Origin of the sequence: Thermostichus vulcanus str. 'Rupite' (assembly GCF_022848905.1) — a bacterium.
GTDB lineage: Bacteria > Cyanobacteriota > Cyanobacteriia > Thermostichales > Thermostichaceae > Thermostichus > Thermostichus vulcanus_A.
The window spans coordinates 1-57,671 of the sequence record NZ_JAFIRA010000019.1 but is presented as its reverse complement, the minus strand read 5'-3'; the positions used below and the strand labels follow the sequence as shown (position 1 = coordinate 57,671).

Sequence of the window (57,671 nt, the reverse complement as noted above, 5' to 3'; positions counted from 1 at the left end):
GGAATTAATGGAAACTCTACTAAACTTTCTCAAATAGCTTTAATAGATCACAAACTCGCTTCTCTTCGGGGAAGTGGAATTAATGGAAACCGGGGTTATCCCCAGGCAACTGTCTCCGCACATACTCGCTTCTCTTCGGGGAAGTGGAATTAATGGAAACTTGGGGGCCAACCCAAGGTTGCGTAAACTTCACGTACCTCTCGCTTCTCTTCGGGGAAGTGGAATTAATGGAAACAACAATTCCCTAACTTCCAGGGAGGATAGGGAATAGTCACTCGCTTCTCTTCGGGGAAGTGGAATTAATGGAAACCCGGTTTGGATGTCCGGGAGCAGCTCTGAATAATACTCGCTTCTCTTCGGGGAAGTGGAATTAATGGAAACTTCCCGCTGGAAAGATTCCCACGCTCCGACAAAACCGCGATCGGCCGGCTCGCTTCTCTTCGGGGAAGTGGAATTAATGGAAACACTCAGGAATCGAATCTTCGAGGGCTTTTTTGTCTCTCTCGCTTCTCTTCGGGGAAGTGGAATTAATGGAAACCTTCGAGGGCTTTTTTGTCTCTCCGAAGGCTCAGAAGTGCTCGCTTCTCTTCGGGGAAGTGGAATTAATGGAAACGACCTTGACCTGCGCCACGATGTCTAGCGCGTCCAGCTCGCTTCTCTTCGGGGAAGTGGAATTAATGGAAACCAAGCGTGCCTGTGTTATATGCTCAATTTCTTGAGCTCGCTTCTCTTCGGGGAAGTGGAATTAATGGAAACACTGTAACTTGTGCGAGAACTTCCATTTCACAAAGACTCGCTTCTCTTCGGGGAAGTGGAATTAATGGAAACGAAATCCACAGCCGTGACTAAACACGTTAAAAGCGCGCTCGCTTCTCTTCGGGGAAGTGGAATTAATGGAAACTCCAAGATGGCAATCAAGTCTGATAGTATGGGTAAACTATATTACTCGCTTCTCTTCGGGGAAGTGGAATTAATGGAAACTCTGGAGCGCAAGGCACATGACATGTCCACTCTCTCCTCGCTTCTCTTCGGGGAAGTGGAATTAATGGAAACAGCGATAAGCAGAATAAATCAGTGAAACCTTGTGCACTCGCTTCTCTTCGGGGAAGTGGAATTAATGGAAACAGATGAAGAGAAAGCTTCCGGTATTTTTGGCTTTTACTTCTCGCTTCTCTTCGGGGAAGTGGAATTAATGGAAACTGATCAACGATCTGAACACGGAGACCGAGAATGGATTCTCCTCGCTTCTCTTCGGGGAAGTGGAATTAATGGAAACACTCGCCACTCTTCGTATTGACTCTGATACTCGGTACTCGCTTCTCTTCGGGGAAGTGGAATTAATGGAAACCCACAACTGGGAAGAGATCCTTAGCGTATTTGTAGATTCTCGCTTCTCTTCGGGGAAGTGGAATTAATGGAAACTTAGCTCTGCAAGGACTTCGTTACTGAAATGAGGAAAACTCGCTTCTCTTCGGGGAAGTGGAATTAATGGAAACCGGTAACCTTCCCGATCCGATGATTCCCCCCAATAGCTCGCTTCTCTTCGGGGAAGTGGAATTAATGGAAACCTCCCTGACCCAACTTCTCGGGGCCGCTGTAACCTCTCGCTTCTCTTCGGGGAAGTGGAATTAATGGAAACCCGCTTATTACGCCACGGCAGAGCGGCCGACACTTCTTTAACCACTCGCTTCTCTTCGGGGAAGTGGAATTAATGGAAACCCTTGATGCTCTACGCTCTAGCTCGTCTTCCGGTCTCGCTTCTCTTCGGGGAAGTGGAATTAATGGAAACAGACTGAGCTCCACACACATGCCATGCTACATTCGATCCGCTCGCTTCTCTTCGGGGAAGTGGAATTAATGGAAACAACCCCCATAGGGATTAAATCCTATGGGGTTTTTATTTTTCTCGCTTCTCTTCGGGGAAGTGGAATTAATGGAAACAGCGTCCAACTGATCGTTTTGATGTCCAGATAGATTTCTCGCTTCTCTTCGGGGAAGTGGAATTAATGGAAACAACTTCAGCGATCACACTCAGCTCCTCTACATGGTAGCCTCGCTTCTCTTCGGGGAAGTGGAATTAATGGAAACTTTTGCTTCTTGATCTTGATATCTTGCTTTTTGATCTTCTCGCTTCTCTTCGGGGAAGTGGAATTAATGGAAACTTCGAGTGCCGCTAAGGCGGTTTGCCTGCACAGCCTCGCTTCTCTTCGGGGAAGTGGAATTAATGGAAACCAAAATGAAACTCAATTACCTGCCCTGGTGGGAGTGCTCGCTTCTCTTCGGGGAAGTGGAATTAATGGAAACGCGATAACCGTTCTCTTCGTCTTCGTCCCCCCAGTACTCGCTTCTCTTCGGGGAAGTGGAATTAATGGAAACTACCATAGCTGGAATGGGGTTCTTGAACTGTTTATTAATCTCGCTTCTCTTCGGGGAAGTGGAATTAATGGAAACCCCATGTTGGGGATAAGTCCTCTCCAAAGATATAAGGACACTCGCTTCTCTTCGGGGAAGTGGAATTAATGGAAACGTACCAAGTCGGTAGCGGTTCGAACGTGCCAGGTACGGCTCGCTTCTCTTCGGGGAAGTGGAATTAATGGAAACTGAAGTAATCGTCCTCTGCTTGCTCTAAGGCTGCTACTCGCTTCTCTTCGGGGAAGTGGAATTAATGGAAACTCAGAGATGAAACCTTCGGCCCAGGTCTTGGCCTCCTCGCTTCTCTTCGGGGAAGTGGAATTAATGGAAACGGATCTCCCAATTAAGACCTGCAAAGTGAGTTACGTGCTCGCTTCTCTTCGGGGAAGTGGAATTAATGGAAACCCTTCACCACACTTCCTCCAGACCTAGCTCGAACTGCTCTTGCCTCGCTTCTCTTCGGGGAAGTGGAATTAATGGAAACACAGCAAGGCGGACTTCGCCTGTTCGACAAAATCTGCTCGCTTCTCTTCGGGGAAGTGGAATTAATGGAAACCTCGCTAAGTGCTCGCTTCTCTTGGCGCACTCTCTGCTCGCTTCTCTTCGGGGAAGTGGAATTAATGGAAACCTTAGCTTTTCTTTGGTATCCCAAGAATGAGTGCCACTCGCTTCTCTTCGGGGAAGTGGAATTAATGGAAACTTGACAACCGCCAAAGTCCAACCCGCCACTTTTCCTCGCTTCTCTTCGGGGAAGTGGAATTAATGGAAACAATTCCGCTTGTTTCGCTGATCCAAATTACCAACCCGTCTCGCTTCTCTTCGGGGAAGTGGAATTAATGGAAACAGGCAAGAAAAGCGCGACTTACAGGCATCTCTACCCCAACTCGCTTCTCTTCGGGGAAGTGGAATTAATGGAAACCTTTTTCTCCTCTACTAAGGGAGAGCGTGATCAATCCTCTCGCTTCTCTTCGGGGAAGTGGAATTAATGGAAACGGGAGCTAGCCCTGGTAATGCTACAACGACTGTGTCACTTCTCGCTTCTCTTCGGGGAAGTGGAATTAATGGAAACAATTTAGCTTCACTACTGCCATCTTCATTCTCCTTCAGGCTCGCTTCTCTTCGGGGAAGTGGAATTAATGGAAACCACGGGGTAGGGACATGATTAGGTTAGATCACGATGACATCTCGCTTCTCTTCGGGGAAGTGGAATTAATGGAAACTCTATACCAAGTGCTGATAGAATACTTTGATTGTCGTAGGCTCGCTTCTCTTCGGGGAAGTGGAATTAATGGAAACTTGTTGTTTGAGCCACTGGTAGAACTCTTCTTCGTCCCTCGCTTCTCTTCGGGGAAGTGGAATTAATGGAAACAGTTGGTGTTAGTCAAGGTGCACTTCAATCGTCTTACTCGCTTCTCTTCGGGGAAGTGGAATTAATGGAAACATTACTTCCTGCGTTGTGGTTATAGCCATTTCTCTCTCCTCGCTTCTCTTCGGGGAAGTGGAATTAATGGAAACTATTACCAGTACTAATACGGCTAGTGGCGCAAGTCCGGGCTCGCTTCTCTTCGGGGAAGTGGAATTAATGGAAACATAAAAAAACCCTGCTGTGAAGCAGGGTTAGGTGGCTCGCTTCTCTTCGGGGAAGTGGAATTAATGGAAAATTGCCTGCACGGATGCAGTCTTGCAGCTCAGAATACTCGCTTCTCTTCGGGGAAGTGGAATTAATGGAAAACGGGCAAAGACGAAATAAGGGCTTTTTTCTCTTGCCCTCGCTTCTCTTCGGGGAAGTGGAATTAATGGAAAAGTGACAACAGCCCCTTGTCTAAGAAGTCTTTGGCTTTAGACAGACTCGCTTCTCTTCGGGGAAGTGGAATTAATGGAAAAGACAGGTCCGGTAGCTCCAATGGTGACAGTAGCTCAAACCTCGCTTCTCTTCGGGGAAGTGGAATTAATGGAAAACGCACAGGGTACCTAGAGGCGTCTCGTTGCGTCCACTCGCTTCTCTTCGGGGAAGTGGAATTAATGGAAAATCGATATGGAGCGAATGTAGAGCTTTAGATGCTCTCTCGCTTCTCTTCGGGGAAGTGGAATTAATGGAAAACGCTATTTATTGGTATCACCGGAAGGTAATCCGATTAACCTTCTCGCTTCTCTTCGGGGAAGTGGAATTAATGGAAAAGATACTCGATCGTCTTAGGTGCGGGCAAGGCTGCCTGCTCGCTTCTCTTCGGGGAAGTGGAATTAATGGAAAAACGTAGGGTCAAAATGGCTCTACTGGATTTAATTTGTGCTCGCTTCTCTTCGGGGAAGTGGAATTAATGGAAAATGTGAGCTGGGAAGCTCCGAGATAGAACGATATTTCCTTCTCGCTTCTCTTCGGGGAAGTGGAATTAATGGAAAATTGAATAAAATTGTTTGTCCACTGGAGTGCCTCTTCTCGCTTCTCTTCGGGGAAGTGGAATTAATGGAAAATCTTAAGTGATTAAGGGAGCGTGTGACTAGAGAAGAGAATCTCGCTTCTCTTCGGGGAAGTGGAATTAATGGAAAATACAGGATGCCCAGTGGCTCCTCTCTCTTTCCTGTTCTCGCTTCTCTTCGGGGAAGTGGAATTAATGGAAAATGGAGTTCATTATAATAACCGTGGGCTGGCAGTGCCCTCGCTTCTCTTCGGGGAAGTGGAATTAATGGAAACGCCCTAGAGGCGGGACGATCTTTCGTCCCGTCCGAACTCGCTTCTCTTCGGGGAAGTGGAATTAATGGAAACATTGTTCGGGCTGGAGGCAAACTCGCCTCTAACCCCTCGCTTCTCTTCGGGGAAGTGGAATTAATGGAAACAAACTCAATTACTTGGCTTGGTGGAAGCGAGTTTTCTACTCGCTTCTCTTCGGGGAAGTGGAATTAATGGAAACAGCTGCCTTCTGCGGGAAGGCAAGTCTCAATGTTGGCCTCGCTTCTCTTCGGGGAAGTGGAATTAATGGAAACCTTTTTTGTTGAACTTGGCTCGTTTCCGTTCGGCTTCTCGCTTCTCTTCGGGGAAGTGGAATTAATGGAAACGTGGTACTCGATTACGCGGGCTGGGGGCAAACTCGCCCTCGCTTCTCTTCGGGGAAGTGGAATTAATGGAAACTTTGCACTCCTGAATAAAGTCGGCTGTCCATTGTTGCTCGCTTCTCTTCGGGGAAGTGGAATTAATGGAAACGGTAAACATATCCATCCGGTATCATCCGGTAAGTATAAACTCGCTTCTCTTCGGGGAAGTGGAATTAATGGAAACTCGTCTGCTGAATTAAAGCGCTTTTGAAAGCGCTTTGCTCGCTTCTCTTCGGGGAAGTGGAATTAATGGAAACGATTAGTTCCATGCTACCCCAGTACTTAATGGCTGCCCTCGCTTCTCTTCGGGGAAGTGGAATTAATGGAAACCTGAGCCGTCTCTGCGCTTTTTCTCCGCTTGCGCGAACTCGCTTCTCTTCGGGGAAGTGGAATTAATGGAAACACAGTTGGCCCAAAGGGTCGACAACTTTCCGTCCCGTCTCGCTTCTCTTCGGGGAAGTGGAATTAATGGAAACTTTTCTTCTGGCGAATTTGGAGCAGAGCTTGTTTAGCCTCTCGCTTCTCTTCGGGGAAGTGGAATTAATGGAAACCTATTCGGCCATGATCCACTGGCGCCACAGCACACAAGCTCGCTTCTCTTCGGGGAAGTGGAATTAATGGAAACTACAATCTTCGCTGCCCGAAAATAAAACAATTGAGTTTCTCGCTTCTCTTCGGGGAAGTGGAATTAATGGAAACGCCTAGAATAGGCACTAATCTTGCCTGAGTGATCCGCTCGCTTCTCTTCGGGGAAGTGGAATTAATGGAAACAGTTTTTCCTGTAGCTGTCCATAACTGCTAAAGGGGAACTCGCTTCTCTTCGGGGAAGTGGAATTAATGGAAACTGTGAGTGAGAATTTGTCGACTACACTTTTGCTCAATGACTCGCTTCTCTTCGGGGAAGTGGAATTAATGGAAACACGAACGAGAGCGGTGAGGGGCTTAAGCTGGGCGACTCGCTTCTCTTCGGGGAAGTGGAATTAATGGAAACAGCAACCTATCAAGCCGTGAACACAAAAGCTCAAAATCCTCGCTTCTCTTCGGGGAAGTGGAATTAATGGAAACCCCCACGGCAGGGTTTTTTTATGCACCACGTACACGCTCGCTTCTCTTCGGGGAAGTGGAATTAATGGAAACTGCGTTCGGAAAACGCTCTTGAAACCGCTTCACGCGCCTCGCTTCTCTTCGGGGAAGTGGAATTAATGGAAACCCCAACAAGTTGCTGCTACAGGTGGCAAGTGCTTCCTGACTGCTCGCTTCTCTTCGGGGAAGTGGAATTAATGGAAACCACTGAGGAGGGGTTGACCGCTACGGCTAACCGTACCATCTCGCTTCTCTTCGGGGAAGTGGAATTAATGGAAACCAATCCATTGGGTATGGTCAGGGCCAGTGATTTTCCTCGCTTCTCTTCGGGGAAGTGGAATTAATGGAAACATATATACCCCCTACCGTAGGGGACACATTCTGTTTCGTACTCGCTTCTCTTCGGGGAAGTGGAATTAATGGAAACACAACTTCTGGCTAGCCTCGTCACACGGCAAGTTACTCGCTTCTCTTCGGGGAAGTGGAATTAATGGAAACAACCTGCGACGGAACCGTCTTTCCCTACAGCCTTTCTCTCGCTTCTCTTCGGGGAAGTGGAATTAATGGAAACTAATTGCCCTAGTGGTGGGACGATCTTCCGCCCTACTCGCTTCTCTTCGGGGAAGTGGAATTAATGGAAACATTCTGCCAGCATCCGTCAAGCGCAAAATCGCAAGCTCTCGCTTCTCTTCGGGGAAGTGGAATTAATGGAAACTAATTGCCCTAGTGGTGGGACGATCTTCCGCCCTACTCGCTTCTCTTCGGGGAAGTGGAATTAATGGAAACCTGGGCTTCGGGGATGGTGGGGAAACGCTTCTGGACTCGCTTCTCTTCGGGGAAGTGGAATTAATGGAAACTAATAGGCCGCCACAATCTCCTCCTCTGGGATCGGCTCGCTTCTCTTCGGGGAAGTGGAATTAATGGAAACAATTAGGTTAGTAACCTTTGCGAAGGTTACCACCCACTGGACCTCGCTTCTCTTCGGGGAAGTGGAATTAATGGAAACGTTCCACCGCTGGTCGGGGAGCAAAATACCACTCGGCTCGCTTCTCTTCGGGGAAGTGGAATTAATGGAAACCCCATACCTCGGAGAATTGTGTATGCGTTGGCCTGATGCAGCGATTAAAAAACGGGCAAAAGAAGTCTTGGCGGAATACAAGCTGACCCCAGAGCAAATTTTGCAGGGAGGTACCAGGGGACAGATAAACCAACTGCGACGGGATCCCTCACACTATATGCGGTTTGGCCCCTGGTGGCCGCGGGTGCGGGCTTTGCTGCTCAAGTACCAGGGGGAGGATGCCTCCTTTTGTGCCGATTGGGGTGGGGATCCCGATTTTTTGGCCCACTACACCTATGGAGATGATTTCCTGGATTGGGTAGCCGCGTTTGAATACCTTGACCGAGATGGGGATCTGTGGGATCGGGCGGACAAACCCCACTCGATTACCCTGCCAGATGGATCCCGTGCGTTGTACTCGCCTGGGGTTGGGTTAATCGACGATTAGCAGTTTTTCTCTTCTCTCCTCTCTTTTCTCGTTCCGAGGGTGTGCCATGGGCAAAGTCTTTACGTTGGTAGGGATCCCTTATGTGAGCATGGGAATGTACCGGTTAAAGCCGTTGGCATTCTAGAGAAGCGGATTGGAGGCATTGTGCCTGTAGAGGATCCCAAACCAGGGCGGCAACGCAAAAATCCAGCTTGAAATCCTTATTGAGGGTCAGGGATCCTGAGCAGGGCCCGGCTCTTGGACCATACCAGCAACGAATGGATCCCGATCCAGAGACTTGTCCAAAGCCAATTATCCAGCCAAATCTTACCCAACACCGGCAGAGTCAAACCATGGGTACCTCCCAAACCTAGTCCTGCCAGAAAGATTAAAATCTGAAAACCAATAAACCCCACAATCAACATCAACGGGATCCAAAGGTAGTTGCGCCACAGTTTGTCGGGGGTAAAAAGCGGGCGATAACTGGCGGCTAGAGTAACACTCAAGGTGGAGATGCCCAAAACAATGCCCCAGCCAAACGAGTCGAGAGTGCGGGGATAGTTGTGGAGAAGATAGCCAAAGATTTGATTGGATAGCCAAATCATTAGGGTGCTGATAATAGCCTTTTGCCGACTGAGGGTGGTTCCTGTGAGGATGCCAATGGTAACAAAGGGTAGGGTGCAAGTGTAGGTGATGCTACCCAAGCATCCCACTGTAGTCAGCAGACTTGGCCAGAATCTGCCATAAGCCATTTGTTGGCAGGATTGCAGCCAAATGGGGGTGGGGATGTGGGTTCTTCTTTGGGATTGAGATATAAAAGTTGTGGAAGATTGTAGGCTGGTCATGGTTTAGTTTCCGGGGAAAAGGTGGGCTTTGAGAGGGCATTGATCAATCACATGTTCCTGGACAATGCGCTTGGCAATTTCGGGAGTTACGCGCGTATACCAGGTGCGATCACCGGAGTAGAAGACCACAGGGCCGCGCTGACAAACTTCTAGGCAACCGGAGGTGATCACCTTGACGTTGAGCTGAGCAGCTTGAACAGCAGATTCTAGAGCTGTGACGATGGGCTGGTAGCAGCGGGAAGGATTGCAGCGGCTAGATCGACAGACTGAAAGATAAGGGCGCTTGAGCGGGTTATCATCATACGGGATCCGCTTTTTTCCCTCTACATAGATTTGTCGTATCTCCTCATACAAAGAGAGTTTTTGGTAATCAGCTTTCCCTTCCGGGAGATAATCCTCATCTGAGCCTAGAAAGGGACTGGGCAGAAAGATTTGCATCAACGATTCACCTGCCCCATTCCAAAACTGGATCCCCCACATGCGGGGTTTGCCATCCGGGTTAAGGCGCTGATAGAGAGCTGCGCGACTGACAAGACGTTTTTTTCTCAGTTCCGGTGGTGTTTTGTTGTGAGGGCCGCCTTGATGTTCTTCCAAACACAAGTGCAGATGCCAAGTCTCGGTGGCCACAGTTAAATAGCCATCGTAGAGCACACAAAGAGCAGGGGGAGCCTTAAAGGACAACTCCAGCACTCCTCCCTCCACCACGTGACCCAATTGCACATCAGCCCAGTGCTCCTGAACCAGGTTGTAAAGCAATGGCCCAAGGCTATCAATATGGGTCGGGATCCCTTCGTAGGCAAGTGTCCAACCGTTGGCAGAAGCCTCCTGCCACGATTGATGCAGTGGCTGAATCCAGGGAGAAAATGGGCTCATGAATTTGACTCCTCTCCCTTAATTTCCTGGGGTACCTGTTGAACAAGTTGAACAAACTTAGAATGCTCAGGAGACTGGATCCCTTGTTGTAGCACTTCTAAGACGCGTGTCATCTGTTGGTTAAGAAGCGCCTGTCTATCCAGCCATAAGCCTGGGAAGGTGGCACATTTTAGGATCCCGTTTTCGTCAGGTTCCAGAGAACTATAACTTCCCGCTTGCAGGGTAAACCAATCTAATCCTCCCTCCAAGGTGCGCCAAACAATGTACTCTCGCACTTGATTGCGGCGATAAACCTCTTTCTTTTCATGTAAATCCAGCGAAGCAGAACTGGCGGCAATCTCAACAATCAATTCAGGGCTGCCCTCAATATAATCATCCTCGGAAATCATGGCTTGTTGACCGGGCACAAACAAAACAATATCCGGCTGAAGCTCATTCTTGGCATCCATCCGCACAGTCGGATTGTCAGCAAGAACAAGACCAGGAAGGCTAATTTTGTAGACTCCTAACCAGATCAGTAAATTAGCGTGTGGCTCACCATGGCTTCTAACTCGCAACGGGGATCCCATATAAACCACTCCTTCCACCAGTTCTGCTTTTTTGAGATCCGGCATGGCTTCATAGCGCCGCTCAAATTCAGCACGACTGAGATGGTCGCCACTTTCTAGCGGTGGGATCCGGGTTGGTGTGGATAACATCGCTCTGACCTCAGATGGAGGGTTGGCATGGGCTCCGGTGATTTCATCCTAAACTTGAGCCAGCGGCGGGATGCGGGCAATCACCCCTCGTTTGAGGGGGCGCTCTGCCCAAGGCAGGATGCCATCGGGTTTGGCAAGGTAGAGCTGAGCGGTTGCCAAGATCGCCTCCGTATCCTTCGGATCCAAATCTCCAAAGACATAAGTGGTTTTATCGGGTGCGGCCAGGCCGATAACACAGGCATGGCTACAGCCGCTCATGCATTCGACCGGTTGCAGATAGAGGCGGGGATCCCGTGGCTTGGATTGAAGGGTGTTAAGCAGGGTTTCCCCTTGGCTGGTGCCCTGCCGTGTGCCGTTGACCCATTGGGATCCACAGGTAGTGCACACCAGCAGGTAATGGGGTTTGGCAGTACCGGGTTCTAGAGGTTGGGATTGGGCTTGTGTCATCATGGCTTGTCTTGGGCTAAAGGGTTGAATGAAAGGAACTGAGGCTGGGATCCGTCCCATGCGGTAGCGGTAAAAATCAAGCCTCTAAAACTGTCCCCGCAGATTGACTCGGATGGTTTGTCCGATGCCGGGATAGCCGGGGAAGACTTCAATACTGCTGGTTCAGCAGGTTATCGACCCCGACATCCAACGCCAGAGTCTCGGAAAGGGGGATCCCACCCCTCAAAGCTAAAGTGGTATAGCCGGGCAGGTAGCGCAAGGCTTCTTGAGCCGTTCTGGCCCCCTGTTCACGAATTTGCTGAAGGGTAACCACATAAACCGGGCGGGAAGAGTCTCGCAGAAGCCCTGGACGGCGAAACGGGCTGGTCACCGGCTGGTTGAGAATATCGGCGCTAATGCCTGTGTCCAGAATGTCAGTCTCTAAAGATTGAACCGGCTGAGTAAGTCCCCTGAGAGCTAGCAGGGATCCCCAGAGACAAAGACCCCAGCCCAAAGCCGAGGGCACAAAAGTTTTCATCAATCAAGTGTCCTTTTCCGTGCGACGCGGAACTAAAGGTCAGGCACAAGTTGATAGGCGGGCATTCTGACTGAGGGAACCCCCCTTGTTCAACAAGAGCGGAGTCCCATCACAGCTGCGGCACAGCGCCGGATTCCCACCGGACTTTCCCCTTTACTCACCGTGGCTGATCCCCACAGTGACCTATCTGTGAATCTGCATCATAGCGCTAAACATTTAGGATCCCAATCCATGCCAGGGGGATATTCACCAGAACCTTACCAGAACTTTAGGGACTCACTTTAACAACGAAAATCTCTTCATCCGGCATTTGCAGAACCCGTTGCCCGGCTGCTGCTAACTCCTCTCTCGGCAAATCTCGATAGGTCGCTAAAAACTCTGGCAAAACCCGAAATTCCACCTGCCTACCACTTTCTTTATGAATGACAAGGCTGCGCATTTCCTCAACGGAGCCGACTTCCACTAAGCTCAAGTTCATCTTGCCCAAACTGGCCCCCGTACCGGCATGCAAGCCGTCCACAATTGAAGTGAATTGGATCTCTCTGGGGGATTCATGAATCACCTCTACGGCAAAGCGATTCATAGAGGTGTGGGGAGTAGGACTCATCAGCCCTAACTCCTCGAGGGCGCGTAGCCCCATTCGATGTCACCCGTGATGCGAGTCTTCAATCTATTCTTGAACCGTGGCAGCACGGACATTTTGAGCAAAAGCGTTGCATCCTGACATAATACTTTACACTTTAGGGTCTCCAGTCATACGAGTCATCCAAACCACAAAATTACTTTCCTGACGGATAATCAGTTGAATATATCTCAACTTGTCTAACAATTTCTCGCTATATATTTTTGGTATCTCTATCATCAATAGAATTAGATAAGCTATCATACAACACTTGTGCATTAGTACCATTGCCTCAGCAGCGATTCCTCTGACCCCTCAAATCAAAATCCCCAAGCCGAAGTGGTAGTTTCTTTTCGGTGCTACTGGGATCTCGAAGTTTAAGTCTAGAGCCTAATTATGGGATCCCCTTATTAAGGGCAGGTCAACATAAGGTTGATCTGCCTTTAGGGGTTTTTTGGGTTAGGTTTGACTTCCGTGACCCGCCAGCTCAGTTTAAAATTCAGATAAAAGTTCCAAAACACGACAATGCCAATGGCAATCAGGTTGGCCAGTAGATAATGGATGCCGAGATATTCACTCAGCAGGATCAACAGAAAAGAGTTGAGCAACAAGCCAATCAGACAAATGACATTAAACTTGACCAGTCGTTTCAGTCGGTTCAATGCACCGGGTTGCAGCTTGGTGACACTGCGAAACGTCCATAGATCATTCCAAAGAAAGTTGTTCAAAATAGCAACTTCCGAGGAAATCAGCTTGCTGGCCATCAGTCCCCAGCCTAAATTGCTGGGATCATGCAAAAAGTAGAGCAGAATCATATCTACAAAGGTGCCCGAGAGCCCAACAGTGCTAAAGCGCAGGAAGGATCCCAGAGGGCCAAGGGAAAGGCGCAGGTGGATCAGGTGTTGTAGATATTGAATGCAGGTTCGCAGTTGGATTTTGCTCTCGCCATTTTGACGCTCCTGAAACACATAACCGACTTCTTCAATGGTTCCAACTCGGCCCCGAGCCAGCACCTCGATCAGCAGTTTGTAGCCTTTGGGGTTGAGCGGGATCCCGGCAATAGATTTACGCCGAACCAGAAATAACCCACTCAAGGGATCCGAAACACGCCCTAAAACCCCAGGCAGTATGGCCAGCCCGATCAGTTGTGCCCCTCGGGAAATAATGCGCCGACCCAAGCTCCAGTAGCTGACTCCACCCGATTCTGCATAGCGGCTGCCCACTGCCAAGTCTGCTCCCCTTTGCATGGGCTGCCACAACTTGAGAATCATCTCCGGTGGATGCTGCAAGTCCCCATCGATCACCCCCAAAACCTCTCCTTGGGAAACCTGCCAACCTCGCAAAACGGCAGTGGCCAATCCCCGTTCCTGTTGGCGGCAAATGACTTTGAGTTGCGGCAACTGGCCTTGTAACTCCTGGGCCACCTTGGCTGTGTGATCCGGGCTGTTGTCATCCACCACAATCAGCTCATAGGCCCCCGGCAAGACCGTATCCAGGGATCCACACAACTGACTGATCAGGCTTTGGATACTGGAAGCCTCATTGTAGGTGGGGATCACCAGCGAGAGTTGGATAGGACTGGGGTGGGATAGGGGCGGGATCTGGATGGGGGTTACCAAGGCAGTTGGAGCCGTCAATGAAGCAGAAGCAGCATTAGGCATTCAGTAGGCCATCCGAGAAAAGGCAAATTGAATTGAGGATCCTGAAGTGATCCCCTAGAAGACAGGCGTACTCAATCTCAGTAAAGAGCACCGACCTGATTCGCAATAGATCCCCTATCGTACCGATGGATGGCCTCCAGAGCTAGACATTTCTCCACCTACTCAGGCCATTCTCAGAGGGAGCTTGCCGTCAAAGGGATCCCGTTGAAGGGGTGATCAGGACCGGGAACTCGGCACGGGTAGAAGAGTTAGTAGAAGAGTTATCAGAAAGGGGAGGGGTAGGGGTTGAGGTGGGATAAGGGATCCGCTCGTGGTTAGATTCCCGCCAAACCTCCACAAAAGCCTCCGCCACCACCTCCAGATCTTCTAGAGTCAGCCCACTATCGGCTAGCTGGCCATCTTGCCAACGGGCCTTTGCGATCTTTTGCACCGTTGCCCTAGCTCGTTCCATCACTTCAGAACCAAATCCATCGCTCAAGGTCATGCTGCGCAGGGCCGCTTCACAGGCATCTGCCATCATCACCACCCCGGTCTCTTTGCTTTGCGGAATGGGGCCATCGTAGCGGAAGGGTTCTTGCGGCACCGGTTGATCCCCAGCTTTGAGTTGGGCTTGGTGATAAAAATAGGCGATCAGGATTGTGCCCTGGTGCTCAGGAATAAAAGCTCGGACAGCCGTGGGCAGGTTGTATTGCTTGGCTAGGCGGAGGCCATCGCTGACATGGGCCTTGATGATCTGAGCGCTGCGATAGGGATCGTCCAGTTGGGTGTGCGGGTTGAGGCTACCCATCTGGTTCTCGATAAAGTAGCGGGCCTGCAGCATTTTGCCGATGTCGTGGTAGAGGGTGCCGGTACGCACCAGCTCCACATTCAGGTTCAACTTTTGGGCGGCCCGTTCGGCCAAAGTGGCCACAAAAAGGGTGTGTTGAAAGGTGCCAGGGGCTTCTGCCGCCAGTCGGCGCAAGAGAGTCCGGTTCGGGTTGCCCAATTCCAGCAGACGAATCGGGGTCACCAAGTCGAATAGGCGCTCCAGGTAGGGGCTGGCTCCCAGGGCGACAATGCTCCACCCCAAGCTGGTTCCTCCCGCCAAAGCCATCGCCAGGAGATCGATCCCCCCGGTTGTCGCCAAGCTAACCGCTCCATAAGCCAGCATTTGAACCAGAGCTGCCCCACCCCCTAAGAGGGCCAACTCCTCTCGAGAACGAGAACGCCCTGCCAAAGCACAGGCCACGACACTGCCGGAGAGCAAGGGGGCAAAAGCAAGCAAGCTAGCGGGCGCCACCAGGGGCAACAACAACGCTTGCCCGACCACCACCACCAAACCCAGTCCCGCCCCATAGAAACTGCCCAGCAACAGCCCCACCGCCGGGAGGGAACTGAATTCCAGCTTGAACAAAGCCGCCAAAAGCGGAGCCGTGAGAGAAACCATCAGGATCAACACCCGATCCCGTCGGCGCAGATCCGGTTTCAAGCGTTTTTGCAAGGGCACAAAGATGGCTAAGCCCATGCCCATCAGCCCGGCTACTCCCACCAAACCCCAGATATTGACTCCGCGCTGGGTTAGCCCGAAGTGATCCAGAACCAAGAAGATCTCAGGGGTGATGGTTTGATTCGCCCGCACGATCACCTGATTTTCCGTCACAGAGATCAAGACAGGTTCCACTTTTTCAATTTCGGCACGAATGCGTTGGTCGGTGCGTTGCGGATCCACCTCTACATTCGGGGTCAGCACTTGGTTCAGCCACTGGTAGACCAGCGCTTGCAGTTCTTGCCGTTGGGCGGCATTGCCGGGAAAGGTTAAATCGTCCAGTTGGGCTTGGATCCCTTCGGCACGGACTTCGCGGGGTAACCCATCGACAATGCCGATCTTTTGGATGCGTTCCAAGACACGGCGGCTCTGCTGTTGGAGCTGTTGCCAATCGGGATCCACGAGGTTGAGAACGGTGGCTGGGGTCGGGGGAGTGAGCTGTTCTAACTGCAGTAAAGCAGCTTGGTACTGTCGTTGCGCAGCTTCCACCTGAGCGACCAATTGAGTGTAGGGATCCTCTGCCGGAGTCAGGGTCGCTGAACCATCCAACCAGGCCCGTTGCCAAACTTCGATTAATTCTTGTTTGGCCCGTTGCTCAGGAGGGAGTTGATCCGGACGCTCCGCTGGGTTGGCATCCTCTTGTAACCGCAGGGTGGAAGTACGAGTACGAATGGCCTCTTGTCGGGCCCGATCCTGAAGCGGTTCCCAGTCTTCAGGGGCGAGCTGGCGGAGATAGATTTGGGTGGGCAAAGACAGCAACTGTACAGAAACATAGGGCAGGGATCCCGCCTGTTGTCGCACCGCCTCCACAGAAGCCCAGAGAGCTTCCAAATCCTGCTGCATTTTGTCGTTGGCACTGCTGCTGAGCTGGAGCGCTTGTACCACCCGTCGTCGCGCCTCCACTTGTCGGGCTTGAGTGGCTTCCACATCTTCAATTTCTGCAGCAGCAGGCGCCAAAAAGGTTTGTGGGGAACGGCTGCCGATAGTCAGTTGCGGTTCGTTGTAGTAACGGATCCCGTGGACGGCAGTCAGGGAAAGAAGCGTTAGGGTATACCCTGCCAATCGACCCGAGAGCGTAGGCTTTTTGCGGCCATTACTGGAGAGGGATCCCGTCTGTTGCCAGGGGCGCCAGGGGCGACTTGTTCTGTGGGGCAAGTGTTCCACCACAGCTGTAAGTAAGTGTTTCATGGCGTTGTCCCAGGCTAAATCTTTCTCTTTTCTATCCCCTTTTGGCAGAAACAACCCAAACCCCCTGGATTGGCGAACCGAAGTGGAGCCTTGAGGGAACGGATTCAAGTTGATTTGGGTAAGTATAAATGCTTAAGCAGGAATGTTCAATCGCTAATGGTGATATGCCCCAGCATGCCCGCTTCTGCATGTCCAGGGATGGTACAAACCAGAGAATAGACTCCAGATTTGAGCGGAATAAATTGCCATTCCACCGATGCCCCTGGCTTCAGCTCAATTTCCCGAATTTGCCCTTTGATTTCTACACCGGCCACTTCCAATTTGCGAGTCCAGACGGCATCTGCAAAATCTTTGGCGGTGAAATAGTGCTTCAATTGACTGGGGTTGCTCAGATGCAGACGGTACAGGGATCCATTGCGAAAAGTGAGATCCTTGGGCACAAACACCAACTGGCTATCGGCAGTCCCCAGTTGAATGGATTGGTCTTGGGGGGGTTGTTTAGACAGATCCCGAGCGGCAGCCGTGTCCGGCATCCCTGCCCAGAGCATAAGTAGGCATACCCCCAGCAGTAGGCTGCGATAAACCCAACTCAACATGGCAAGGCAAACAACATGGAATACAGACAGATAAACAGTGTTTAGCAAGATTGAGAACCTGTCCCCAGTTTAGTCAGAAGGGATCCCGTTGCGGCCAGAGTTGGGTGGAAACTTTCTTGCCGACGAGCTGGGCGAGAGGCTTTGGGGTTCAGATCCCTTGATCCCGATGGAACAGCACCACCGGTTGTTCAGCCCCGATTGTTTCCACCGCAACAGCAGCGGCATACCCGGCTCCAACCTCTAGGGAGAGAGTGGCCCAAGCGTGCTCCTCTTGGAGAGTAAAAACGGGATCCGGATCCCTGGCCAGGGTTTTGTATCCTGCTAGGCCGGTGCCGATGGCTTTTAGCAGAGCCTCCTTCTGCGTCCAGATTTGAAAAAATAGGGGATCCCGCTCACAATCTGGGCAGTGAGCCAAATCAGCTTGTTCAGCAGCGGAAAAATAGCGTTGGGCAATCGCTTGCCAACGGGGCACAGGCCGAATCCATTCCAAATCCACACCAATCCGATGCCTGAGTATCAGGGCAATCAAGATCCGCTCATGGGAATGGCTGAGGTTGAATTGAATAGATTGAATCGGCTGAGGCGGATCCCTCCAATAGGGTTTACCTCTGGGACTGTGCTCGATCCGAATCGATGCCGGTGGCAGGCCGCTATACTGGCTGAGCAGCATTCTTAGGAACAACCGACTGGCCAGAAACCGTCGCCGATCCGCTTCCGATTGCAGGCGCTCTGCTTTGTTCTGCTCCTCTGGCGATAGGATTCCAACTTGCGGCAGCAACTCCTCCAGAGGGGGAACCCCCCGCAACCACACCTGAGCCACCCGGTCTGATAGGGGGGGGTTGGGTAGCACTTCCCTAACCCCGGATGCCGCTATCCAAGTCGGTGGGAATGACATAGTGCTGTAGAACCCAGAACAGAACCAAAACCGGCCCAACCGAGATCAGGGATCCCGCCGCGATCAACCGCCAATCGGCAGAAAAAGCACTGGCCAAATTCGCTACCCCCAAGGGCAAGGTGTAGAGATTCGGGTCATCCAGCAGCAGCAACGGCCAGAGGAAATCCCCCCACATGGCGACAAAGGTAAAAACCGCTAAGGTGATCAAGGCGGGCCGTACTGCTGGGATCATCACATGCCACCAGATCCCCCAGAGGGAGCAGCCATCGATGCGAGCTGCATCCTCCAATTCCCGCGGGATCCCTGCAAATGCCTGCCGCAGCAAGAAAATCCCAAACGCCGAAGCTGCATAGGGCAGGATCAACCCCACATAGGAATTGCGCAACCCCCACTGCACACTCAGTACGTAGAGGGGGATCATCGTGATCTGGAAAGGGATCATACTGGTGCCGATCAACAGCCAAAACAACAGTTGCCGCCCGCGAAAGGTCATCCGTGCCAAAGGGTAGGCCGCCCAAGAACACACCCAGAGATTCATCAATACCGTTATCCCAGCCACCAGTAGGCTGTTGAAGGTATAGCGCCAAAAGGGATTTTCTCGCCAAACCCGCTCAAACGCTTGCAGCGTCGGTTGAGCCGGGATCCAGCGGGGTGGGTAGGCAAAGATGTTTTCCTGGGGTGACTTGAGGGCTGTGCTCAGCAACCAGAGCAAAGGGGCCAAGATGAGAATGGCCAGGGATCCCAGCAACCCATATAGCAACCCATCCATCAGCCTGACCTTACCCCATCTGAGGGCCGAACTTTCAGGCTGCCGCTTAAATTCAGGAGAACGAAACAGAGGCATTGGATTTAAGGAATAACTGGGGAGCCAGAACCCAAAGGGAGGAGACGAGCCCCCCTTTCACCCATTGGTAGCTAAGCTAACATCCTCCCTACGACTAGAAGCCAGGGGGTTCCTCCTTCATCCAGCCGACTTGTCCAGTCGTAAAGGATCCCAAAAACCCGGCAGCTCCCCAAAAAACTGGCGGGATAATACAGCTAACGGAATGTTCAGCAGCGGAGGCACCGCAGATGACTTCAGTCGAGCGTGCCCAGTGGCTCAAAACTCAAACCCTATTCCAAGCCTTGTCACTGGAGAGTTTGCTGCCTCTGGCAGAGCAGATGCAGGAGCGCCCCTTTCGGCAAGGTCAGGCTTTGGCAGAAGCTGGAACGGTGCCAGACGGGATCCAAATTGTGCTGCAGGGGCGTCTGGACTCTGTCCCGCTGACGGGACGGGAAGAAGGAGATCCCTTGTTGAGTTTGTTGCCGGGATCCGTGATTGGTTTGGCGGAGGTGCTGGCGGAGCAGCCCTTGTCCCGGAGTGTGATTGCTCTTTCGGATGGGAACATAGGTTGGATCCCGGCGGCGGTGGTGCGGGCTTGGGCGGCGGAGTATCCGCAGGTGGCAAGCTGGCTGTCTAACCGAGGGGAAGCCCAGGAATTGGCAGAAGCCCTGGCCCAGATGACCGCTCGCCTTACCTACGAACAAGAACGGCAGGTGGCTTTGCGCCCCTATTTGGTGCCGAAGGTGGAGCGGGGCATCGTCGGCCCCAGTCGGTATGCGGTGCGGTTGCGCCAACAGGTGAAAGAAGCAGCCCACAGCCGCAAACCGATTTTAATTTTTGGGGAACCGGGTCTAGAAAAAGACAACATTGCCGCTTTGATCCACTTTGGATCCCCCTACCGTCGTCAACCGATGATCAAGCTGGATTGCAGCGCCCTGCAGGCCAGTGGAGCGGATTTGTTCGGGCGGGCAGGCGGAAAACCGGGATTGCTGGAATGGCTAGGAGAAGGCACCCTACTTCTGAACAATATCCAAGAGTTGCCCACCGAGTTGATGCCCAAGATCCTACAGCTTTTGGAGACGGGATCCTACACGCCGGTACAACGGGGAGAGGGTGAACTGGCAGTGGCTCCTCGCCCTTATCGCTGTCGAATTCTCATGGTATCGGAACGGGTGATTCCCGCCCTAGAACCCTGGGTAACCGCCATCAAGGTGCCGCCACTGCGGGTGCGTAAAGCCGATATCAAAGCCAAGGCCGACTATTTTCTCAGCCTCTACAGCCGTCGCCGTGGGATCCCGAAACCCCGCCTCACCCCGGAAGCGCTGCGTCGCTTGCAAAGCTACGACTACCCCGGCAACTCCCGGGAACTGCGCAATTTGATTGAGCGGGCGGTGGTTCAGGCGGCAGGGGCACCGGTGCTGAACGAAGAGGTGTTTTGGGCGCCTCAACCCCGCGGTAAGCAGTTTCGTCTTAACCTACTCAATGCCTATCCTGCCCTGCGGAAGTTTCTGCGCAGCCCTTGGTGGACGGATCGCCTCAACTACGGCTTGGTGCTGCCCCTGTATACGCTGGTAGTGTTTCTGCTGTTTTGGGGGCCGCAGGATCGCGCCCACAACATCGGCCTGAACCTGTTTTGGGCCTGGTGGTGGCCGTTGGTGCTGCTGGTGTTTCCGGTTTTGGGGCGAGTGTGGTGTGCGGTCTGTCCCTTCATGATCTACGGGGAACTGGTGCAGAGGGTGTCCTTGTGGGTCTGGCCACGGCAACTGGGGAAATGGCCCCGACCATGGGCGGAGCGCTGGGGGGGATGGGTTTTATTTACCGGCTTTGGCCTAATTTTTCTCTGGGAAGAACTTTGGGATTTGCCGAATACGGCCTATTTATCGGCGTGGTTGCTGTTGTTAATTACCGGCGGGGCGGTGGTGTGCTCGCTGTTGTTTGAACGGCGCTTTTGGTGTCGGTATCTCTGCCCGATTGGGGGCATGAACGGCCTCTACGCCAAACTGGCCATCACCGAGCTGCGGGCGCAGCAGGGTACCTGTTCGGCAGAATGTACCACCTACCAGTGCTACAAAGGTGGCCCCCAAAAGGGGGAGGGTATGGAAACGGGGGGCTGTCCTCTGTACTCCCATCCGGCCCAACTGCAGGAGAACAAAGACTGCGTCCTCTGCATGACCTGTCTCAAGGCTTGCCCGCACCGCTCGGTGGAGTTTAACTTGCGCCCGCCAGGGATCGAGTTGTGGACAACCCATACCCCCCGCCTTCCTGAAGTGGCCTTGCTGTTACTGCTGCTGGGGGGGATTTACCTCCATTGTTTGCCGCAGTTGCTAGTCTGGCTTGAGCAGGTGTGGGGAGTAAGCTGGGATTTGCAAGCCTTTTGGCCGCATCTGGGGGCTTCGCTGCTGGCGCTTGGGATCCCCAGTCTTGTCCCGGTTTTGGCTTATGGATTGACTGGGCTGTGGCAAAGAAAGCGGAAGGGGCAGCGGCGCTTTGCCGAGATAATCTACGGCTATTTGCCTCTCGTGCTAGGAGGAACCCTGGCTTTTTACTGGCCCCTCTTTCTGACAGAGGCCGGGCAGATCCTGCCAGTAACTTGGGCAACCTTTGGCCAGACGGGATCCGCCCTACCGACTTGGATCGCTCATCCAGCCGTGATTGACTTTTTGCAGGGATCCACCTTGATCCTGGCCTTGGTGCTCTCCTGGGTGTTGATCCAAAAAATAGCCCGGCAAGGTTGGCAGTGGCCCTCCCATTTGGGAGCCTTGGTCTTAACCGTCAGTTTATGGCAGGTGCTGGGGGTATAAGCCCCCCTCTCTCCCCCTGAGCTGAGCAGTTCAGGAGACTAAGGCAAGGGATCCCAGGTATCCTGGCGGCGTAGGGTGGCCTGTTTGAGCTGAGTCAGGTTGGCGGATCCCGTACAGAAGGCGGCAATGCGCAACTCCTCGATCACTGCTTGAAACGCCTCGATCACCGTTTGCTCTTGTTGCTCTTGGGCCCCACAAACCGCTTGCAGGGCAGGGGCGGCCATCCCCACCAGATCGGCCCCCAACCGAATGGCTTTGGCAACATCAATGCCATTGCGAATGCCGCCGCTAGCCACCAAGGGCAAATGGGGCAACTGACGGCGAATCTCCAGCAGCGCTAGAGCGGTCGGGATCCCCCAACCGACAAAGGCATGGGCGATGCGCTTGCGCAGCGGATCTGGCTGCCGATGAGCCTCCACTTCGCTCCAACTGGTGCCACCCGCCCCCGCCACATCCAACACGGCTACCCCGCACTCCGCCAACTGCCGCGCCACCGTGGCACTCAGGCCATTCCCCACTTCCTTCACCACCACCGGCACCGGCGACTGGGCCACCAACCGCTCAATGCGACCGTACAACCCGCGCCAATCGGGATCCCCGTGGGGTTGCACCGCCTCTTGCAGGGGGTTGAGGTGCAGGATCAGCCCATCCGCCTCGATCATCTCCACCGCCCGCCGCGCCTGATCCAACCCATAGCCATAGTTCAGCTGGACTGCTCCCAGGTTGGCCAGCAGAAGAATATCAGGGGCGACCTTGCGGACCTGGTAGGTCCAGGCCAGTTCCGGGTGTTCTAGGGCAGCCCGCTGGGATCCCACTCCCATCGCAATCCCCAGGTGTTGGGCGGCGGCGGCTAAATGTAAATTAATCTCATGGGCGGAGCCGGTTCCTCCGGTCATGCTGCTGATCAGGAGGGGAGCCTGCAGCCGTTTACCTAAAAAAGTGCTGCTCAAGTCAATCTGCTCCAGGTGTAACTCCGGCAGAGCGATGTGCTCAAAGAAAAATCGTTCAAACCCGGTGCGGATCCCTTTGGCGGAGACATCCTGCTGTAAAACAATGTCCAGATGATCCTGCTTACGCTCGGAAATGGGAACAGGGGAATTAGGAGGCAAATGGGTCATGGGGTATGGCGGACAGGCACTCCACTTTACCAGCATTGCTCCCGGTTAGGGGGCTGTCTATGATGTGGGCAGGATGAAAGGGATAGCCAGGGCATGTCTTTGCTGGGGCACATCAGGCTATTTTCGTCCAAAATGGGCGTTTTCGCCGTGTTCTGGGTCAGCCAACTTTCTTCTTCTCTCCCCCCTGAGGACGGCCATGCAACACCTACAAATCTTGGTGGCAGAGGGCAATCCTCACCTGCGCAGCCTGTTGTGTTGGCATCTGCAGCAGGCGGGGCACCAGGTTTGTGAAGTCGATACGATCCGCCAGGCAAAAGCTCTGCTGCAACAGCAACTCATTCACCTGATGATTTTGGATGCAGAGCTATCCAACCGGGCTGGGTTGCAACTGTGCCATTGGGCCCATCGTCATTGTGATCTGTTGATTCTGTTGCTCTCTCAACGGGGATCCGAAGCAGACATCATCGCCGGACTGGAAGCAGGAGCTGATCACTACTTAACCAAGCCCCTCAGTATGCAACTGCTGGATGCCCATATTCAGGCCCTGGCCCGTCGGTTTCGTCGCACTGTTCCGCCCACCTTTTTGCAGTATGGGGAGCTGAAAATCGACTTGGTTCAACGGCGCGTTACCTTGGCCGGTGAAGGGATCGACCTCACCCCACAGGAATTTAGTTTGTTGATGGTACTGGCCCAAGCCAACGGGGATCCGGTCTCCCGCATGGAGCTGTTGGAGCGAGCTTGGCCGGATTCCACTGATAACCCGCGCACCGTTGATACCCACATTCTCTCGTTGCGCAAAAAACTGGAACGGGATCCCCGTCAACCCAGTCTGATCCAGACGGTACGCAGTGTCGGTTACTGCTTTGGATGGGAGCGCACTTCCTCAGAGCCTCCACCCACACCTGCCAGAGCGACGGTTTCTTCCGCTTCTTCAAGTATCTCTGCCCCAGCTAAACCCAACCCGTGAGCCCAGTCAGCGCCAGGGATCCCAGTGCTCGTGAAAGTGTCCCTCCAAAATGGCCGCTCGCATTTTGCGGGTATAGGTCATCAGCTCCGATACATTGTGAATGGAAAGTAGGGTGTAACCCAGGATCTCCTGGGCTCGAATCAGGTGGCAGAGGTAAGCCCGACTGAAGTTCCGGCAGGTATAACAGGTGCATTCCGGGTCAATCGGCTCTAGGCTGCGGCGATGTTCGGCATTTTTGATATTCCAGCGGCGACCGCGGCTGATGACGGTGCCATGCCGGGCGTAGCGAGTAGGGATCACACAATCAAACAGATCCACCCCTGCCGCCACTGCAGCGCGCATCTCCTCGTAGGTTCCTACCCCCATCAGGTAGCGCGGTCGATCCGCTGGCAAATAGGGGGCAGTCTGGCGCACAATGGACTGAATTAGGTCGGTCGGTTCTCCGACACTGACCCCCCCAATGGCATAGCCAGGTAGATCAAACTGGCGAATCGCTTCGGCAGAACGGCGGCGCAACTCCGGATAAACGCCCCCCTGGGCAATGCCAAACAGCGCCTGGTCAGGGCGATGATGGGCTTCTACGCAGCGCTTCAGCCATTGACTGGTGCGGGATACTGCCTCTTCCACCGCTTCAGCACTGGCGGGGTAAGGGGGGCACTCGTCAAAAGCCATGATCACATCTGCGCCGAGGGCATTTTGAATCTGAATCGACAGCTCTGGAGTGAAGTGGATGGTACGGCCATCGTGTGGCGAACGAAAAGTAACCCCTTGGTCGTCGATCTGACGGATATCGCTGAGACTAAACACCTGAAAACCACCGGAATCGGTGAGAATTGGCCCCGACCAGCCCATAAAGCGGTGTAGCCCTCCTGCTTCTTGGATAATGCTTTCTCCCGGTTGTAGGTGCAGGTGATAGGTATTGCTGAGGATGATATGGGCACCTGTGTCCTTCAGTTGGGCGGGGGTGAGGGTTTTCACGTTGGCCAGCGTACCCACCGGCATAAAGCAGGGGGTCGGGATCCCGCCGTGGGGGGTGGTGAAGTATCCGGCACGGGCTTGGGTATGGGGGCAGGTGCCTTCGCAGGTAAAGGTAAATGCAGCCAAAGTCAGGGTTGTATCTCAAGCATGCGCAGCAGAGCTTAGCACAGTTGAGGCTAGGAGCGCGGGATCCTACTTTAGATATTTCCTAAACTGTTCCCTTTTTCGCAAACGCCAGATAGCCCTTGACAGGGATCCCTGTTCTTCGGCAGACTTGTAGATCGCCGCGGAACTGGCGGAATGGTAGACGCGCTAGATTCAGGTTCTAGTGGCAGCAATGCCTTCGGGGTTCAAGTCCCCGGTTCCGCACTAGACTAGATAAATGATGGTAAATTACATTACAAAGTCAACAAGAAAGTTAGCAAGATAGCCAGCTGGTCTACCACCCATAAGCTGAGCCAATCTCTCACTGAGATAATTCACTGAGATAATGAAGACCCCGACAAACAAGCCTCTAGTTCCGTCACAGCACGGATTTAAGTTGGCAAAACTAGGGGCCAGTAACTTGTGGCTCATGGCCATGCCCCTAAGCTTGAACCAATAAATTAAGCTAAATTTTCAACTCCCCCTCAATTTGGTTAAGCTTAATCCGGGCTAGGGCTAAGTTACTCTTCTCGCGATCCAGAGCCAGGTAGAAAAACAACCCGTTAACAGTTTTAATGAGTCGAATTAAGTGATATTGATGGGTTAGAATAATTAGAATCTCTTCGATCTCAGTATTCATTTTCAGGGCTTCCGCGGTACGCATCTTGGCACGGATTACCTCTGTATTACCTGCTACGGCTAGCTCCAGATTGGCTGCGGGAAAGAGGGGGGTATCAGTGCCCTTGAACCCCAAACACATTCCACTTTTCCAATCCCCCAAAGCCACCCCCAAAGCTCCATCGATGGCTAATGCCTGGGTTAGACTATCTTCGATCTTCTGCATGGTAGTGCTCTCTTTGAAAAACCTGATGGAATGAATCTGATCGTGGGCCAGCAGAAGTATGAATCCCACCGTTTAATACACAAGGGCGGCACGTGAAGATTATTTCTTCAGATGTCTCTTCAGAAGCTAAGGAACCTCAGATTAAGTTACAAGGTCTTCACACTCCTGGACATCCGTAAAAACACGGAATGTTTTACAAGACTAAACAATATTGACGCTGTCAATATAGAGAATTTTTTGAAGATGGATTGATTCACTTCTATGGACTCTCTATGGACTTGGCCCTCTTTAGGTTTTTTGCGCCAACACCAGACTTCAGGATACCCACTTTCTCTGGGCTAGATTAAAGCCAAACAAGAGTTCTCAGGTAACTCCCTAGCCATATTTCCGGGGATGGCGCTCCCCTTTTGGGCGAAGGGATCCCACTGTTTGGGACCTCATGCTGGGGACAGTGTTGTTCCCATGAGGTCTGGGTATGGATGCGCTGAATCCTTTGGTTGGGTTTTCCAAGGCTCTGGCGGATGTGGTGCAACAGGCGTCCCCGGCTGTTGTTTCAATTTTTGGTCGCCATCACTTTCCCTCCTCCGGGATTCATTGGCAGTCGGATATTGTGTTGACCGCCCAACATAGCCTGGAGCGAGAGGAAGACATTCCGGTACGGTTGGCCAACGGGCAAACCCCCACAGCACGGGTGATCGGGCGGGATCCCGGCAGTGATTTGGCGGTTTTGAAGTTGGAGGTGTCTTCGGGGAGCGCAGGAGGGCAGGCATTTTCTCCCTTGCCGGTGGCAAATCTGGACAACCTAAGCGTGGGATCCCTGGCAATTGCCCTAGCTCGTTTGGGAGAAAAAGGGGTATCCGCCAGTGTGGGGGTGGTGGGATCCCTGTTGGAAGGCTGGCCGACTCGACGCGGCCCTCGCATTGAACGGGTGATTCGCCCCGATATTCGCCTTTACCCTGGGTTCTCTGGAGGACCATTGTTGGATCCCTTGGGGCATTGGATTGGTATGAATACCTCCCGCCTAGGTCGGCGGCTGGACTTTACGAAAAGCAGCGTAAAGCCCCCGGTTTCTAACCGGGGGATATAAGCGCACAGGCTGAATTTATTCAGCAACAGAAATAGTACATACAATAGTCCCCATGAAACGGGTCACCACCACACTCAAGCTCAAGTTTCTTGACCTCAATGTGGTCAAAGCAGAGATGTTTGCCCAGACGGTTTGTGCGACAACCGAACTGGCAAACGAACTGCTCCGCATCAGTCCGAAGGAGCGGAGGGCATTAACAACCGCCAAAGTGGTGACACCACTCAAGTCGGCCCTCTCCAACCAGGTGATTCGTGTCCTGAAGGGGAAAGCCGGCCAGCGGGTCAAACACTTCAAAGTGTTCTGGCCAGAGGTCAACAACCAAAACTGGAAGCTGCACAAAGTAGGTAGCACCTACTCGGTGAGTTTTCCCACGATTCAGGGTGACAAGCGGGTTCCCCTTGAGGTTGGCAGTTCCTACTATGCTGAACGTCTCGAACGTCTTTTAGCTGAGCGGGACTGTGAGCGAGGGACTCTAAAACTGATGCAAATACGTGGGGTTTGGTATGCTGTTCTGTCTATCACTTGGGAAGTTCCCGAAGTGAAGAGTACGGAGCGACTGGGTGTTGACCGGGGGCAGAACCGTTTGGCAGTGGCGGCCACCCGCTGGGGTCGGGCGGTGTTTTTTGGGGGTGGAGAGGTAGCTCACCGTCGTCGTCGTTTCCAGAAGCGTCGCGCCCAGTTGCAACAGGCGGGTAAATACCGAGCACTCAAGCGACTGGAGTGCAAAGAAGCTCGTTGGATGAGGGCGGTCAACCACACCGTTAGCCGCCGCATTGTGCGGTTTGCCAAGGCGGTGAATGCGGATGTGTGGATGGAAGACCTATCGGGTATTCGCCAATCCAGACAGAGCCAGAAGGCGCGTTCGGATGCCGGGAAATCGCGCCATACCTGGTCGTACTACGACCTGGAGTGGAAGGTTGCCTACAAGCTGGAAATGGCGGGTAGGACGCTGCACAAGCGTCCGGCTGCCTACACATCCAAAATCGACCATAGGACAGGATTGATTGGGAAAAGGAGTGGGCATCTGTTCACTGGGCAGGACGGGTATTGCTGTGATGCCGACTGGAACGCGGCTATGAACCTAGCCCAGTGGGACGGATTCTCATGTCCTCTGAGTCTAAAAGAAGCCGTATCTGTAATGGGTGCGGTTGGCTCAGGGGATGGGGTACTTGGCAATCCCCTGAACTCCATGAATACTCCACAGCTTCAAGCTGTGGGGGGCTAGAAGGGAGAATCCCCCGGTTTCTAACCGGGGGAGTGTCAATAACTCGGGAAGCCACTGGGGAAGAAATTCGACAGGCGGTTCAGGCGGCAGTAGCGGGTTTGCTGGTGATTCATCCGGATCATCTGCGCGGATCCATCACCCTTTCCCCGACTTCCACCGGACACTCTGGGGAAACTCCCCCCCAACTCACCCCACGAGAGATCGAGGTCTTAAACCTGCTGGCGGAGGGATCCGGCAACAAAACCATCGCCAAGCAACTGCACATTTCTGAGCACACCGTCAAATTTCACATCACCTCGTTGTTCAATAAACTGGGAGCCACCAGCCGCACCGAAGCCGTCACCGCTGGCATCAAGTTGGGGCTGATCTGGCTCTAGAGAGGGATTGCGACCTTCAGAATTTCTTATCGGTGTAAATGCCATAGGCGATTGCGGCCTCCGTTGCCCCCATCTGCAAACACCACCCGACCATAGCCAAGAAAATGGGGATAAGGCTGGCTACCCCTGGCCAAAGCGGTAACTCCATACAGGTAAGCCCCTGAGGTGGTGGGAGTGGAAATGGGGCGTAACCCTAGAGTAACTATGGTGCCGGGAGGAAGGGCGGGCAAAAACTGAATGTGCAATTCCGATCCTCGAATCTCGGATTGAATTGGAACTGGCAGGGCTTCCGAGTGCCAGCTCTCTCCCAGTACAGCGGTGATTCGCTCAGAGTTAATCCGCAACACTTCCAGATTTTGGCTTTGGTCAATCACCAAGCTTTGTAAAGGTTCTCCGGCCTCCTGCGGCACCTGAACGGTGATTTGTAGAGTTGCTCCCCGAGTATGGGTTTGGCGTGGGCTGACGGCAGTTTTGAGCAGACGGGGTACTTGTTGAAAATAGGTGGTGCCATCGGCTGTTTGAATCGCAAAAGCTGGGGATCCGCTCAACCCCAGCGCTGCCCACAGGAGGATCCCCATTCGTTTCATTGGCGCTTCCTTTCATGAATTTGGATGGATGTGGATTGAATGTCCATGCTGTCACGTTTAGGCCGGTAAAATTGTGACTGTGCTCCGCACCACCTAAAGGGTTAACGTGCTATTCACGAGGCGGAGGATCACAGGGATCCCATACGCTGGTCGGGTAACTGGAAGTGCGGTTCCGGTCACAAGCAGTAGGCTCAGTATGTCCGATGAAGAGACCCAAGCAGGGATAATGCAGGCTGACGGAACAAACCTACCGTTCGCCGATGTGATTGTGATTGGGGCTGGAGTCGCTGGTTTGGTCTGTGCCAGGCAACTGTTGCGGGCAGGGTTGCAGGTTTTGGTGCTGGAGAAATCGGCAGGTTTGGGTGGACGCATGGCCACGCGCCGGGTTGAACATGCCGGACAAACGGTGCCGGTGGATCACGGGGCACAATACCTGACTGCCGATTCCGATGGTCTCAACCGCTGGGTGAAAGAGCTGCTGTCGCTGGGATTGCTGACCGAATGGACGCGCTCGCTGCACCTGCTGGATGCAGATGGGTTGCACCCGGAGGATCCCAATGATGAAAAGCCGCGCTACATCTGCCCTCAGGGCATGTCAGCTCTGGCTAAGCACATGGCAACTCCACTCCAGGTGCATCGGCAAACCCGTGTGGTCAGCCTAAAACCCCTGGAGAAAGCCTGGCAGATCAGCACAGATAATGGCTGTGTTTATCAGGCAGCGTCTCTGGTGGTGGCCATTCCGGCCCCGCAAATGTTACCCCTGCTGGAAGAGGCCCTCCCCTCTACAAGCAATCTGCTCTCCTTGCTGGGATACGCTGAATACTTATCCTGTATCGCGGTGTTGGCGGGCTATGGGGAAGGAATACCACTGCCGGACTGGAAAGGGATTAAATGCCTGGGGGATCCCTTGATGGTCTGGCTAGGGTTGGACAGCAGCAAACGTTCGGAATCGATGCCGCCGGTGATAGTGGTCCATGGGGGGCCGGAGTGGTCGTCTTTGTATCTGGAGGCTACCCCATCCGAGCTGGAGCAAGCCGGGCGAGACTTGTTGGCCCATGCCGCCAAACGGGTTCAACCTGAGTTAGCCACACCGGAATGGATGCAGGTGCACCGCTGGCGCTACTCTCTACCTGTTGAAACCATGGGGCTGGCCAGCCTGGGAACCCGTGTTTCCGCCTCGGACGCTGTCGGGTTGCCACTGGTCTGTGCTGGAGATTGGTGTGCGGGGGGCCGTATAGAAGGGGCTTGGCTATCAGGGCAAGATGCCGCGCAAAAATTGTTGGAAATGCTCGGGATCCCCTTACCGGCTCGCTTCGGGGCTTTGTAGGCTGTCGCTACTGACCACAGGGAGCCGCAAGCCAAAGGTACGGGCAGGGTCAAATTGCTGACGAAGTTTGTCCATGAGGATCCCGGTGGGGCCAAGGTCTTGGGCAAGGGCTGCTTTTAACGGGGGTGGAGCTTCCAGCAGCGTGAGAAAACCACCAGCCGACTTTAAGTGCTGTTGCAGTTGTTCTAGGGATCCCCCTTCTGGGTTGACTACCCAAGCTCGTCCCAGGCCACAGCCCCGGTGCAGTTGCACCCAACAGCCGGGAAAAAGGGCTTGAAACTGTTGCAAAATCCCGAGGCTCCGGTTGGGCAAACAGCCGAATTTCATCAGCACAGTTTCTGAACGAGTTGAACTGGGCTGTAAAGTCATCAAACCCCGCCCCACTTCGGTTGTCGCTGCTAACCCTTCTTTGACTTCTTCCTGCCAATGGAGGGCCTCACCCAGAAATCGCGTTTGGGCCATCTGCTCGGCAATGACCCGCTCTGAGCCATGAAAGAGGATCGCTACATACGGTTCGCCCCCATCCAGCCCCAGGTCCAACCCAACCGGGCTGACCTTGGCCCGCAAAAGCTGCTGACAGAACTCCTCCAACACCATCAGGGATCCCGTCCCCCTGAGGCAACCCTGTGCCGCCGGGAGAGGATAAAGCCGCAAGCTCACCTGGGTCACGATGCCCAAACTGCCCAGGGATCCGGTGAACAGCTTCATCAGGTCGTATCCCGCCACATTTTTCACCACCCGTCCGCCGGCTTTGGCCACTTCCCCATCCGCGCGCACAAAGGTGATCCCCAAAATTAAGTCCCGGATCCCGCCATAGCGCTGTCGCAGGGAACCCGTATCGGCTGTGGCGAGGATCCCGCCCAAGGTGGCCCAGTCGGGGTACAGGGGATCCACCGGCCACCATTGCCCTTTTTCCGCCAGGATCCGCTGCAATTCCATGAGGGGCATGCCCGCCTCCACAGTGACGGTGAGGTCGGCAGCCGCATGGTTGATTAAGCGATGCAAACCCCGCGTGCTGACGAGCAGATCCACAGAACCCGTCGGATTGCCCCAGCTCAACTTACTGCCGTTCCCCGCCACCCACAGGGTCTGTCCTAAGTGGCTTTCTGAGTGCTCTTTTAGGATCTCAGCCAGTTCAGCAACCGTGGAGGGAGCCTCGATTTTGGGCGGATGGGGCTGGTTGGCCAGAAACGCCGCCAGATGAGGAGAAAGGGACATGGAGAGAAGCTAAGGGAGAAGTGAAATGAGAGGAACTGCCGCCCCCAAATAACCCACCTGTTTGTGCCAAGGGGAGGGATCCCTTTCGCGGTAGGGCAGTCAACCTTCAGCTTCTCACGACTGACGCGATCAGGTTTACAGTGAGGAGGAAATTCACGCGAGTCAAGCGAGGCTGTTCTGATGACACTGGCTCAGGATGCAACCACTCAGATCCCGGCCTTTTGTGAGGGAATCCAGTACTTCGGGGATCCCTGGCCAGAGTTTGAGCAGTTGGGCCAGACCCCTGCGGTAGATGTCAGCACCGGCAAGCTGACGGATCCCAGCAGTCGAGCGGCAGCCTATCAAACCTTGCTCTATGCCGATGCGCTGCGGTACCTGGTCCTACAGATGACCGCCAGCAAAGCCTCAGGCCATCCGGGCGGGTTTGCCAGCCAAGCGGAAGCCTACGCGGCTTTGGTGTATTTGGGTCATAAGAATATCCCCACCGAAGTCGGTCACCATGCGCCGGGCTTCTATGCCGCCATGTTTTTGGATGGATCCCTGGCGGGGATGGGCATTCATACCGTCGCGGATTTGCGGGCCCGCTTCCGGGAGCGGGAGGGGTTGTTGGGGCACCTATCCGGTTATATTCCCGGTTTGCTGGCTCCGGCGGGGCCGTTGGGTCAGGGACAACATTTTGCAATGGCGGGGGCCCTGCTGTACCCGGATTGCCTCTTTCCAGTGACGATTGGCGATGGCGGATTGGGGGAGCCTTATGTGATGAGCTCCATGCTCCACTTCCACACCGCCTTTCCCCAGCGCACCAACTTTCTACCCGTGCTGGTTTGGAATGGCTATAGCCAAGAACACCACAGCATGGTTTCCACAGCCAGCAATGCCCAAATGACCGAGTACTGGCGGGGCAATGGCTTTGCGGAAGTAGTGTTGGTGGATGCCAAGGAGTTTGATGATGCCGAGCAGCCCGGCCCTTATGTGGATAGCACCCTGTTTTCATGGGAAGGGCGGATCCGCTTTGCCCAGAGGGTACTCACCGAAATGGAACGGGCAATCCAGTCGGCAATGGGGGGAACACTGACGGTGTTTATCCTCAAACAACTGAAGGGATCCGGTGTGCACGCCAAGGGCTCCAAATCCCACAATCTCTACGGCCACCATACCCTCGATAACCCGGACATCGTCGCGGCGTTACAGGCACGGGCCTTGGCTCCGGCGGCTTGGGCGTTGGTGCGGCAAAACTGTGAACGAGCAGCAGGAGGTCCTGCGGCCAAGGTGGTGGTGACCGAATCCATCCGCCCCCTACCGGAGCTGGGATCCCTCACCCTTACAGAGTTTCCCCTGGGGGATAAACAGGTTTCCACCACGGCTATGGGCGCAATGGTGGTACAAGTGGGGCAAAAGGATCCCGCTTTTTTGGTCTCCAACGCCGATGGGAACGAAGCGTCTGGCATTGCCAACATCAACCAGGGTCTGAAGGTGATTCACCCCACCGTGGATCCCCTCTACAACCAGCAGCCGCAGGGACAGGTCTATGAACCCCTGAGCGAAGATGCCTGTGCCGGGCTGACGGCGGGTCTAGCTCTTTTGGGCGGGCGGGCACTGTGGTGTTCCTATGAATCGTTTGCCATCAATGGCCTCCCGATTTGGCAAACCGTAACTCAGGCAATGGCGGAATTGCGACGACCCACCCCTTCTCTCATTGCCCTCTATACGGCTGGGGCGTTGGAGCAGGGGCGCAACGGCTGGACCCACCAACGGCCAGAAATTGAGGCTTACTTGGCGGCCATGATGCGCAACGGTAATGTCTTCCCCCTCTTTCCGCCGGATGCCAACTGTACGCAAGCCGCCTACGAGTGGGCCTTGGGCACCTGCAACAAAGGGATCCCGATCATTGCCAGCAAAACCCCTCTACCCATCCGCACCACCCTAAAACAAGCTCGCCAAGCGGTGGAACAGGGTTGCACCGTACTCCAGGAACTTCCCGGATCCCAAACGGTGGTCTTTGCGGTGGTGGGGGATATGATCCTGCTGCCCGTGTTTGAGGCGGCTGAGCAGCTGAACGCACAAGGGATCGGATCCCGAATCGTGTCGGTGGTTAACCCACGTCGTTTGTATCGCCCTGAGGATGTGGCTTGGGCCACCTGCGCCCAGCCGGATGGAACCTTTCTTGCCGAGGCAGCGTTTCGGGATCTGTTTGCCGGGGATGCCTTAATTGGGGTGACAGGGGGGGCCAGTTTGATGCTAGAGCCGCTGATGTTGCGCTATGCTGGCCGGCGGGATTTCTTGAGCTGGAAACGGGGGGAAACCACCGCCACACCGGCTGAGTTAATGGGCTTCAACGGTTTAACGGCGCAGGCTTTTGTGCAGCGGGCCCAGCAGTTGTTGGGAGGGGGATAGTCTGCTGGGGAGCTCGGCTTCAGCCCCCTCTAATCTCTTCTAGTCCTTCTACTGACATTCTCCCCGTGCCTAGTCGCGTCAGCGTTGCGTAGCAACAAGGCAGGGGATTCTTTCCCTGTCCGACTTGGCTATCGAGGCTTGCCACTACGTCTACCCTTGCAATCACCACCCAGCCAGCACTCGAACGTTTCGTGAACTCGCCTCACAACATCTTGCAAAGTATGGGACGGAATCTCTGCATACTCTGGAAACAGCTTTTTCGAGTTGACCAGATCCCGCTTCTGCGAGTAAAAGTCAGGGCGATCTTTCAGTTCTGGCAGATGGCAAACAAGCGGACAGGCAGCAACGTCACAACGATTCTGCTCCCACCAGTTGAACCGCTCTGCTAGTCGATAGTTGTATTGCCTAGTTGTATTGCCTGCGACACAGTTCAAGCTATCGGTCGATCGTGGCTTGCTGCTGTCGAGTTAATCGTAGTCGGTACTGATAGGCGGTTCGCATGGTACTGCTGTAATGCAAATACAGATAGGATTGCGATACATGAGAAGTCTTTCCGTTCGGATTTCGGATATAGAAAAACAGCATTTAGATAACATTTAGATAAGTATTGTCGTCTTACGGAGCGAACCCAAAGCGATGTTTTGAGGCAATACATTCGGAGCTTGTCTGTCGAGGGGGTATTGAAGCCCATGAACGACAGACCCGCAATTCTTCCCGACGCTATGCCTACGGCACGCGACGCGAACACCTAACGGGTAGAGCGCGGGGCTGCTTGCGGTTAAAGCTCATCCTGACACTCCCCTATGCGGGCAGGCTGCGCCAACGGGAGAGCACGGAGCTTCCCGCCGACTAGCTAACCTAACCGAGAAGTGGATAGAAATGACCCACCGGCCCCTGACCCGCTCCAATCGCCAGAGGATGACGCAGCGCTTCCGTCACATAGAGCTTGGCCTGTTGAACCGCCTCGAAAGGCTCCTTCCCCCAAGCCAGTTGCGCTGCGATTGCCGCCGAAAGCGTACAGCCGGTGCCATGGGTGTGACGGGTGGGGATCCGCTCCGTTTTCAATACTTCCAATCGCTGCCCATCAAACCATACATCCACCCCCTGCAGCTCCCCCGGCATGCCGCCCCCCTTCACCAGCACCGCCGGGGATCCCTGGTATCCAATCCGTTCCGCAGCCGCTTTCATATCCTCCAGGGAGTGCAGCTCCAAGCCGGACAAGATTTGCGCCTCGTAGCGGTTGGGCGTGAGCACCTGGGCTAAGGGGATTAAACGCTCTCGAATCGCCACAATCGCCTCTTCCGCCAGCAACTTCGCTCCTGTCCGCGACACCATCACCGGATCCACAACGAGGGGGTTGAGCCCCAATCGCTCCACTTGGTGAGCCACTTCCTGAACGATCTCCTGATTTAGCAGCATGCCGGTTTTGATCCCCTGCACGCCGATATCACCCACCACCGCCTCTATTTGAGCAGCCACCGCCTCTGGGGGTAAGGCATCGACCCGACTGACCCCAAGGGTATTTTGGGCGGTAACACAGGTGAGCGCCGCTGTCCCGTGAACCCGCTGAAAGGCAAAGGTGCGCAGATCCGCCTGAATGCCTGCCCCACCGCCACTATCGGATCCGGCAATGGTCAGAGCGACGGGAGGACGTAATTCCGTTACTACAGTTGCTTCACTCACGGAAAACTCAAGATTCACTGGGATTTTGGTGAATTGGATCCCCTGGTGTCGTCGCCACCACCTCCGCCCACACCTGCTCGCCATCGACCGCAGTTAGGCTCCAGCGCAACAACTCTGCAGGTTGCCCCAGGACTTGGCTCACCTGTTGACAGAGCTGGTCTTCCAGTTGCTCAGCACGGAGGGGTAAAGTCAAGGGCAACGACAGGTGGAGCAAATGCAGCTTCACAACAGAGAAAGAGACTCAGGAACCAAATTGTAGACGGTAAACCTCATCCTCTTGATCGGTTTCCACCACCAGATCGGAGGTAGCATAGGCTACACATAACAGCACAAAGCCCTGTTCCTTCAGCTCTGGCCCAATGCCCATGGCGTCCGGCTGAGTGACAGATCCCGACCGGAGTCGTGCCGCACAAGTGGTACAGACCCCTGCCTGACAAGAGGAAGGCAGCTCGACTCCCTGGTCAAAGGCCGCCTGCAAAACTGGCTGATCGGCAGGAGCGGTGAACCGGTAAGTCTGGCCGCGATGATGAACCGTCACCTGGTAAGCGGTGGCTGCCATCAAGACCGAGCTCCAGTACGAGTACGGGCCACCGTCAGGGACTCCGGCTGGCGCATTTTCTTCACCAGGACCTGGATCTTTTCGGATCCTTCCGCTTTTAAATCGGCAATGTAGTGACCTTTGAGCTGCTCGGCTTCTGCCTCAGTGGAGAAGGGGCCATAGTAGTAGGTGCAGTCTTCGGTGGTGATCTCAATCCAGACCGATAAGCCGCGGATCTTATCCAACAGGTTGGCCAAAGGGTTGCTCACGGGATCCATCCCCCATTAACAGGCGTTAATGATCGTTCGACATCTTTTGCAATCCTCTAGATTCTACTGCCTTTGTTGAGGAATGTATCAGATTCTGTGCGTTTCAGTTGTTGGGGAGAACGCTGTCGGTGGATTTCGTAGAGGGCAATCCCAGCTGCCACCGAAGCATTTAAGCTCTCGGTTCTGCCTGCCAAGGGAATGGAGAGCAGTTGGTCACAATGGCGCTGGGTGAGCAGGCTGATCCCTTCCCCTTCTGAGCCGATTACCAAGGCAATGGGGCGTTGAAAATCTGCACTATACACAGGGGCAGCCCCCTGGCTGGCGGTGCCATAAACCCAAAACCCTTGCTCTTTCAGATATTCCAAGGCTCGATTCAGGTTCACCACCCGCGCCACCGGCAACGTGGAGAGGGCGCCGGCAGCCACCTTCAGCACGGTTGAGGTTACCCCAGCCGCTCGTCGTTGCGGGATCACCATCCCCTGCATCCCGAAGGCTTCCACGCTGCGAGCAATGGCACCCAAATTGTGGGGATCCTGGATCCCGTCCAGCACCACCAAAACAGGGTTGGGGCCGGCCTGCTGGCTGTGTTCCACCAAGCTCTCCAGCTCCATGTACTGGTAGGGAGTGGCCTGGGCGGCAATCCCCTGATGGTTGGCTCCATCCGTGAGGAAATTCAACCGCTGTGGCGAAACTTCGTCAATGACGGTACCCCGCGCCTTGGCCTCTTCCAGGAGGGGCAGAAATTGGGGGCTGTAGCGCAACCGAGAAAGAATCCAAACCCGGTTAAGGGTGGATTGGGCCCGCAGAGCCGCCAGCAATGCCTGACGACCGTAGATGATCTCTTGATCGGGTTCTGGGTCTGCTACCGTCGCTTGGGGATCAGGACGCGAGGGAACCTCTGCCAGAACCTCTCGGGGTGAAGGAATCGGATCCCGACGGCGTTCGCGTGCAGGTTGCGTGCGAATCACCCGTTTGGGCCGTTCCCGTTCCGAATCACGGCGAATCGGTTTTAGCGGAGCCTCCTCCGCAGCAGCTCTGGGAACTGGAGGAGAGCTCTCTTGTCTATCTCGACCTTTGGGCCGCTGCACCCGACTGGCACCACCGGATTGCCCGCCGCGCCGCTGCGGTTTGCCAGCACGGGATAGCTGTAGAGAGGGTTTGCGCTGAGGGGGCTTGGGCATGAGATCGAAACGGATGCAGAGCAAAGAACCATCCTAGCCTTCTTGCTTCGCCACGGCCTCCGCCAAAACATCTGTAAGAGCCAAGACTTGCCTTAGCCGCTCCAGGTTGACCAAATAAAGGTAGCCGAGGATGGTTTCTAACCCACTGGCATTTTGATAATCCGCCAACGGTAAATGTCGGGGGGGACGACCGCAGCCATTGCGCCCCCAACGAACCACTTCCTGCTCTTCAGGGTTGAGATGAGGCAACAACATCAGCAACAATTTCGCCTGAGCAGACCCCCGCACCCTTCCTACCACCTGCTGGTGATAACGCTCCAATCGATCCGGAGGAAATAACTGCTGGCGACGCACATGCAGCTCGTAGATGGCATCTCCCAAATAGGCCAAGGCTGCCGGCGGCAAGCGGCGAATCTCAGCCAGAGAGAGCTTTTCTGAAGTGGGATCAGACAGCAAATCGTTCACGGCAGATTGGGAGAATTGTGTAGAGATATTCAGAATCGCTGTCGTCGGCTCATTTCAAGATTCAATCTATGCTAGGACAAGCGTCCTCTGTTCGACCAGCCTGATGCTCACCATCGAAAACAGCCCAAGGGTGATCCGGATCACTGGGCTAGGGGGGTGGCATGTTGTACGAAGGAACAAGGCACTACGACTGGAGGGGCCTACTTTATGAGCCTTGAAAAGCACGTTGAAACCACTGCCAAAACTCTGGAAGGTAAAATCCAGGAGGCTGTTGGTGAACTCACCGGAGACCAACGGGAAAAGCTGGAAGATAAGGCCAAACAAGCGGAAGCAGCCGCCCGCCAAGTCGTTGAAGATACCCGAGAATCCATCAAGGATGTGGTGGATGAGGTAATGGATTAGGGTTAGCCCAAGCCTGGCAACAACACATCGATGTTGAGCAATAACAAGTAGGCGACGATGGCCCCACCGATGCTGCCCACCAAAAAGCCAGCCGCCAACTCACTCCAAGACTGGGATCCCCCCACGGGGCCGATATTGCGATGGGAGGTAACGGTGCCGTAAAGGGAAAGGGCGGCAGTCATGATCAAGATCAAACCACAGGCCCCCAAAAAACCACTCAAAAGAGCAGTGGGTTCATTGCGCAACGGGCCTAGTTTGGCAAAAGGCCCCACCAACCAGTAGCCATGGGCCATGCCAATTTCCAACCCACGCCAAATCGGGCTGAGGCCAGGGCGGTTGATCGGTAACCAGTCAATCAACAGGCGGACGGCAGGTGCATGGTTGATCGGCGTCCAGAGATCGCCAATTTGCGGATCCCCCTCAGGAACGGTGATGTAGCCCTCGCTGGGCGGAGCAATATCGGCATTGGGTTCAACCATGTCAGCCATGTCAGCAACTCTGTGTCCAGCGCAAAGGGGGATCAAACCATCTCAACAACATCTCAACAATGAGCAGGGATCCCTATAGGCAATGGGGTTGGCCCACAGGGATCCCAAAGGAAGCGGATCAGAAGGTCAAGATATCGGGGAAGAAGCGATTGATCTCAATGAACAGCGCGAAGACGAAAGAGGAGAACAGGATGAACGCCACCGGGGCCGTGGTCAGAAACTTGGTGAAATCAGCCATACATGCCTCTCAAGGGTTGGATCAGAATGGGATGCACAAAAGAAAACTCAGCCAAAGCCCCTCAGCGGGGAGAGATGGGCACAGAAGCCTCAGGAGCTTGAATCTCGCCACTGGCAATTTCCTTGAAGGCAACCACTGGCCACGCCAAAGCCGTGAGGAAACATTGCAGGGCCAAGGCCACGTCGATGGAGCTTTCTTTCATCTCAGGGTTATCCCCATCCCGCACGGCAATCAGGTAGGAACGACCTGCCCAGCCCAGCCAACCGGCAATGTAAAGGAAGAGCAAGCCAGGGATGAGAAACTCGCCTGCATGATTCAAACGACCATCGGTAACCAAGTGCGGTAAACCTTCCTCACCACAGAGCAGGGTGCTGTAGCGCTCAAAACGCTTGCTGGTTTGGGCCAATTTTTGCTCGTAAAAGGCGGCCATTTCCGGGCTGGCACTGACAATCTTGTCTTCCAAGCTGCTCAGCCGCTCATCCATGCGGGCCTGAAAAGCGGGAACTTCGCTGCAAGGTTTCAGACCGATCAAGGGCTCTGCCTGCACAGATTGGGTGAGGCCAAGCGCGATGCAAAGGGCCAGAAGAAGGCTCAAAAAGGTTCGCATAGCAGGATGTGTCCTTGAGGTAGGGGGCTAAGATCTGAATGAAGTTGGATCCTAGTTCAGAGTCGATCCGTACTCGCCCGCTGAGCCGGTCCTCTTAAGAGCCGATGAGTCAGCCTTAAGAGCACCAACTCCCCAATGCCAAAACCTGTTTGGGAAGCGGAAACGGGCACTAAACGGTTAGTATCATACTCCCGAGTGCCTCACCTCAACGGATCGTGGGTTTCAGCTCACACAATTCTTAAGGAAAGCCCTTTTCTCTCTCCTGCTTCTGGTGGATCCCGACCCATGCCCCGCATCCTTGCGCTTGAGACCAGTTGTGACGAAACAGCGGTTGCTGTGGTCGAGGCCGATCCGACCCAGAAGGGCTTTGCCCCACGGGTGCTCAGCTCGGTTGTAGCCAGCCAAATCGAGATCCATGCCGCTTATGGGGGGGTGGTGCCAGAAGTGGCTTCCCGTCAGCATGTGGAGACCTTACCGTTTGTGCTTGAGGCAGCTCTGCAACAGGCAAACTTGAGTGTGGCCGAGGTGGATGCTGTCGCGGTGACCTGTGCCCCTGGTTTGGTGGGATCCCTGTTGGTGGGACTCATGGGGGCAAAAACCTTGGCTTGGCTACACGACAAACCCCTAATCGGGGTACACCATCTTGAGGGGCATCTTTTCAGTGGTTTTTTGGCGGAACCGGATTTGCAGCCCCCCTGTTTGTGTCTGTTGGTTTCTGGCGGGCACACCAGCTTGATCTGGATGAAGGACTACGGAGAGTATGAGACGCTGGGGCGCACCCGTGATGATGCCGCAGGGGAGGCGTTTGATAAGGTGGCCCGTCTCTTGGGATTGGGCTATCCGGGTGGGCCGCAGATCGACCGCTGGGCCCAACAGGGGGATCCACAGCGCTTTCCACTGCCCGAAGGTAAGGTGGATCATCCCTTCGACACCAGTTTCAGCGGCCTTAAAACCGCTGTGTTACGCCTTACCCAACACCTGCAAGCCAAAGGCGAGGCGCTTCCGGTTGCCGATATTGCCGCCAGCTTTCAAGCTCGCCTGACAGGAGTACTCACCGAAAAAGCGCTGGCCTGTGCAGAACACTTGGGCTTATCCACCCTACTGGTGACGGGAGGAGTGGCCGCCAATCGGGAGTTGAGATCCCGCCTCAAGGAAGCTGGAGTAGCCAAAGGGTTGCGGGTGGTGATTCCACCCTTGGCTTGGTGTACGGACAATGCGGCCATGATCGGTGCGGCTGGCTTAAGCCACTGGCTGCGGGGGGAAGTTTCCTCCTTGGACTTGGGGGTGGCCTCTCGCCTGCCCTTGGAAGGGATCCCTGCCCTCTATACTGGGCAATTCACAAGCACAACAGGCTCACCACCCCTTAGGGAGCCACCCCAACGGGATCCCTTATCACCCGGTTTTGTTGCTTCTGCACCTCCAAATAAATCAGCAGAGCATTGATATCGGCTGGGTTGACACCGCCAATCCGGGCTGCTTGGCCCAGCGTCAGAGGGCGAACCGCGGACAGCTTATCCCGCGATTCTTTGGAGAGGGTGGGGATGGCTTGGTAGTCCAGATCAGCGGGCAAGGGGCGATGGTATTGCTTGCTCACCTGCTCAATTTGGGTTTGTTGCCGCTGAATGTAACCGCTGTATTTGACAGCAATTTCGGCAGCTTCTTGCTCAAAGGGATCCAACCCTGGATCCCCCAGATCCCATTCCAGCAGATCCGGGTAATGCACTTGATTGCGGCGCAACAATTCCGCCAAGGTGGCGGATCCCTTGATGGCTTGTCCCGTCAGTTGGCAGAGGTGGATCCCAGCCGGATCCTGGGCTTTCACCCGTTGCTGCTCCAACCGTTGAATTTCTGAGGCGATGCGGGCCTGCTTGGCTTGGAACAGATCCCAGCGGCGGTCATCAATCAAGCCCCATTCCCGTCCCAGCGGGGTTAAGCGCTGGTCAGCATTATCGGAGCGCAGAATGAGGCGATATTCCGAGCGGCTGGTGAGCATGCGGTAGGGTTCCCGCAGCTCTTTGGTGCAGAGATCATCAATCAAGGTGCCGATATAGCTGGACTCCCGCGGTAGAGTCACCAAAGGCTTGCCCTGAGCCAGGCGAGCAGCGTTGATCCCGGCTAATAACCCCTGGGCCGCCGCTTCTTCATAGCCCGTGGTGCCGTTCAGTTGCCCCGCACAAAACAACCCCTGCACCCGTTTGGTCATTAGGGTTGGGTACAGCTGCGTGGCCGGTAGATAGTCATATTCCACCGCGTAGGCGGGGCGCAACATAACGCACTTTTCTAGGCCGGGCAAGGAGCGCAGCATCTGAATCTGGATTTTCTCCGGCATCCCGGTGGAGAAGCCCTGGATATACAACTCCGGCAGATCCCGACCTTCCGGCTCGATAAAGATCTGATGGCTCTCTTTGTCGGCAAACCGGACAATTTTGTCCTCAATGCTGGGGCAGTAGCGCGGCCCTTTGGCATCCACCCAGCCACCGTAGACGGGGGTTTCGTGGAGGTTTTCCCGAATGATGCGATGGGTTTCTGGGGTGGTGCGGGTCAGATGGCAATCCATTTGCTCCCGTGGGATCCACACCTGCGGATCGAAACTAAACCAACGCAGATCGGGATCCCCCGGTTGCCGCTCCATCACGGAAAAGTCCACACTGCGGCGATCCACTCGGGCGGGCGTGCCGGTTTTCAGGCGATCCGTTTCAAACCCCAGTTGGTTGAGGGTATCCGTCAGCCCTTCTACCGCAAACTCTCCCGCCCGTCCGGCGGCTTGCCAGTGACGACCAATCCAAATGCGCCCGCCCAGAAAGGTGCCGGTGGTGAGGATCACCGCTTGGCAGCCAAACACGGTGCCGAAATGGGTGACGACCCCGACAATGTCATCGTTGCGCCCCAGCACCAGATCCGTAACCGTACCCTCCCGAATCGTCAGGTTGGCTTGGGTCTCTACCACCGAGCGCATCACCCGTGCATATTCTCGTTTGTCGGTTTGCGCCCGTAGCGCCCACACGGCGGGCCCCCGCGAGCGGTTCAGAACTCGTTTTTGCAAATAAGTCCGGTCAGTGATCTTGCCCATCTCGCCACCGAGGGCATCGATCTCATGCACCAACTGGGATTTGGCCGGCCCCCCCACCGCCGGGTTACAGGGTTGCCAGGCAATCTTGTCCAGATTCAAGGTCAGCATCAGGGTATTACAACCCAGCCGAGCCGCCGCCAAGGCCGCCTCACAGCCGGAATGGCCGCCTCCCACTACCACCACATCGTAGTGATCGAGAAAATCAATGCTGTCTTGTCCAACCCTGAGCATAGATGTCAAGAACACCAAAAAACTGGAATGGAGCGGGATCCCAATTTATAGCCCCGCTTATTCAGTGTAGCCATCGACCCATAAAGCTAGGATCGGCCTATCACCGGCGTACACCGCGAGGCAGGGATGCTCGCTGATCGCCCCTTTACCCTCCTAGAAAGGCAGCCAATGTGGGCATCCAATGTGGGCATATTGAGCAAGGGAATTGCCCATCCCAAGTTGACTAGAGGGTAACTCTCCGTACCAGTCGCCTGGAAGCAGGCGTTCGCATCGAGTTCCAACCAAACGCCTGGGATCCAAGCTCCAGATGCCCCTAGGTTCTAGGTGCTCAAAATCTACTGCCACTGGAAAGTGACTGTGACGCGATCCCAGTTTGCATCCGTTTTTAATACACTGGCAAAGGCTCGTTCTCCAGCAGGCACGTCGCTGGGCTGAAAACCCACCACCCGGGTATCGACCACCTCTTCTCCCTGGTAAAAGCTAAAACGAGCCTGAGCATTCAACACGGTGCGGGTACTGCGGTTAATGGCCTCCACACTTAAGCGGCTACCGGCACCCACCCGTTCCTCCCGAATTGGCCCAACGATAACAAAATCGCCCGGATTGGCAGCCGCTGCTGCTGGGGTTGCGGTGGGTTCAGGCAAAGGTGGCTGTTGGGCTGTCTCGCTTGAACCGGGATCCGATTGTTGCAGAAGCTCCAAAACTCGAGCCAGCTCCTGCTGAAAGAAAACAAAGGCTTCCCGTGATTGATTGGCCACCTGTGCCAAGATCAGCCGATCCGACTCCTCTACCGGAATCTCCAAAAGAGGGGCAGCCCCACTCAGGGTGACTCGAATGCTGGATACCTCTTGGTTAATGAACTTATCCAGGTAGGGAAAGATGTTGAGAATGCATTCCTGAAAGGATCCCATTGGCATGGTGCGATTATTGGTCAGCACCAAGTCGGCCCGCTCACAACTGTCGCGATCCTCCAAGTCGATCTCCAACGGCACCTGAAAGGATCCCAGGCTGGTATTGGTAATGGTGATCGTAATGCCGTACACTTCCTGCCGCCAACCGTGAATAATCTCCAGGCTGGGACTGGTCACTTCCTCAGTGAAATACTCTCCTGCCCAGGTTGGGGCTGCCAACGCAGCCATGGCAGGCAATAGCACAGCAGTCAAGCGGACAAGTTTCCCGTTCACCTCAGCTCTACCTCACCTACAGCTAGGTTGCTTATCCGGTCGGTGCCACAGGGATCCCTGCTACCCCGGAATGGGAATAGCCTAACCTTAGATCTCATCCTGAACCAAGAGGAACAGATAAGCTTTGTATGAGCCAGAGAACTCTTGTGGGAGGCATCAGACATATACAAGCAAGAGTTGCTATCTCTCATCCTCGACAACCCTCTGCCCATACAGCTCTTGCGCGGGTTTCCCACAACAATGCTCGTGCAATATTTGTGTCTTTGAAAGAGTGCAGAAGAGTGCCCTGGGCAACATATCCTGTGCCTGGTGACAAGCGAAGGAACTGTATTGTGTGTATCCAAAATAGCTGTCTCAATTCATGGGTGAGATTGAATCTCAAGGATAGTCATGAGGATAGTCATGTGTAGATCGAAATCGAATAGGGCTTTGAAATCCTGAAGCTGGGAATTTGTTGTGCGTGACAGCAGCTTGACAGCCATTAGGCTGCATGGATACCATAACTGCATGTCAGCCAGCCTAATTCTGTTGGCTATATCAGTTACAGCCCTTTCGTTAGTCACTTGGCACGGGGGAATTCCCAGTGCTCTTTAACAAAATAGAATATGGAATAAGGACACAACTGTTGTTGTAGCAAACCCACGAAAGGGCTGTAAGGTGAGTTAGGGGCGACTAAGCCTGCCGACTCACTGGTCTAGTGCAGAAGCGGGGGAACCATTTCCAGGGGCTTACTCTGAGCACACACCAGAGAGAGCATCTCTTAGCTCTAGCCCGTCAGCTAACTCCGTCGGCATTAAGAGGTGGCTAAAGAATGATGGATCCGTCTGTGGACGGGATTTCGTTCGTTAGAGACCTACGGGGCTGAACATCAGTGACAGAGGTTTTTGGGCTTGTGGCCCGAGTCCTCTGCCTTCTCCTGTTCACTTCACTCCCCACGGGTGCCCTTATGCAGAATAGGCAGAATAGATTGAATGGTACGGCTGCGGGTCTTGGCTGGATTCAGCAGCTGCGGGACTGGCTTTTTCAGGCGCAGATACTTTGGCCCCTGGCCGGATTCGGGCTCCTGTTGGCCTTGTGGTGGGGGATAGCCCTCTGGCGCAGCGACCTAATGCCCACCCCACCCCAGGCGTTTGTGGCCAATTTGGATTACATTCTGCATCCCTTTTATCGTCGTGGCCCCGGAGATTTGGGGATAGGTTGGTTGCTTTTGGCCAGCCTAAGGCGAGTGCTGACAGGTTTTTTGTTGGGTGCTGTTGTGGCCATTCCGATGGGATTTTGGCTGGGAATGTCACGTTCAGCATGGCTGATGTTCAATCCGATCGTGCAGGTATTGAAGCCGGTTTCACCATTGGCTTGGTTGCCGATTGCTCTTTCTATCTTTAATCTGGCCGATCCTTCCGCCATCTTCGTGATTTTTATCACCTCTCTCTGGCCCACGATCATCAATACCGCCGTCGGCGTAGCCAGTGTGCCCCAGGATTACCTGGATGTGGCACAGGTATTGGAAATGCCTCGTTGGCGGCAAATCCTTAAGGTCATTTGGCCGGCAGCCTTGCCCTATACCTTTACAGGCTTGCGGATCAGCTTGGGGATTGCCTGGTTGGTGATCGTGGCGGTGGAAATGCTCACGGGCGGCATTGGTATTGGCTTTTTTGTCTGGGATGAGTGGAACCGTCTCAATCTCAGCGCTGTGTTTTTATCGGTGCTGGTGATTGGGGTGACGGGGTTGGTGTTGGACTATCTGTTGGGCCGGATCCAAGTGTGGGCAACCCATCGACCGGCAGCCCAGAGCTAATCGGAAGGGAGCCCGCAGTTCGGCCCAGCATCCTGGCCAGGACTGGGGGTAGAGCCTTTTATTCCGACATCAAGGTAGCGAGGTAGGAAGTTGCTCTGGTGATTGACTCTGATTTGGGTGATTGACTCTGATTTGATGTTCTGACTGGATCTATCGATACAATTGCGAGGCTTGTTCATGTTCTCAAGACCTCATTCCCGGCGCAGCTTGTTGCAAGGGTTGGGCGCTGCCGGAGCCGGGATCCTAGCAAGCAGGATCTATCCAACCGTACAAGCCACCGAAATTGAGCCGGTGGTGGATCCGAGTTCTTTGGAGAAGCCCAACTTAACGGTGGGCTATGTGCCGGTCAACGATTGTGCCCCGTTTGCGGTAGCGCATGAGAAGGGCTTCTTTCGGAAATATGGGCTGAATGTGCGCCTCAACCGTGAATCCAGTTGGGCCAACTCTCGGGATGGAGTGATCTTCGGGCGGTTGGATGCTTCGCCTGTGGTAGCTGGGGCTGTAACCAATGCCCGCTTGGGGGCGGAAGGAGCGCGGCGAGCACCCATGTGTGCGGCCATGACCATTCACCGCCACGGCAATGCCATGACCATGAACTCCGCCATGTGGGACTATGGCCTGCGTCCTTGGTTTGAATATGGCGGCAACTTGGAGTCTTTTGGGCGAGACTTTCGTGGCTACTTTCAAACTTTGCCCAGCCAGCGGCGACTATGGGCTACGGTGCTCAGTTCGGCCATTTACGAGTACTTCATCCGGTATTTGGCCGCTGCTGCCGGGATCAATCCAATTGCGGAGTTTCGTATCATCATCATTCCGCCCCCCCAGATGGTCACCAACATTCGTATTGGCGCTATGCAAGCCTACATGGTGGCGGAGCCGTGGAACACCCGAGCGATTACGGGCAATGAGGGGGTTGGCTTTACCTTCGCCCATGGCAAAGAAGTTTGGCGGGGACACCCAGACCGGGTTTTGGCCGTGATGGAGAACTTTATCGAGGAAAATCCTCGCACCTATCGCGCCCTGGTGATGGCGATGATCGAGGCCTGTCGCTACTGCGATCAGCACCGTCAAGAGGTGGCAGAGTTGATCTCGGCGCGGGCCTATACAGGTGCCCCAACTCGCTACACCTTGCCCGCCTTGGCGGGGAACTACAACTACGGCGGCTTTGATGGACAGGATCGCACCCGCATCCTCCCAGACAGCACCTTATTTTTCCAGCTTCCGGAGGATCTGCCCCATCCTGAGCAGGATCATTCCACCTTTTTATGGCAATCCCAGGGCATCTGGTTGGTCACTCAGGCGGCCCGTTGGGGTCAGATCCCAGAGATTCCGGCGGATGTGGAGGAGCGGATTCGGCGGGCTTGGCGTACCGATCTCTACCGAGACATTACCGCTGAAATGGGGATCCCCTGCCCAGCGGAGGATTTCAAGCTTGAGCCGGCAGAGGTATTTATCGACAACAAAGCCTTTGATGCCAGCGACCCGGTCGGCTACCTCAACAGTTTTGAGATTCGGGCCCACCGCCCCGTGGCCTTCCATGTCCGCCCTGCTTGAATCAAATTTGAGTGAGTTGATCGCGCTCTTTGCTCTTTAGAGAAACTGAACAGAAGGAGATGGTTTTGATGAATTATCCTGTACCGTTTTCCCAGACACTAGATGTCACTAATCCATCAGAGAAATTTTTAGAAATCCGGGGTTTGGTGAAAGCCTATCGCGATCCTCAGGGACACGATCTGGTGGTGCTCAATGACATTGATCTGACCGTGGGCGAAACAGAATATGTCTCGATTATTGGGCATTCTGGTTGCGGCAAATCCACTTTGCTCAAGCTAGTAGCAGGGTTAGAGCAACCGACCAAGGGATCCCTGACGTTGCAGGGCAAGCCTATTCGCAAACCTGGAGCCGAGCGCATGATGGTGTTTCAGCACTATTCTCTGTTACCGTGGTTAACGGTGCGAGAAAACATTCAACTGGCGGTAGATGAGGTATTCAAAACCCATTCTCTACAAGAACGGCGTCAGATTGTTGAAGCTCACATTCAACTGGTGCATTTAGAGGCAGCAGCCAATAAATATCCTGACCAAATTTCCGGTGGGATGAAGCAACGGGTCGGCATTGCCCGTGCCTTGGCGATTCGACCCAAGTTGTTGCTGATGGATGAACCCTTTGGTGCTTTGGATGCCTTGACCCGACGCCGTCTGCAGGAGGAGGTTTTGGCCATTTGGGAGGGACATCGGCAGGCGGTGATCATGATCACCCACGATGTGGACGAAGCTGTTTACATGTCAGACAAAATTATCCTGATGAGCAATGGGCCCAAAGCTCGAATTGGCGAAATTTTGACAGTGGATTTGCCGCGCCCTCGCCCCAGCCGTCATGACTTGCGAGAGTTGCAAAACTATCATGATTTACGGAACCATGCCCTCGATTTCTTGGAGAAGTCTTATGCTTCAGGGCCGATCCAGACATCAAAAAAATGACCAAAGAATCAGTTGTTTTTGCAGTCGTTTTTTCCAGATGTTTTTTCATCGAACTGAGGTTTTTCGCTCCAAAACGGCTTTGGCAACGATAGTCACCAGCGCCAACAGCGAGAGCAACACCGCTGCACTGTAGGCCGAGGAAGTGGCGTAGCTCTTGTAGGCATCCTCCACAAACAACGGCAGGGTTTGGGCGCGCCCGATGATATTGCCCGACACCACCGCCACCGCGCCAAATTCCCCCATGGCTCGGGCATTGGTCAAGATGACCCCGTAGAGCAAACCCCAGCGAATGTTGGGCAACGTCACCCGCCAAAAAATCTGCCAGGGATTGGCTCCTAAAGTTTTGGCCGCCTCCTCTTGGTCGGTGCCTGCTTCTTCCAGAACCGGCAGCACTTCCCGCACCACAAAGGGAAGGGTAATAAACGCTGTTGCTAGCACGATGCCTGGAAAGGCAAAAATGATGCGAATATTCCAGCTTTGCAGCCAATCTCCGAGCCATCCCTGTCGCCCAAAGATCAGCACAAACATCAAACCCGCCACCACCGGTGAAATGGAAAAAGGTAGATCGATCAGGCTTAACAAAAAAGTGCGCCCGCGAAACTTTTTGTGAGCAATAGCCAACGCCGCACAGATGCCGAAACAGGTATTCAGAGGCACCACAATCAACGCTGTCAGTACCGTCAGCCAGAGGGCACTGACAAAATCTGGCTGAATCAAGTTCTCAAAAAAAGGCCCGATGCCCCCCTTAAAAGCTTGATAGAACACATTCACCGCCGGGATCCCCAGCAACAGAGCAATATACACAAACACAATGCCAATCAACACCCACTGCACCCAGACCCCTTGCGAGGGTGTTGGCCGCTCGTTTTGAGAGGGTGGAAGGATCCCTGTTTGGCCATAAATCTCTGGTTTTTTCTCAGGCTTCATAGCGACGGCCCCAGGCTTGTAAAAGGTTAATGGCAATCAGTGAAACTAGCGAGATCAAGAGCAAAACCGTGCCGATCACCGTTGCGCCCGCATAGTCATATTGTTCCAATCGTTGAATCACCAAAACAGCCGCAATCAGATCTCGAAAAGGAATGCTGGAGGCGATGATCACAATCGACCCATATTCCCCCACCGCCCGTGAAAAGCCCAAGGCCACTCCCGTTAAAATAGCCGTCATCAACTGTGGCAAAAGTACCTTCCAAAAGGTCTGAAAGCGAGAGGCCCCCAAACTCCAAGCGGCTTCTTCCACTTCCTTTTCAATCTCCTGCAATACCGGCTGCACCGTCCGCACCACAAAAGGCAAGGAGATAAACAGCATCGCCACCCCCACCCCCAAGCGGGTAAAAGAGATGCGGATTCCCATCGGCGCCAGCAGGGATCCAATCCAGCCATTGGTGCTGTAGACCGTCGCCAGGGTCAGCCCCGCCACCGCCGTGGGTAACGCAAAGGGCAAATCAAGGATCCCCTCGATCACTGTTTTGAACGGGAACCGATAGCGCACCAATACCCACGCTGTCAGGGTGCCCAAAACGCCGTTGATTAAGGCCGCGATCAAGGCCGTGACAAAGGTAACCTCATAGGTGGACATCGCCACCCGATCCGTGGCAATTCGCCAAAACTCCGCCGGCCCCACCGTGCTAGCCCGCAGTACCAAAGCGGTTAGGGGCACCAGCAGCATGAAAAACAAATAGATGAACGTCACCCGCCACGGCCACGATAGATGGGCCAGAGCCTTGAGGGGATTGACGCTAGACTGAGATGTAGGGGCAGAGGAGATAGTCATGAGCATCGAAGAATTCTTAAATGATGTGAAATGACGTAAGATTCTAGTGCTTGTTTGTGGCTATGGGATCCTTTGTCTCCTCGCTGATGAAAACCTAAACAATGACATCATTATTCGGAGTGTTTTACGACAAAATTCAGCTATTTCTTTTCAGCGCACTCAAAAAGTTGGTCTTGATGGGTGTAGCGATCCTGAAATATTGCTGTGGGCTGCAGACCACAATGCTGTTGTAGTGCCCCAGGATATCAATACAATGATTGACAAAATGATTGACAATGATTGCCCATGGGCGAGAACCTATTGACCAGGGCCTAAGAATGTTTGGACTGATTTTGGTTCTTCAAACCCTCCTCGTTAGGATCCGTCATTCAAGACTTGGTTCTTTCGGTTAACTGTAGTTCAGCAGAAGAATGAGTAGATCAAATTCTTTTCCTGCCCTTTCCTAACTAGAAACTCCAAACGTCAGCCCAAGTCAAGATTTGGCTTGGGTCATACTTTGACAGGAAAAGCTTTCACCGCTTTGGGGCGTACATACACCCGTTGCCCCCGCTGGATGGGGGTTGCGGCATATTGCTCACGACTCAGGTGTACCCACAGGGATCCCCCATCATAGAGGAGCAATTCCGCCTGAATCTCGCGGCCCAAATGCAGCACCGCCTGCACCTGCGCCGAGACACCCCCACTACGGGGATCCGTCTCGATCAGCACATCATGAGGACGCAAGAACACCTGCTGGGATCCGTTGCAACGGTACTCCGGCAACTGGCAGGAGAGGGCCGACTCGGGATGCAACACATTCACCTGCCCGACAAAGCTCATCACAAAGGGGGTGGCCGGATGGTCGTAGATCTCCGCCGGGGATCCCACCTGCTCGATCTGCCCCTGGCTCATCACCACAATTTGATCCGCCACCTCCATCGCCTCCTCCTGGTCGTGGGTGACAAACACGGTGGTGACATGGACTTCATCGTGCAACCGCCGCAACCAAGCCCGCAGCTCTTTGCGCACTTTGGCATCTAGGGCTCCAAAGGGTTCATCCAGCAGCAACACCTGTGGCTCCACCGCCAAAGCCCGCGCCAGCGCCACCCGTTGCCGTTGCCCGCCCGAGAGTTGTGAGGGGTAGCGATCCCCAAAACCTGAAAGTTGCACCAACTCCAACAGCTCATCCACCCTGGCCCGAATCTCCGCCCGCGAGGCCTTGCGAATCTCCAGGCCAAAGGCGACATTTTGCCGCACCGTCATGTGCTTAAACAGCGCATAGTGCTGAAACACAAAACCAATGTTGCGCTCCTGTACGCTGGCATAGGTGGCATCCCGCCCGGTGAGTAAGATTCGCCCTGTATCGGGCATCTCCAGTCCAGCAATCAAACGCAGTAGCGTCGATTTGCCGGATCCTGATGGTCCCAGTAGAGCGACAAGGGATCCCGTTTCAATGGTGAGATCGGTGGGCCGCAGAGCTTGAAAATCTCCAAACCGCTTCGAGACCCCTTCAATCGTGATGCCCATGCTGCGTACCTTTGCTGATGCAACGGATCTTGCCGTAATTGGACTTGATCAGACGAGAAACAATCATACGGTATTCCGGTCAAGTAACCGCTGATTAGGATTGAATCTAACACGGTCAGACTTGGAATACAAGTGTTTTAGGATTTAGCTCTGGTTCACTAGCGAAGACGGGCTACGATGTGTATAAAACTCCAAAACATACACATTATGCGAACCAACATTGTAATTGATGATGACCTGATGAAAGCAGCTCTCCAGGCAACAGGGTTGAAAACTAAGCGAGAGGTGGTGGAACTGGGTTTGCGAACACTTGTCCAGCTTCAGCGGCAAGCAGATATCAGACAGTGGCGAGGGAGATTGCTCTGGGAAGGGGATCTGGAGGCAATGCGTACGGACATTCCCACGGACATTTCGGATTGTCCTGAAGACTGTTTTGGGCCACAGCCGTGATCCTAGTTGATTCCAGCGTTTGGATCGATTATTTCCGTGGTTCGGCCAGCCCTCAGGTGGACAAACTGGATCAGGTCTTGGGCCATCAGCTTGTGGTTGTGGGGGATCTGATCTTGGTGGAGGTGTTGCAAGGTTTTCGTCAGGAGCCCGACTTTGAGCAGGCCAAGCGCTTGATGACAGCCCTTCCAGTGTTACCGCTAGTGGGTGAAAAGATTAGCCTTTTGGCGGCTGAGAACTTTCGTCTACTCAGATCTCAGGGGATCACAGTTCGCAAAACCATCGATACCCTGATTGCCACCTTCGCTATCCACCATCGGATCCCATTGCTTTACAGCGACCGAGATTTTGAGCCGTTTGTCGCTCAGCTGGGCTTGATTTCAGCATTGTAATCAGCTCCAATTTGAAGTTCTAATCATCTAATCAGATGTTAAAGTTGGGCCTGAATGTTGTCGAAGATGGCACCATCATCAAAAAACCTCTCCTGAATGGCATCCCATCCCCCCAAATCCTCTACCGTAAAGAGGTTGTCCATAACCGGATATTGGTCGGCAAACTCAGCCGCCACTTCTGGGTTTACCGGGCGAAAACCGACCTTAGCGAACTCCCGCTGGGCCTCAGGGGTAAACAAAAACGCCACAAACGCCTCCGCCACCTCGCGAGTACCCTTGCGATCCACAATCTCGTCCACCACAGCAACGGGATTATCAATCGAGATGCTGGAGCTAGGGAGGATATAGGGTAGATTCTCGCCGCGCAGATTCGCCAGCAGCACCTCGTGCTCATAGGTGATCAGGGCATCCCCCTGTCCCTTCTGGAAAAAGACATCGGTGGCTTCGCGGGCATCCCGAGGCAATACACCGACATTTTGATAGACCTGGGTAGTGAACTCCAGTGCTTCATCATCCGTTGCCTCTTGGACGAGGGTTTTGTATCCCCAGAGGCTCAAAAAGTTCCAGCGTGCCCCACCCGATGTCTTTGGGTTGGCGGTCACCACATTGATGCCCTCTTTCGCCAGATCATCCCAATCTTGGATCCCTTTGGGGTTCCCCTCACGGGTGACAATCACCGTCACGGAGCGAGTCAGAATACCTCGGTTGGGGGTGCGCTCTTCCCAGCCCGGTTGGATCAAACCCGCGTCTTGGATCCGATGGATATCCAAAGCCAGCGCCAAAGCTGCAACATCAGCATCTAATCCATCGATAACGGCGCGAGATTGGGTCGCAGATCCGGCATAGCTGGTCTCAACGAACACCCGTTGTCCCGTTTCAGCTTCCCACTGTGCAGCAAATTTGGGAATGATGTTGTTGTAGGCGGCACGGGTGACAGCATAGCTGACCAAGGTGAGATTCACTCGATCTTGAGCCTGGCTCAGAGCCGTAAACAGATGGCTCAAGACCAAACCCGACACAACCACTCCAGCGGCTGCTAGAAATCCCCGTCGAGCAAACCCCACAACCGACATACACAAGTCCTAAAGCCCACTGCAATCTACAGTAAGTCTGTAGGAAAACCGCCCTTTAGTCAAATTGAAGATAGCGCAAGCGGCTTTGCAATGCAAGTGTTTTACAATCGACTTGGGTTTGGGGCGCTATCAGGCTAGAGGGATCCCTACCGTGCGGATCTCAATCTCGTGAGACAAAAAAGGGCCACAGATGGCCCCAATGCTCTACAGCAGCAACAAAAAAAGCAGAGAAGTCTATTCAGGGGGCGATTCTGAACTCAAACCTGACCCTGAGCTTGCAGCTCCAACAGTTCATCCGCCATATCCAAAAAAGCCTCCCGATCCAGGTAGGAGACATCTCCCACCCATTCCCCCAACTTGACCACATAGACTTCACTTAGGGTAGGACGACGCTGCAGATCGCGGGAATAGGCTTTCACCAACCCAATCACCGATTGCTTCTTCACAATCCGTCCATAACGGGGATCATCCTTGGCTCGCAGGCGATAGGTGAGGCCGGTCTCGTCCCCCATTTCCATCTCAAACTGCCGCTCCCGCACCTCTTCGATATACAGGTCGCCATTCTCGTCCAGTTTTTCCCGTTCTTCCACCACTACATTCACCCGGCGCGTGCGCAACACCTGTCCAAAGAACAGGCCCCCATAGGGGATCTCTCGAAACGCCAGTTGGCGGCGGGAAATCACGTAAAGTGGCCCCCACAAGAAGGGGTACAACAAGGAGAGGATCCCAGCCAAAAAACAAATGGCCCCCAGAAAGGATCCCTCGCCAAAGGCACGGGAAAGCACCAGCAGCGCCACCCCAACCAAAATGGCAGTGATGATTCGGCCCGTACTCTTCAGGGCATCACTCCAGTAGGCGGCATACTGCAGGCGGGTCGGCACCACCGGAATCACCGCTTCACACTCTTCTGGGGTTAGCTCCAACAACATGCTCTAGGATCCTCACAATGCCAAACAATGCCAAAATCAATCCGCAACCTGAAGGGGGATAGACCAGACCCTATCTTAAAATGAGGCTGGAGCGCTTTGCTGCCCGGTTCTTGTGCCAATAGGTTCCTATTGGTTTCTTTCAGGATGGCTCAATCGAGTCTCGAATCGCTAACATCAAGAGGTTGAGGCTCCCCCGCCCGTGCCATCTCCACAACCTTCTGACGCAATGCCAAATCGGGTAGAGGCTGATCTGCAAAAGCAAGTGGAGTTTTTGCAACAGCAGCTTGCCAGCGAACGAAGAGAACGGATGCAGCTGCTCACCCAGGTGGAAGAGTATTGGCAACAGATTCAAAAGCTGACCCAAGAAAAGCGGGATCTGGAAATTTTGTTGGAAACCACCACCGAACATGCCGATACTGTAGAGGCGGTTTTGTTTCAGAAAACGGAAGAATTGGTCTTGGCCAAATCAGATTTGGAGCTGATCTTACAAACCACCACTGAACATGGGGATACGGTAGAAGCAGATCTACGTGCCTCTGAAGCTCGCTTTCGCAGCATTTTCGAAAATGCGCCGGAAGGAATGTGTCAGATTTCCCCGCAAGGACGATACTTAAGTGCCAACCAAGCCTTGGCTCGTATTTTTGGCTATGGATCCCCAGCGGAGCTGCTGGCGGACTTGAAACAGGGTATGGAGCACTTTTATGTGGATCCCGAGCACTATCGAACTTTCTTACAAGAGCTACAAGCAGAGGGGAAAATTTCCCAATTTGAGGCTCAGGTACAGCGATTGGATGGTCGTTTGGCCTGGATTTCCCAAAGTGCGCAAGCTGTTCATAGTCGAGAAGGAGAATTATTGTATTACGAAGGCACCATCGAAGACATTACCGAGCGCAAGCACATGGATCAAATGAAAAAAGAATTTGTTTCGACAGTTAACCATGAGCTGCGGACTCCTCTAACTGCTATTCGAGGGGCTTTGGGCTTAATTATTGGTGGTGCGGCGGGAGAATTGCCTGCCCAGGTGAAATCCTTGGCGGAAATTGCCTATCGTAGTGTGGAACGGTTGGTAGCTTTGGTGAATGACATTCTCGATATTGAGAAGATCGAAGCGGGCCGGATGGAGTTCAATATGCAGCCCCAGCAGGTGTTAGAGCTGGTTCACCAAGCCATGGAAGACAATCGTACTTATGCCACACAATACGAGGTGGAGTTGAAGTTAGACCCTAGCTCAAAAGAACACTGGGTGATGGGGGATAGCCATCGCTTATTGCAGGTACTGACCAATTTGCTCTCGAATGCTTGTAAGTTTTCTCCACCGGGATCCGAGGTTTATATTCAGGTGGCCCGTCAGGCGGGGCATGTACGAGTAGCGATTCGGGATCAAGGCACAGGGATCCCTGAGGAATTCAAGGGTCGAATCTTCCAAAAATTTGCCCAAGCGGATAGCTCCACCACCCGGATGCGGGGCGGAACAGGCTTGGGGTTGAGCATCTGCAAAGCGATCATTGAACAACACGGAGGAGAAATTGGGTTTGACTCAGCCGTGGATGTGGGGACAACCTTCTACTTCCTACTGCCGGAATATCAACCGGATATCAGCACAGAAGATTAATTTGCAACGGCCAAATACCCATTATTCTTTCGGATCAATGACTCTTTCTGGATTAGCTTCGATGTCTGTAGACTCTCCTTGCCCCCTCACCCTTAAACAACAAGTGGCACAACTAGACGAGGGATCCCGTCGGGATAAGGCTTGGCTAGGAGATGCAGTGTTGAGTTTGTTTGCCCGCCAATGGCTGCTTGGCTTGCCACAAAAGGAGCCTCTCCCCTTCCCCTCCCCTCCAAATTGTGATTTAACTCGAACGGAGCTTTTTACTTGGATCACCTCCAATCAATTTCTTTCTGCATTTGGGGATCCGACTCGTGTTGAGGCAGAAATTGGCCTGCTTTACGAAAACGAGGGTTTACAAGCCGCGTTTGTTCATATTCAAGAGCACCTTTTACCCTTATTTTTGAAACAGGTGAACAACCGCAGTAAAGCTCTGCGCACCGGTCGCCGCTAGTGTTTTTGGGTTGATTTTGTTCCATGGCTTAATTTTGGCACTTAGAATACTATGCAGATTCGACCGGCAACACCTCTGGATGTACCCGCTATTTTTGAGCTGATTCAAGCCCTGGCTGAATATGAACAACTAAGCCACTTGGTGACCGGATCCGTAGCTGAGTTACAGCAGTATTTGTTTGGGCCTGAGGCAGTGGCGACTGTGTTACTGGCGGAAGTGGAAGAATGTCCTGGATCCCCTGTAGGATTTGCCCTTTATTTCCGCAATTTTTCTACGTTTCTCACCCGACCTGGAATCTATCTAGAAGACCTGTTTGTACTGCCCGAGTTTCGCGGTCGTGGCATTGGCAAAGCTCTGTTGGTTCGGCTGGCCCAAGAAGCCGTCGCCAAAGGATATGGGCGGTTGGAGTGGATGGTGTTGGATTGGAATGAACCAGCGATAGGATTTTACAAACGTTTGGGGGCCAAACAACACCCAGAATGGATCCTGAACCGGGTGACGGGGGCTGATTTGTTGGCTCTGGCCCAAAGCTTGGATCCGGAAATCAATCCCAACTAGTCAGGGATCCCTGCTAATCTTGGGCAAGTATTCCGTTAGGTGATCTGGCGGAGGATGAAAACCCCACTACCGTCGATGATGAAAGTGGGGATCCTTTGAAAGGAGCGGTAGATGCGGTTCAAAAGTAGTATTTTTATGCAATCCGTAGCGGTGGCAGCCATAAGCTACCTGCTGTTCCGCTTTTTGTATTGGTTTTTGTATTGGCTGTCGTCAGCCTTGAGCAGCCTTTCCCATTGGCTGAGATGGCGTTTGGTACCTTGGTCAGAAGAAGCAGCAATAACACTAGGGATCATCTATTTGATAGTGTCCCTCATTGTCAGTAGCCGGGATAACTAATCCAAATCAGGATGGCTCTCCTGGACTTATGGTGATCAAGGATTACTAAGGCCAGAAAGCTGCTAATAATCTGGCTCTGAAGTTAGTAATGTTGGTAAACCCATACCCTTGTCGCTTGATTACCTTGATCCGGTTGTTG

Annotated in this window: 52 protein-coding genes, 1 tRNA gene, 1 pseudogene, 1 CRISPR repeat array and 2 riboswitches (1 of these 57 running past the window's edge); of the genes and pseudogenes, 20 read left to right on the top strand and 34 right to left on the bottom strand. The window is 53.9% G+C overall.

Translation table 11 applies throughout. From position 1 onward, the window contains the following. A CRISPR array of direct repeats spans window positions 1-7,663; the repeat unit is 36 nt; unit sequence CTCGCTTCTCTTCGGGGAAGTGGAATTAATGGAAAC (it extends 2,090 nt beyond the left edge of the window). Between the two features lie 22 nt (window positions 7,664-7,685). Further along, complete coding sequence (locus JX360_RS08950; protein ID WP_244350309.1) at window positions 7,686-8,090, top strand: hypothetical protein; 405 nt, start codon at window positions 7,686-7,688, stop codon at window positions 8,088-8,090. Between the two features lie 200 nt (window positions 8,091-8,290). Here the strand turns inward: JX360_RS08950 and JX360_RS08945 are convergent, their stop codons facing one another. From JX360_RS08945 to JX360_RS08895, 11 genes are all read right to left on the bottom strand, one after another. Beyond that, window positions 8,291-8,773, bottom strand: a complete 483-nt coding sequence (locus tag JX360_RS08945; protein WP_244350308.1) for a hypothetical protein — start codon at window positions 8,771-8,773, stop codon at window positions 8,291-8,293. A 144-nt stretch (window positions 8,774-8,917) separates the two neighbouring features. Continuing rightward, window positions 8,918-9,787 (bottom strand): (2Fe-2S) ferredoxin domain-containing protein, encoded by an 870-nt coding sequence (locus JX360_RS08940; protein WP_244350307.1) that lies wholly within the window; start codon window positions 9,785-9,787, stop codon window positions 8,918-8,920. Continuing rightward, on the bottom strand, window positions 9,784-10,485 hold the full coding sequence (locus JX360_RS08935; RefSeq protein WP_244350306.1) for a Uma2 family endonuclease: 702 nt from the start codon (window positions 10,483-10,485) through the stop codon (window positions 9,784-9,786). Before JX360_RS08935 ends, JX360_RS08940 begins: the two co-directional genes overlap by 4 nt. Before the next feature lie 48 nt (window positions 10,486-10,533). Next, a complete protein-coding gene (locus tag JX360_RS08930) occupies window positions 10,534-10,992 on the bottom strand; it encodes a DUF1636 family protein (RefSeq protein ID WP_244350305.1) in 459 nt (152 codons plus the stop codon). An 88-nt stretch (window positions 10,993-11,080) separates the two neighbouring features. Further along, window positions 11,081-11,449, bottom strand: a complete 369-nt coding sequence (locus JX360_RS08925) for a TonB-dependent receptor plug domain-containing protein (protein WP_244350304.1) — start codon at window positions 11,447-11,449, stop codon at window positions 11,081-11,083. A gap of 39 nt (window positions 11,450-11,488) precedes the next feature. Continuing rightward, window positions 11,489-11,651, bottom strand: a riboswitch (cobalamin riboswitch). Window positions 11,652-11,717: 66 nt separating this feature from the next. After that, entirely contained in the window at window positions 11,718-12,089 is a 372-nt protein-coding gene (locus JX360_RS08920; protein WP_279611370.1) for an FmdE family protein, read from the bottom strand. Window positions 12,090-12,514: 425 nt separating this feature from the next. Next, the gene (locus JX360_RS08915) at window positions 12,515-13,732 is read right to left on the bottom strand and encodes a glycosyltransferase (protein ID WP_244350302.1); all 1,218 of its coding nucleotides are present in this window, start codon (window positions 13,730-13,732) and stop codon (window positions 12,515-12,517) included. Window positions 13,733-13,922: 190 nt separating this feature from the next. Then, the gene (locus JX360_RS08910) at window positions 13,923-16,445 is read right to left on the bottom strand and encodes an HD family phosphohydrolase (RefSeq protein WP_244350301.1); all 2,523 of its coding nucleotides are present in this window, start codon (window positions 16,443-16,445) and stop codon (window positions 13,923-13,925) included. Window positions 16,446-16,591: 146 nt separating this feature from the next. Continuing rightward, window positions 16,592-17,041: a sulfocyanin-like copper-binding protein gene (locus tag JX360_RS08905; RefSeq protein ID WP_244350300.1), complete on the bottom strand. Its 450-nt coding sequence runs from the start codon at window positions 17,039-17,041 to the stop codon at window positions 16,592-16,594. A 148-nt stretch (window positions 17,042-17,189) separates the two neighbouring features. Next, entirely contained in the window at window positions 17,190-17,891 is a 702-nt protein-coding gene (locus JX360_RS08900; RefSeq protein ID WP_244350299.1) for a 4'-phosphopantetheinyl transferase family protein, read from the bottom strand. 4 nt (window positions 17,892-17,895) lie between these two features. Beyond that, complete coding sequence (locus JX360_RS08895) at window positions 17,896-18,705, bottom strand: carbohydrate ABC transporter permease (protein WP_244350298.1); 810 nt, start codon at window positions 18,703-18,705, stop codon at window positions 17,896-17,898. A 302-nt stretch (window positions 18,706-19,007) separates the two neighbouring features. On the opposite strand from JX360_RS08895, the gene JX360_RS08890 reads away from it, so the two are divergent. Further along, the gene (locus tag JX360_RS08890; protein ID WP_244350297.1) at window positions 19,008-21,560 is read left to right on the top strand and encodes an AAA-type ATPase lid domain-containing protein; all 2,553 of its coding nucleotides are present in this window, start codon (window positions 19,008-19,010) and stop codon (window positions 21,558-21,560) included. A 38-nt stretch (window positions 21,561-21,598) separates the two neighbouring features. Here the strand turns inward: JX360_RS08890 and fni are convergent, their stop codons facing one another. Beyond that, a complete protein-coding gene (gene fni, locus JX360_RS08885) occupies window positions 21,599-22,678 on the bottom strand; it encodes a type 2 isopentenyl-diphosphate Delta-isomerase (protein WP_244350312.1) in 1,080 nt (359 codons plus the stop codon). Window positions 22,679-22,874: 196 nt separating this feature from the next. On the opposite strand from fni, the gene JX360_RS08880 reads away from it, so the two are divergent. Continuing rightward, window positions 22,875-23,645 (top strand): response regulator transcription factor, encoded by a 771-nt coding sequence (locus JX360_RS08880; protein WP_244350296.1) that lies wholly within the window; start codon window positions 22,875-22,877, stop codon window positions 23,643-23,645. 6 nt (window positions 23,646-23,651) lie between these two features. On the opposite strand, the gene tgt is transcribed toward JX360_RS08880, so the two are convergent. Beyond that, the gene (tgt, locus tag JX360_RS08875) at window positions 23,652-24,749 is read right to left on the bottom strand and encodes a tRNA guanosine(34) transglycosylase Tgt (protein ID WP_244350295.1); all 1,098 of its coding nucleotides are present in this window, start codon (window positions 24,747-24,749) and stop codon (window positions 23,652-23,654) included. A 160-nt stretch (window positions 24,750-24,909) separates the two neighbouring features. Here tgt and JX360_RS08870 point away from each other — a divergent pair. After that, window positions 24,910-24,992 (top strand) — tRNA-Leu (locus tag JX360_RS08870). 241 nt (window positions 24,993-25,233) lie between these two features. Here the strand turns inward: JX360_RS08870 and JX360_RS08865 are convergent. Further along, window positions 25,234-25,611, bottom strand: a complete 378-nt coding sequence (locus tag JX360_RS08865) for a hypothetical protein (RefSeq protein ID WP_244350294.1) — start codon at window positions 25,609-25,611, stop codon at window positions 25,234-25,236. 475 nt (window positions 25,612-26,086) lie between these two features. Here JX360_RS08865 and JX360_RS08860 point away from each other — a divergent pair, with 475 nt between their 5' ends. Genes JX360_RS08860 through JX360_RS08850 form a run of 3 tightly spaced genes read left to right on the top strand, consistent with a single transcriptional unit; the run spans window position 26,087 to window position 28,300 of the window. Next, the gene (locus JX360_RS08860) at window positions 26,087-26,698 is read left to right on the top strand and encodes a S1C family serine protease (protein WP_244350293.1); all 612 of its coding nucleotides are present in this window, start codon (window positions 26,087-26,089) and stop codon (window positions 26,696-26,698) included. A 52-nt stretch (window positions 26,699-26,750) separates the two neighbouring features. Continuing rightward, the gene (locus JX360_RS08855) at window positions 26,751-27,923 is read left to right on the top strand and encodes an RNA-guided endonuclease TnpB family protein (protein WP_244350292.1); all 1,173 of its coding nucleotides are present in this window, start codon (window positions 26,751-26,753) and stop codon (window positions 27,921-27,923) included. Window positions 27,924-27,955: 32 nt separating this feature from the next. After that, entirely contained in the window at window positions 27,956-28,300 is a 345-nt protein-coding gene (locus JX360_RS08850) for a response regulator transcription factor (RefSeq protein ID WP_244350291.1), read from the top strand. A 26-nt stretch (window positions 28,301-28,326) separates the two neighbouring features. On the opposite strand, the gene JX360_RS08845 is transcribed toward JX360_RS08850, so the two are convergent. Beyond that, a complete protein-coding gene (locus JX360_RS08845; protein ID WP_244350290.1) occupies window positions 28,327-28,887 on the bottom strand; it encodes a DUF2808 domain-containing protein in 561 nt (186 codons plus the stop codon). 196 nt (window positions 28,888-29,083) lie between these two features. Between JX360_RS08845 and JX360_RS08840 the strand changes: the two genes are divergently transcribed. Further along, window positions 29,084-30,214 (top strand): NAD(P)/FAD-dependent oxidoreductase, encoded by a 1,131-nt coding sequence (locus JX360_RS08840; RefSeq protein WP_244350289.1) that lies wholly within the window; start codon window positions 29,084-29,086, stop codon window positions 30,212-30,214. Here JX360_RS08840 and JX360_RS08835 read toward each other — a convergent pair. After that, complete coding sequence (locus JX360_RS08835) at window positions 30,188-31,432, bottom strand: FAD-binding oxidoreductase (protein WP_244350288.1); 1,245 nt, start codon at window positions 31,430-31,432, stop codon at window positions 30,188-30,190. The two genes, JX360_RS08840 and JX360_RS08835, sit on opposite strands and share 27 nt — an antisense overlap. A gap of 180 nt (window positions 31,433-31,612) precedes the next feature. Between JX360_RS08835 and JX360_RS08830 the strand changes: the two genes are divergently transcribed. Beyond that, complete coding sequence (locus JX360_RS08830) at window positions 31,613-33,826, top strand: phosphoketolase family protein (RefSeq protein ID WP_244350287.1); 2,214 nt, start codon at window positions 31,613-31,615, stop codon at window positions 33,824-33,826. 131 nt (window positions 33,827-33,957) lie between these two features. On the opposite strand, the pseudogene JX360_RS17915 reads toward JX360_RS08830, so the two are convergent. From JX360_RS17915 to JX360_RS08800, 7 genes and pseudogenes are all read right to left on the bottom strand, one after another. After that, a pseudogene (locus JX360_RS17915) lies at window positions 33,958-34,327 on the bottom strand (helix-turn-helix domain-containing protein); the annotation flags it as partial. A 357-nt stretch (window positions 34,328-34,684) separates the two neighbouring features. Then, entirely contained in the window at window positions 34,685-35,509 is an 825-nt protein-coding gene (thiD, locus tag JX360_RS08825; RefSeq protein WP_244350286.1) for a bifunctional hydroxymethylpyrimidine kinase/phosphomethylpyrimidine kinase, read from the bottom strand. A gap of 7 nt (window positions 35,510-35,516) precedes the next feature. Continuing rightward, window positions 35,517-35,735, bottom strand: coding sequence for a hypothetical protein (locus JX360_RS08820; RefSeq protein ID WP_244350285.1), 219 nt, complete (start codon window positions 35,733-35,735; stop codon window positions 35,517-35,519). 15 nt (window positions 35,736-35,750) lie between these two features. Continuing rightward, entirely contained in the window at window positions 35,751-36,068 is a 318-nt protein-coding gene (locus JX360_RS08815; RefSeq protein WP_244350284.1) for a 2Fe-2S iron-sulfur cluster-binding protein, read from the bottom strand. Next, window positions 36,068-36,325, bottom strand: coding sequence for a DUF1816 domain-containing protein (locus tag JX360_RS08810; protein WP_244350283.1), 258 nt, complete (start codon window positions 36,323-36,325; stop codon window positions 36,068-36,070). Before JX360_RS08810 ends, JX360_RS08815 begins: the two co-directional genes overlap by 1 nt. Window positions 36,326-36,372: 47 nt before the next feature. Continuing rightward, entirely contained in the window at window positions 36,373-37,497 is a 1,125-nt protein-coding gene (rlmB, locus tag JX360_RS08805) for a 23S rRNA (guanosine(2251)-2'-O)-methyltransferase RlmB (protein ID WP_244350282.1), read from the bottom strand. A gap of 33 nt (window positions 37,498-37,530) precedes the next feature. Then, the gene (locus JX360_RS08800; RefSeq protein ID WP_244350281.1) at window positions 37,531-37,962 is read right to left on the bottom strand and encodes a ribonuclease III domain-containing protein; all 432 of its coding nucleotides are present in this window, start codon (window positions 37,960-37,962) and stop codon (window positions 37,531-37,533) included. A 207-nt stretch (window positions 37,963-38,169) separates the two neighbouring features. On the opposite strand from JX360_RS08800, the gene JX360_RS08795 reads away from it, so the two are divergent. Next, on the top strand, window positions 38,170-38,364 hold the full coding sequence (locus JX360_RS08795) for a CsbD family protein (protein ID WP_244350280.1): 195 nt from the start codon (window positions 38,170-38,172) through the stop codon (window positions 38,362-38,364). A gap of 2 nt (window positions 38,365-38,366) precedes the next feature. Here JX360_RS08795 and JX360_RS08790 read toward each other — a convergent pair whose 3' ends face one another. The 3 genes from JX360_RS08790 to JX360_RS08780 form a co-directional block, all read right to left on the bottom strand. Continuing rightward, on the bottom strand, window positions 38,367-38,852 hold the full coding sequence (locus tag JX360_RS08790; RefSeq protein WP_279611368.1) for a photosystem I reaction center subunit XI: 486 nt from the start codon (window positions 38,850-38,852) through the stop codon (window positions 38,367-38,369). Between the two features lie 118 nt (window positions 38,853-38,970). Next, window positions 38,971-39,090 carry a photosystem I reaction center subunit IX gene (locus tag JX360_RS08785; protein WP_011434365.1) on the bottom strand — a complete coding sequence of 40 codons (120 nt, stop codon included), beginning with the start codon at window positions 39,088-39,090 and terminating at the stop codon, window positions 38,971-38,973. Between the two features lie 61 nt (window positions 39,091-39,151). Beyond that, entirely contained in the window at window positions 39,152-39,697 is a 546-nt protein-coding gene (locus JX360_RS08780; protein WP_244350279.1) for a Photosystem I reaction center subunit III, read from the bottom strand. A gap of 285 nt (window positions 39,698-39,982) precedes the next feature. Between JX360_RS08780 and tsaD the strand changes: the two genes are divergently transcribed. Then, on the top strand, window positions 39,983-41,140 hold the full coding sequence (gene tsaD, locus JX360_RS08775) for a tRNA (adenosine(37)-N6)-threonylcarbamoyltransferase complex transferase subunit TsaD (RefSeq protein ID WP_244350278.1): 1,158 nt from the start codon (window positions 39,983-39,985) through the stop codon (window positions 41,138-41,140). Here the strand turns inward: tsaD and mnmG are convergent. Beyond that, window positions 41,061-42,998 carry a tRNA uridine-5-carboxymethylaminomethyl(34) synthesis enzyme MnmG gene (gene mnmG / locus JX360_RS08770; RefSeq protein ID WP_244350277.1) on the bottom strand — a complete coding sequence of 646 codons (1,938 nt, stop codon included), beginning with the start codon at window positions 42,996-42,998 and terminating at the stop codon, window positions 41,061-41,063. The two genes, tsaD and mnmG, sit on opposite strands and share 80 nt — an antisense overlap. A 335-nt stretch (window positions 42,999-43,333) precedes the next feature. Continuing rightward, the gene (locus JX360_RS08765; RefSeq protein ID WP_244350310.1) at window positions 43,334-44,152 is read right to left on the bottom strand and encodes a hypothetical protein; all 819 of its coding nucleotides are present in this window, start codon (window positions 44,150-44,152) and stop codon (window positions 43,334-43,336) included. Window positions 44,153-44,851: 699 nt separating this feature from the next. Beyond that, window positions 44,852-44,990, top strand: a riboswitch (cyclic di-AMP (ydaO/yuaA leader). A gap of 189 nt (window positions 44,991-45,179) precedes the next feature. On the opposite strand from JX360_RS08765, the gene ntrB reads away from it, so the two are divergent. From ntrB to JX360_RS08750, 3 genes are all read left to right on the top strand, one after another. Continuing rightward, the gene (ntrB, locus tag JX360_RS08760) at window positions 45,180-45,977 is read left to right on the top strand and encodes a nitrate ABC transporter permease (RefSeq protein ID WP_425244378.1); all 798 of its coding nucleotides are present in this window, start codon (window positions 45,180-45,182) and stop codon (window positions 45,975-45,977) included. A gap of 177 nt (window positions 45,978-46,154) precedes the next feature. Continuing rightward, complete coding sequence (locus JX360_RS08755) at window positions 46,155-47,531, top strand: ABC transporter substrate-binding protein (protein ID WP_244350275.1); 1,377 nt, start codon at window positions 46,155-46,157, stop codon at window positions 47,529-47,531. Between the two features lie 68 nt (window positions 47,532-47,599). After that, the gene (locus JX360_RS08750) at window positions 47,600-48,457 is read left to right on the top strand and encodes an ABC transporter ATP-binding protein (RefSeq protein WP_279611366.1); all 858 of its coding nucleotides are present in this window, start codon (window positions 47,600-47,602) and stop codon (window positions 48,455-48,457) included. A gap of 45 nt (window positions 48,458-48,502) precedes the next feature. Here JX360_RS08750 and cysW read toward each other — a convergent pair whose 3' ends face one another. Further along, window positions 48,503-49,384, bottom strand: a complete 882-nt coding sequence (cysW, locus tag JX360_RS08745) for a sulfate ABC transporter permease subunit CysW (RefSeq protein ID WP_244350273.1) — start codon at window positions 49,382-49,384, stop codon at window positions 48,503-48,505. After that, window positions 49,374-50,228: a sulfate ABC transporter permease subunit CysT gene (gene cysT, locus JX360_RS08740; protein ID WP_244350272.1), complete on the bottom strand. Its 855-nt coding sequence runs from the start codon at window positions 50,226-50,228 to the stop codon at window positions 49,374-49,376. The genes cysW and cysT overlap by 11 nt, the downstream gene beginning before the upstream one ends. A gap of 46 nt (window positions 50,229-50,274) precedes the next feature. Between cysT and JX360_RS17910 the strand changes: the two genes are divergently transcribed. Next, window positions 50,275-50,532, top strand: coding sequence for a DUF5615 family PIN-like protein (locus JX360_RS17910; RefSeq protein ID WP_425244377.1), 258 nt, complete (start codon window positions 50,275-50,277; stop codon window positions 50,530-50,532). 185 nt (window positions 50,533-50,717) lie between these two features. On the opposite strand, the gene JX360_RS08735 is transcribed toward JX360_RS17910, so the two are convergent. Next, window positions 50,718-51,734, bottom strand: a complete 1,017-nt coding sequence (locus tag JX360_RS08735) for a sulfate/molybdate ABC transporter ATP-binding protein (protein WP_244350271.1) — start codon at window positions 51,732-51,734, stop codon at window positions 50,718-50,720. Window positions 51,735-51,941: 207 nt separating this feature from the next. Between JX360_RS08735 and JX360_RS08730 the strand changes: the two genes are divergently transcribed. Beyond that, on the top strand, window positions 51,942-52,184 hold the full coding sequence (locus JX360_RS08730; RefSeq protein ID WP_244350270.1) for a type II toxin-antitoxin system VapB family antitoxin: 243 nt from the start codon (window positions 51,942-51,944) through the stop codon (window positions 52,182-52,184). After that, window positions 52,181-52,573: a type II toxin-antitoxin system VapC family toxin gene (gene vapC, locus JX360_RS08725; RefSeq protein ID WP_244350269.1), complete on the top strand. Its 393-nt coding sequence runs from the start codon at window positions 52,181-52,183 to the stop codon at window positions 52,571-52,573. The genes JX360_RS08730 and vapC overlap by 4 nt, the downstream gene beginning before the upstream one ends. Before the next feature lie 38 nt (window positions 52,574-52,611). Here vapC and JX360_RS08720 read toward each other — a convergent pair whose 3' ends face one another. Beyond that, window positions 52,612-53,646 carry a sulfate ABC transporter substrate-binding protein gene (locus tag JX360_RS08720; protein ID WP_244350268.1) on the bottom strand — a complete coding sequence of 345 codons (1,035 nt, stop codon included), beginning with the start codon at window positions 53,644-53,646 and terminating at the stop codon, window positions 52,612-52,614. A 257-nt stretch (window positions 53,647-53,903) separates the two neighbouring features. After that, window positions 53,904-54,575 carry a transporter permease gene (locus tag JX360_RS08715; protein ID WP_244350267.1) on the bottom strand — a complete coding sequence of 224 codons (672 nt, stop codon included), beginning with the start codon at window positions 54,573-54,575 and terminating at the stop codon, window positions 53,904-53,906. Window positions 54,576-54,774: 199 nt separating this feature from the next. Between JX360_RS08715 and JX360_RS08710 the strand changes: the two genes are divergently transcribed. From JX360_RS08710 to JX360_RS08700, 3 genes are all read left to right on the top strand, one after another. Then, a complete protein-coding gene (locus JX360_RS08710; protein WP_244350266.1) occupies window positions 54,775-56,187 on the top strand; it encodes an ATP-binding protein in 1,413 nt (470 codons plus the stop codon). Window positions 56,188-56,248: 61 nt separating this feature from the next. Continuing rightward, window positions 56,249-56,638 carry a hypothetical protein gene (locus tag JX360_RS08705; protein WP_244350265.1) on the top strand — a complete coding sequence of 130 codons (390 nt, stop codon included), beginning with the start codon at window positions 56,249-56,251 and terminating at the stop codon, window positions 56,636-56,638. Window positions 56,639-56,689: 51 nt separating this feature from the next. After that, on the top strand, window positions 56,690-57,196 hold the full coding sequence (locus JX360_RS08700) for a GNAT family N-acetyltransferase (RefSeq protein WP_244350264.1): 507 nt from the start codon (window positions 56,690-56,692) through the stop codon (window positions 57,194-57,196). A gap of 381 nt (window positions 57,197-57,577) precedes the next feature. Here JX360_RS08700 and JX360_RS17905 read toward each other — a convergent pair whose 3' ends face one another. Beyond that, entirely contained in the window at window positions 57,578-57,661 is an 84-nt protein-coding gene (locus tag JX360_RS17905) for a hypothetical protein (protein WP_425244331.1), read from the bottom strand. Window positions 57,662-57,671: the final 10 nt, after the last annotated feature.

Coding starts and splice junctions, on each gene's coding strand:
- JX360_RS08830 (WP_244350287.1), top strand. CDS start 31,613: ATGACACTGGCTCAGGATGCAACCACTCAGATCCCGGCCTTTTGTGAG.
- JX360_RS08905 (WP_244350300.1), bottom strand. CDS start 17,041: ATGTTGAGTTGGGTTTATCGCAGCCTACTGCTGGGGGTATGCCTACTT.
- JX360_RS08705 (WP_244350265.1), top strand. CDS start 56,249: ATGTCTGTAGACTCTCCTTGCCCCCTCACCCTTAAACAACAAGTGGCA.
- JX360_RS08855 (WP_244350292.1), top strand. CDS start 26,751: ATGAAACGGGTCACCACCACACTCAAGCTCAAGTTTCTTGACCTCAAT.
- JX360_RS08950 (WP_244350309.1), top strand. CDS start 7,686: ATGCGTTGGCCTGATGCAGCGATTAAAAAACGGGCAAAAGAAGTCTTG.
- JX360_RS08910 (WP_244350301.1), bottom strand. CDS start 16,445: ATGAAACACTTACTTACAGCTGTGGTGGAACACTTGCCCCACAGAACA.
- JX360_RS08860 (WP_244350293.1), top strand. CDS start 26,087: ATGGATGCGCTGAATCCTTTGGTTGGGTTTTCCAAGGCTCTGGCGGAT.
- JX360_RS08780 (WP_244350279.1), bottom strand. CDS start 39,697: ATGCGAACCTTTTTGAGCCTTCTTCTGGCCCTTTGCATCGCGCTTGGC.
- tsaD (WP_244350278.1), top strand. CDS start 39,983: ATGCCCCGCATCCTTGCGCTTGAGACCAGTTGTGACGAAACAGCGGTT.
- JX360_RS08925 (WP_244350304.1), bottom strand. CDS start 11,449: ATGAAAACTTTTGTGCCCTCGGCTTTGGGCTGGGGTCTTTGTCTCTGG.
- JX360_RS08835 (WP_244350288.1), bottom strand. CDS start 31,432: ATGTCCCTTTCTCCTCATCTGGCGGCGTTTCTGGCCAACCAGCCCCAT.
- cysW (WP_244350273.1), bottom strand. CDS start 49,384: ATGAAGCCTGAGAAAAAACCAGAGATTTATGGCCAAACAGGGATCCTT.
- mnmG (WP_244350277.1), bottom strand. CDS start 42,998: ATGCTCAGGGTTGGACAAGACAGCATTGATTTTCTCGATCACTACGAT.
- JX360_RS08815 (WP_244350284.1), bottom strand. CDS start 36,068: ATGGCAGCCACCGCTTACCAGGTGACGGTTCATCATCGCGGCCAGACT.
- JX360_RS08790 (WP_279611368.1), bottom strand. CDS start 38,852: ATGGCTGACATGGTTGAACCCAATGCCGATATTGCTCCGCCCAGCGAG.
- JX360_RS08715 (WP_244350267.1), bottom strand. CDS start 54,575: ATGTTGTTGGAGCTAACCCCAGAAGAGTGTGAAGCGGTGATTCCGGTG.
- JX360_RS08845 (WP_244350290.1), bottom strand. CDS start 28,887: ATGAAACGAATGGGGATCCTCCTGTGGGCAGCGCTGGGGTTGAGCGGA.
- JX360_RS08795 (WP_244350280.1), top strand. CDS start 38,170: ATGAGCCTTGAAAAGCACGTTGAAACCACTGCCAAAACTCTGGAAGGT.
- rlmB (WP_244350282.1), bottom strand. CDS start 37,497: ATGCCCAAGCCCCCTCAGCGCAAACCCTCTCTACAGCTATCCCGTGCT.
- JX360_RS08935 (WP_244350306.1), bottom strand. CDS start 10,485: ATGTTATCCACACCAACCCGGATCCCACCGCTAGAAAGTGGCGACCAT.
- JX360_RS08785 (WP_011434365.1), bottom strand. CDS start 39,090: ATGGCTGATTTCACCAAGTTTCTGACCACGGCCCCGGTGGCGTTCATC.
- JX360_RS08915 (WP_244350302.1), bottom strand. CDS start 13,732: ATGCCTAATGCTGCTTCTGCTTCATTGACGGCTCCAACTGCCTTGGTA.
- JX360_RS08750 (WP_279611366.1), top strand. CDS start 47,600: ATGAATTATCCTGTACCGTTTTCCCAGACACTAGATGTCACTAATCCA.
- cysT (WP_244350272.1), bottom strand. CDS start 50,228: ATGACTATCTCCTCTGCCCCTACATCTCAGTCTAGCGTCAATCCCCTC.
- JX360_RS08880 (WP_244350296.1), top strand. CDS start 22,875: ATGCAACACCTACAAATCTTGGTGGCAGAGGGCAATCCTCACCTGCGC.
- JX360_RS08700 (WP_244350264.1), top strand. CDS start 56,690: ATGCAGATTCGACCGGCAACACCTCTGGATGTACCCGCTATTTTTGAG.
- JX360_RS08920 (WP_279611370.1), bottom strand. CDS start 12,089: ATGGGGCTACGCGCCCTCGAGGAGTTAGGGCTGATGAGTCCTACTCCC.
- JX360_RS08930 (WP_244350305.1), bottom strand. CDS start 10,992: ATGGGACGGATCCCAGCCTCAGTTCCTTTCATTCAACCCTTTAGCCCA.
- JX360_RS08720 (WP_244350268.1), bottom strand. CDS start 53,646: ATGTCGGTTGTGGGGTTTGCTCGACGGGGATTTCTAGCAGCCGCTGGA.
- JX360_RS08840 (WP_244350289.1), top strand. CDS start 29,084: ATGTCCGATGAAGAGACCCAAGCAGGGATAATGCAGGCTGACGGAACA.
- JX360_RS08810 (WP_244350283.1), bottom strand. CDS start 36,325: ATGGATCCCGTGAGCAACCCTTTGGCCAACCTGTTGGATAAGATCCGC.
- JX360_RS08865 (WP_244350294.1), bottom strand. CDS start 25,611: ATGCAGAAGATCGAAGATAGTCTAACCCAGGCATTAGCCATCGATGGA.
- JX360_RS08755 (WP_244350275.1), top strand. CDS start 46,155: ATGTTCTCAAGACCTCATTCCCGGCGCAGCTTGTTGCAAGGGTTGGGC.
- fni (WP_244350312.1), bottom strand. CDS start 22,678: ATGACCCATTTGCCTCCTAATTCCCCTGTTCCCATTTCCGAGCGTAAG.
- JX360_RS08890 (WP_244350297.1), top strand. CDS start 19,008: ATGACTTCAGTCGAGCGTGCCCAGTGGCTCAAAACTCAAACCCTATTC.
- JX360_RS08735 (WP_244350271.1), bottom strand. CDS start 51,734: ATGGGCATCACGATTGAAGGGGTCTCGAAGCGGTTTGGAGATTTTCAA.
- JX360_RS08730 (WP_244350270.1), top strand. CDS start 51,942: ATGCGAACCAACATTGTAATTGATGATGACCTGATGAAAGCAGCTCTC.
- JX360_RS08895 (WP_244350298.1), bottom strand. CDS start 18,705: ATGGATGGGTTGCTATATGGGTTGCTGGGATCCCTGGCCATTCTCATC.
- JX360_RS08940 (WP_244350307.1), bottom strand. CDS start 9,787: ATGAGCCCATTTTCTCCCTGGATTCAGCCACTGCATCAATCGTGGCAG.